Annotated in this window: 51 protein-coding genes (2 of these 51 running past the window's edge); 6 read left to right on the plus strand and 45 right to left on the minus strand. The window is 49.2% G+C overall.

The genetic code is table 11. The features are described 5' to 3' along the window. The 23 genes from ACKU41_RS09975 to ACKU41_RS10085 all read right to left on the minus strand — a co-directional run. Window positions 1-592, minus strand: the 5' end (the start) of a protein-coding gene (locus ACKU41_RS09975) for a sigma-54 dependent transcriptional regulator (RefSeq protein WP_321405236.1). It extends 863 nt beyond the left edge of the window; 592 of the gene's 1,455 nt are visible here — the first part of the coding sequence; it begins with the start codon at window positions 590-592; its stop codon lies beyond the left edge, outside the window. Next, a complete protein-coding gene (locus tag ACKU41_RS09980; RefSeq protein ID WP_321405237.1) occupies window positions 593-1,711 on the minus strand; it encodes an ATP-binding protein in 1,119 nt (372 codons plus the stop codon). 15 nt (window positions 1,712-1,726) lie between these two features. After that, window positions 1,727-2,242: a 4Fe-4S dicluster domain-containing protein gene (locus ACKU41_RS09985; RefSeq protein WP_319777131.1), complete on the minus strand. Its 516-nt coding sequence runs from the start codon at window positions 2,240-2,242 to the stop codon at window positions 1,727-1,729. 2 nt (window positions 2,243-2,244) lie between these two features. Further along, window positions 2,245-3,633, minus strand: coding sequence for a [Fe-Fe] hydrogenase large subunit C-terminal domain-containing protein (locus ACKU41_RS09990; protein ID WP_321405238.1), 1,389 nt, complete (start codon window positions 3,631-3,633; stop codon window positions 2,245-2,247). Next, window positions 3,633-4,223 (minus strand): 4Fe-4S dicluster domain-containing protein, encoded by a 591-nt coding sequence (locus ACKU41_RS09995; RefSeq protein ID WP_319777135.1) that lies wholly within the window; start codon window positions 4,221-4,223, stop codon window positions 3,633-3,635. Before ACKU41_RS09995 ends, ACKU41_RS09990 begins: the two co-directional genes overlap by 1 nt. Further along, the gene (gene fdhF / locus ACKU41_RS10000) at window positions 4,208-6,307 is read right to left on the minus strand and encodes a formate dehydrogenase subunit alpha (protein WP_321405239.1); all 2,100 of its coding nucleotides are present in this window, start codon (window positions 6,305-6,307) and stop codon (window positions 4,208-4,210) included. Before fdhF ends, ACKU41_RS09995 begins: the two co-directional genes overlap by 16 nt. Window positions 6,308-6,669: 362 nt before the next feature. After that, on the minus strand, window positions 6,670-9,468 hold the full coding sequence (locus ACKU41_RS10005) for an FAD-binding and (Fe-S)-binding domain-containing protein (protein WP_321400472.1): 2,799 nt from the start codon (window positions 9,466-9,468) through the stop codon (window positions 6,670-6,672). After that, window positions 9,452-10,630: a hypothetical protein gene (locus tag ACKU41_RS10010; RefSeq protein WP_321400473.1), complete on the minus strand. Its 1,179-nt coding sequence runs from the start codon at window positions 10,628-10,630 to the stop codon at window positions 9,452-9,454. The genes ACKU41_RS10005 and ACKU41_RS10010 overlap by 17 nt, the downstream gene beginning before the upstream one ends. Before the next feature lie 4 nt (window positions 10,631-10,634). Next, on the minus strand, window positions 10,635-11,801 hold the full coding sequence (locus tag ACKU41_RS10015; protein WP_321400475.1) for a hypothetical protein: 1,167 nt from the start codon (window positions 11,799-11,801) through the stop codon (window positions 10,635-10,637). A 532-nt stretch (window positions 11,802-12,333) separates the two neighbouring features. After that, the gene (locus tag ACKU41_RS10020) at window positions 12,334-13,155 is read right to left on the minus strand and encodes a thioredoxin domain-containing protein (RefSeq protein ID WP_319777144.1); all 822 of its coding nucleotides are present in this window, start codon (window positions 13,153-13,155) and stop codon (window positions 12,334-12,336) included. 178 nt (window positions 13,156-13,333) lie between these two features. Continuing rightward, window positions 13,334-14,560, minus strand: a complete 1,227-nt coding sequence (locus ACKU41_RS10025) for a type II secretion system F family protein (protein WP_321400480.1) — start codon at window positions 14,558-14,560, stop codon at window positions 13,334-13,336. 23 nt (window positions 14,561-14,583) lie between these two features. Next, complete coding sequence (locus ACKU41_RS10030) at window positions 14,584-16,176, minus strand: GspE/PulE family protein (protein ID WP_319777147.1); 1,593 nt, start codon at window positions 16,174-16,176, stop codon at window positions 14,584-14,586. Between the two features lie 14 nt (window positions 16,177-16,190). Further along, complete coding sequence (locus ACKU41_RS10035; protein ID WP_321400483.1) at window positions 16,191-17,798, minus strand: secretin N-terminal domain-containing protein; 1,608 nt, start codon at window positions 17,796-17,798, stop codon at window positions 16,191-16,193. Window positions 17,799-17,859: 61 nt separating this feature from the next. After that, the gene (locus tag ACKU41_RS10040) at window positions 17,860-18,744 is read right to left on the minus strand and encodes a PDZ domain-containing protein (protein ID WP_321400485.1); all 885 of its coding nucleotides are present in this window, start codon (window positions 18,742-18,744) and stop codon (window positions 17,860-17,862) included. Between the two features lie 9 nt (window positions 18,745-18,753). Continuing rightward, a complete protein-coding gene (gene pilO, locus ACKU41_RS10045) occupies window positions 18,754-20,346 on the minus strand; it encodes a type 4a pilus biogenesis protein PilO (protein WP_321400487.1) in 1,593 nt (530 codons plus the stop codon). Next, window positions 20,343-21,689: a PilN domain-containing protein gene (locus tag ACKU41_RS10050; RefSeq protein ID WP_321400489.1), complete on the minus strand. Its 1,347-nt coding sequence runs from the start codon at window positions 21,687-21,689 to the stop codon at window positions 20,343-20,345. The genes pilO and ACKU41_RS10050 overlap by 4 nt, the downstream gene beginning before the upstream one ends. Window positions 21,690-21,702: 13 nt before the next feature. Further along, window positions 21,703-22,722: a type II secretion system protein GspK gene (locus tag ACKU41_RS10055; RefSeq protein ID WP_321400491.1), complete on the minus strand. Its 1,020-nt coding sequence runs from the start codon at window positions 22,720-22,722 to the stop codon at window positions 21,703-21,705. Window positions 22,723-22,726: 4 nt separating this feature from the next. Then, entirely contained in the window at window positions 22,727-23,326 is a 600-nt protein-coding gene (locus tag ACKU41_RS10060) for a prepilin-type N-terminal cleavage/methylation domain-containing protein (RefSeq protein ID WP_319777159.1), read from the minus strand. Continuing rightward, the gene (gene gspG, locus ACKU41_RS10065; protein ID WP_319777161.1) at window positions 23,298-23,726 is read right to left on the minus strand and encodes a type II secretion system major pseudopilin GspG; all 429 of its coding nucleotides are present in this window, start codon (window positions 23,724-23,726) and stop codon (window positions 23,298-23,300) included. Before gspG ends, ACKU41_RS10060 begins: the two co-directional genes overlap by 29 nt. Then, a complete protein-coding gene (locus ACKU41_RS10070; protein WP_319777162.1) occupies window positions 23,723-24,205 on the minus strand; it encodes a PDZ domain-containing protein in 483 nt (160 codons plus the stop codon). The genes gspG and ACKU41_RS10070 overlap by 4 nt, the downstream gene beginning before the upstream one ends. Then, window positions 24,202-24,618: a prepilin-type N-terminal cleavage/methylation domain-containing protein gene (locus ACKU41_RS10075; RefSeq protein ID WP_321400494.1), complete on the minus strand. Its 417-nt coding sequence runs from the start codon at window positions 24,616-24,618 to the stop codon at window positions 24,202-24,204. The genes ACKU41_RS10070 and ACKU41_RS10075 overlap by 4 nt, the downstream gene beginning before the upstream one ends. Further along, window positions 24,608-25,096 (minus strand): prepilin-type N-terminal cleavage/methylation domain-containing protein, encoded by a 489-nt coding sequence (locus ACKU41_RS10080; protein ID WP_321400496.1) that lies wholly within the window; start codon window positions 25,094-25,096, stop codon window positions 24,608-24,610. Before ACKU41_RS10080 ends, ACKU41_RS10075 begins: the two co-directional genes overlap by 11 nt. Window positions 25,097-25,110: 14 nt before the next feature. Further along, complete coding sequence (locus ACKU41_RS10085; protein WP_321400498.1) at window positions 25,111-25,440, minus strand: hypothetical protein; 330 nt, start codon at window positions 25,438-25,440, stop codon at window positions 25,111-25,113. 394 nt (window positions 25,441-25,834) lie between these two features. On the opposite strand from ACKU41_RS10085, the gene ACKU41_RS10090 reads away from it, so the two are divergent. After that, window positions 25,835-27,718: a hypothetical protein gene (locus ACKU41_RS10090; RefSeq protein WP_321400500.1), complete on the plus strand. Its 1,884-nt coding sequence runs from the start codon at window positions 25,835-25,837 to the stop codon at window positions 27,716-27,718. Between the two features lie 375 nt (window positions 27,719-28,093). Here ACKU41_RS10090 and ACKU41_RS10095 read toward each other — a convergent pair whose 3' ends face one another. From ACKU41_RS10095 to dctP, 14 genes are all read right to left on the minus strand, one after another. Next, on the minus strand, window positions 28,094-28,555 hold the full coding sequence (locus ACKU41_RS10095) for a hypothetical protein (RefSeq protein WP_319777172.1): 462 nt from the start codon (window positions 28,553-28,555) through the stop codon (window positions 28,094-28,096). A 20-nt stretch (window positions 28,556-28,575) separates the two neighbouring features. Continuing rightward, window positions 28,576-28,779: a hypothetical protein gene (locus tag ACKU41_RS10100; RefSeq protein ID WP_319777174.1), complete on the minus strand. Its 204-nt coding sequence runs from the start codon at window positions 28,777-28,779 to the stop codon at window positions 28,576-28,578. Window positions 28,780-28,790: 11 nt separating this feature from the next. Next, the gene (locus tag ACKU41_RS10105; RefSeq protein ID WP_319777175.1) at window positions 28,791-29,837 is read right to left on the minus strand and encodes an FAD:protein FMN transferase; all 1,047 of its coding nucleotides are present in this window, start codon (window positions 29,835-29,837) and stop codon (window positions 28,791-28,793) included. An 89-nt stretch (window positions 29,838-29,926) separates the two neighbouring features. Then, on the minus strand, window positions 29,927-31,153 hold the full coding sequence (nqrF, locus tag ACKU41_RS10110; RefSeq protein WP_321400506.1) for an NADH:ubiquinone reductase (Na(+)-transporting) subunit F: 1,227 nt from the start codon (window positions 31,151-31,153) through the stop codon (window positions 29,927-29,929). A gap of 60 nt (window positions 31,154-31,213) precedes the next feature. After that, on the minus strand, window positions 31,214-31,774 hold the full coding sequence (gene nqrE, locus ACKU41_RS10115; RefSeq protein ID WP_407944429.1) for an NADH:ubiquinone reductase (Na(+)-transporting) subunit E: 561 nt from the start codon (window positions 31,772-31,774) through the stop codon (window positions 31,214-31,216). 62 nt (window positions 31,775-31,836) lie between these two features. Continuing rightward, on the minus strand, window positions 31,837-32,454 hold the full coding sequence (locus ACKU41_RS10120) for an NADH:ubiquinone reductase (Na(+)-transporting) subunit D (protein WP_319777181.1): 618 nt from the start codon (window positions 32,452-32,454) through the stop codon (window positions 31,837-31,839). Next, window positions 32,447-33,226 (minus strand): Na(+)-translocating NADH-quinone reductase subunit C, encoded by a 780-nt coding sequence (locus ACKU41_RS10125; protein ID WP_319777183.1) that lies wholly within the window; start codon window positions 33,224-33,226, stop codon window positions 32,447-32,449. The genes ACKU41_RS10120 and ACKU41_RS10125 overlap by 8 nt, the downstream gene beginning before the upstream one ends. After that, window positions 33,219-34,418, minus strand: coding sequence for an NADH:ubiquinone reductase (Na(+)-transporting) subunit B (locus tag ACKU41_RS10130; protein WP_319777185.1), 1,200 nt, complete (start codon window positions 34,416-34,418; stop codon window positions 33,219-33,221). Before ACKU41_RS10130 ends, ACKU41_RS10125 begins: the two co-directional genes overlap by 8 nt. Window positions 34,419-34,423: 5 nt before the next feature. After that, window positions 34,424-35,764, minus strand: coding sequence for a Na(+)-translocating NADH-quinone reductase subunit A (locus tag ACKU41_RS10135; RefSeq protein WP_321400511.1), 1,341 nt, complete (start codon window positions 35,762-35,764; stop codon window positions 34,424-34,426). A gap of 275 nt (window positions 35,765-36,039) precedes the next feature. Next, the gene (locus ACKU41_RS10140) at window positions 36,040-37,233 is read right to left on the minus strand and encodes an MFS transporter (protein ID WP_321400513.1); all 1,194 of its coding nucleotides are present in this window, start codon (window positions 37,231-37,233) and stop codon (window positions 36,040-36,042) included. Window positions 37,234-38,422: 1,189 nt separating this feature from the next. Further along, window positions 38,423-39,232, minus strand: coding sequence for a M15 family metallopeptidase (locus ACKU41_RS10145; protein WP_321400515.1), 810 nt, complete (start codon window positions 39,230-39,232; stop codon window positions 38,423-38,425). A 53-nt stretch (window positions 39,233-39,285) separates the two neighbouring features. Beyond that, the gene (locus ACKU41_RS10150) at window positions 39,286-40,569 is read right to left on the minus strand and encodes a TRAP transporter large permease (protein ID WP_321400517.1); all 1,284 of its coding nucleotides are present in this window, start codon (window positions 40,567-40,569) and stop codon (window positions 39,286-39,288) included. Continuing rightward, the gene (locus tag ACKU41_RS10155; protein WP_321400519.1) at window positions 40,566-41,066 is read right to left on the minus strand and encodes a TRAP transporter small permease; all 501 of its coding nucleotides are present in this window, start codon (window positions 41,064-41,066) and stop codon (window positions 40,566-40,568) included. The genes ACKU41_RS10150 and ACKU41_RS10155 overlap by 4 nt, the downstream gene beginning before the upstream one ends. A gap of 2 nt (window positions 41,067-41,068) precedes the next feature. After that, window positions 41,069-42,088 (minus strand): TRAP transporter substrate-binding protein DctP, encoded by a 1,020-nt coding sequence (dctP, locus tag ACKU41_RS10160; RefSeq protein ID WP_319777197.1) that lies wholly within the window; start codon window positions 42,086-42,088, stop codon window positions 41,069-41,071. A gap of 313 nt (window positions 42,089-42,401) precedes the next feature. On the opposite strand from dctP, the gene ACKU41_RS10165 reads away from it, so the two are divergent. Continuing rightward, on the plus strand, window positions 42,402-43,178 hold the full coding sequence (locus ACKU41_RS10165) for an IclR family transcriptional regulator C-terminal domain-containing protein (protein ID WP_321400523.1): 777 nt from the start codon (window positions 42,402-42,404) through the stop codon (window positions 43,176-43,178). 146 nt (window positions 43,179-43,324) lie between these two features. On the opposite strand, the gene ACKU41_RS10170 is transcribed toward ACKU41_RS10165, so the two are convergent. The 8 genes from ACKU41_RS10170 to ACKU41_RS10205 all read right to left on the minus strand — a co-directional run bounded on the left by ACKU41_RS10170 (window position 43,325) and on the right by ACKU41_RS10205 (window position 52,932). Continuing rightward, window positions 43,325-44,689 (minus strand): NAD-dependent succinate-semialdehyde dehydrogenase, encoded by a 1,365-nt coding sequence (locus tag ACKU41_RS10170; RefSeq protein ID WP_321400524.1) that lies wholly within the window; start codon window positions 44,687-44,689, stop codon window positions 43,325-43,327. Window positions 44,690-44,825: 136 nt separating this feature from the next. Continuing rightward, on the minus strand, window positions 44,826-45,536 hold the full coding sequence (locus ACKU41_RS10175) for an ABC transporter ATP-binding protein (RefSeq protein WP_319777203.1): 711 nt from the start codon (window positions 45,534-45,536) through the stop codon (window positions 44,826-44,828). Continuing rightward, on the minus strand, window positions 45,523-46,248 hold the full coding sequence (locus tag ACKU41_RS10180; protein WP_319777204.1) for an ABC transporter ATP-binding protein: 726 nt from the start codon (window positions 46,246-46,248) through the stop codon (window positions 45,523-45,525). The genes ACKU41_RS10175 and ACKU41_RS10180 overlap by 14 nt, the downstream gene beginning before the upstream one ends. Further along, window positions 46,235-47,275: a branched-chain amino acid ABC transporter permease gene (locus ACKU41_RS10185; protein WP_321400526.1), complete on the minus strand. Its 1,041-nt coding sequence runs from the start codon at window positions 47,273-47,275 to the stop codon at window positions 46,235-46,237. Before ACKU41_RS10185 ends, ACKU41_RS10180 begins: the two co-directional genes overlap by 14 nt. A gap of 9 nt (window positions 47,276-47,284) precedes the next feature. Next, complete coding sequence (locus ACKU41_RS10190; RefSeq protein ID WP_319777207.1) at window positions 47,285-48,178, minus strand: branched-chain amino acid ABC transporter permease; 894 nt, start codon at window positions 48,176-48,178, stop codon at window positions 47,285-47,287. Between the two features lie 84 nt (window positions 48,179-48,262). Next, window positions 48,263-49,501 carry an ABC transporter substrate-binding protein gene (locus ACKU41_RS10195; RefSeq protein ID WP_321400530.1) on the minus strand — a complete coding sequence of 413 codons (1,239 nt, stop codon included), beginning with the start codon at window positions 49,499-49,501 and terminating at the stop codon, window positions 48,263-48,265. An 88-nt stretch (window positions 49,502-49,589) separates the two neighbouring features. Then, window positions 49,590-50,885 carry a 4-aminobutyrate--2-oxoglutarate transaminase gene (gene gabT / locus ACKU41_RS10200; RefSeq protein WP_321400532.1) on the minus strand — a complete coding sequence of 432 codons (1,296 nt, stop codon included), beginning with the start codon at window positions 50,883-50,885 and terminating at the stop codon, window positions 49,590-49,592. A gap of 313 nt (window positions 50,886-51,198) precedes the next feature. Continuing rightward, complete coding sequence (locus tag ACKU41_RS10205; RefSeq protein WP_321400534.1) at window positions 51,199-52,932, minus strand: sigma 54-interacting transcriptional regulator; 1,734 nt, start codon at window positions 52,930-52,932, stop codon at window positions 51,199-51,201. Window positions 52,933-53,541: 609 nt separating this feature from the next. On the opposite strand from ACKU41_RS10205, the gene ACKU41_RS10210 reads away from it, so the two are divergent. The 4 genes from ACKU41_RS10210 to ACKU41_RS10225 all read left to right on the plus strand — a co-directional run. Next, window positions 53,542-54,921, plus strand: coding sequence for an ATP-binding protein (locus tag ACKU41_RS10210; RefSeq protein ID WP_321400536.1), 1,380 nt, complete (start codon window positions 53,542-53,544; stop codon window positions 54,919-54,921). Continuing rightward, window positions 54,890-56,260, plus strand: coding sequence for a sigma-54 dependent transcriptional regulator (locus ACKU41_RS10215; RefSeq protein ID WP_319777215.1), 1,371 nt, complete (start codon window positions 54,890-54,892; stop codon window positions 56,258-56,260). Before ACKU41_RS10210 ends, ACKU41_RS10215 begins: the two co-directional genes overlap by 32 nt. A 469-nt stretch (window positions 56,261-56,729) precedes the next feature. Further along, window positions 56,730-57,158 carry a universal stress protein gene (locus ACKU41_RS10220; protein WP_321400538.1) on the plus strand — a complete coding sequence of 143 codons (429 nt, stop codon included), beginning with the start codon at window positions 56,730-56,732 and terminating at the stop codon, window positions 57,156-57,158. Between the two features lie 125 nt (window positions 57,159-57,283). Beyond that, window positions 57,284-57,671 carry the 5' end (the start) of a sulfite exporter TauE/SafE family protein gene (locus ACKU41_RS10225; protein ID WP_321400540.1) on the plus strand. The gene runs 539 nt beyond the window's last position, so the window shows 388 of its 927 coding nt (coding positions 1-388); the start codon lies at window positions 57,284-57,286; its stop codon lies beyond the right edge, outside the window.

Here is a 57,671-nt window from a genome sequence, read left to right on the forward strand (position 1 = left end):
CACCGGTTTCCCCCTGAATGAGCACGGGCAGGTCGCGGTCTTGGTGATAACACCGGGCCTGATTGACAATCTCCCACATGGATTCGGAAAAAATACCCACATTATCAAGTCCGGCCTGTCTGGCAAGCTGTTCACGCAATTGGGAGAGTTCAGCCCGCACACCATTTGTCGCCTCTGCCACAACTTCCTCGAAATGATCGGTCAGCCTTTCATTTTCATGCAGCAGGGCCTGATGCTCAGCCACACGAGCCATAACCGACTTCAACTCCTCGAGATTAATGGGCTTGGTCAAATAGTCGTAGGCCCCGGCCCGCAAGGCACCGATGGCAAGTTCAAGGTCGGCATGCCCGGTATAAAGGACCACATCCGCCGGACATAAGCCGGGAAGTCCTTTGATGTCGCGCACCAGCTCTATCCCGGATTTACCCGGCATCTGGATATCCGAAAGAACCATTTCGAAATCATGGCTGCGGAAAAGATTAAGCGCGGAAACCGCATCTGCGCATGGAGTGACCGCATGCCCGAGCAGGGTCATATATTCGGCAAGGGATTCACGGGTATCCGCGTCGTCATCAACAAGCAGAATTCGCATTTACACCCTCTCTGGATCAGCTGCAGGAAAAGTGGCCCGCATCAAAGCCCCACCCTCCGGACGGTTTTCCGCAACTATGGAACCTCCTGCTGCCTGCACTATGGTGCGCACAATGGACAGCCCTAGCCCCATGGATGTTCCCGGAGATTTGGTAGAGAAAAACGGTTCGAAAAGTTCTTCAGCCAACTTCGGGTCAAACCCCGGACCATTATCAGCAACGCTAAGCTCAACGGATTTCTTCCCCTGAGCTTCCACCCTGATGGAGATAGTCTTCTGCTTAACGCCACTTCCTTCCAAAGCCTGCATGGCATTGGCCACAAGGTTCATGATTAATTCCTCAAACCGGATGCCGGTTCCGGCAACAGGTCCGGCTTCCGAATCGACAGCCAACTCCAGAGCAATGCCTCTTGCTGTCATCTGGGCTCTGAGCAGGGAAAGGGAGGAATCCACGGCTTCACCTAGGTAGCACAATTCACCGGTTACCGTCTGGTTGCAGCGCAGATGCTCACGCAGATGATTTACGATGGAATCAATACGGTCCACCTGTCCTGATATTTTCTGCAATATGCGCACAACTTCCTTGTTGGGCGACTCTGACCGGTCCTCCAGCAACAACGCCGATGCGGAGAGAAGTCGTATGGCATTCAACGGCTGGTTGATCTCGTGAGCAATACCGCCGCCGATAACAGCAAAAGTAGTCACCCTGCTGGCTCTCTCCATGGCAGAACGGGCCTCTGCCAGAGTCGCCTCTGCCTGCCGTTGTGCCGTTACATCACGGCCCACAGATTGATATTCAACAGCATTGCCCTGTTCATCAAAAATAGCTCTGGTGACGAACTGCACATAATGAATCTGCCCGTCATCATCACGATAGCTGGGCTCGGTAACGACCTCCGGGTTCTCAGGAGTAAGAGAGTATACCTGACTGACAATCTCATCACGTTCTTCCGAATCCAGAAAATCCTGAAAACGGGATGCGAGAAGTGTTTCAGAACTCTTGCCGTAAAAACGGCAAAATGCGCTGTTCACAAAAGTCAGCCGCCCATCGGGCCGGAAACGGCGGATAAGCTCCGTCTGGTCCTCGACTACGGTCCGGTATATGGCATTCTGTGCAGTCATCAGCGAATCATTTTCCTAGTTATTTGCAAAACCCACCTGACACGCATTTTTCAACCGCTTTGCGGAAGATAACTTATGCAAAGCCTCAGTGGAAAAGACACTCAAGGCACCCGCCGGACACACTGAAACACAGGCCGGCTGTTCACGGTGTCCGGAGCATAAATCACATTTGTGGGCCACCGGGGCTTCATGCCCGGCATTGATGATACCAACCTGCATGGCACCCAGCGGACAGGCGGCGAGACATCCCTTGCACCCGAAACAGAGTTCAGCGTCAACAACCACAGCCTGACCGTCAAAGGATATAGCCCCCACGGGGCAAGCCGCAGCGCAAGGGGCATCCTCACACTGGCGGCATTGGACAGGAGCGGTAACCCCGGACTCGCGGACAACGGAAATACGAGGGCTGAAAGGCTGGCCCTTTTCCATGGCCCGGCCCATATCAAATTCCATATGGGCATCCACACAGGCAATTTCACAGGCCCGGCAACCGATACAACGGGAGGGAACAGCCAGCACAAAAGTATTCATGATTAATGTCTCCCGCAATCGGTTCCATAGTGTGTATGCAACAGCTCATGCGAACGGTGGCCCAGAGGTTTGCCCAGAAACTTTTCATACAGGTCCACCACGGACTCATTTTTATGTGAAGCGCGCACCGGAAGTTCCCTGTCATGACGATGCAGACTTCCACGACGTCGGGCAATAGCATCGGTAAGGTCTACACCGGGGAGCAGCTTGGGCTGGCCTCCCCCGGCAACACAACCACCGGGACAGCACATTACTTCCATAAAATCAAAATCGGCGTTTCCGGCACGCACATCCTCAAGCAGAGGCGCCGCATTGGCCAAACCGGAAACAATAACCGCACGGAGGGTCCTTCCAGCTACGTCTATGGTAGCTCTGCGAACACCTTCACCTGCCGGGGAAAAAACCACCCCGCTCTCACAGACATCATCTCCGCCGGTAACAGCGATTGCCGTGCGCAAAGCCGCTTCCATGACCCCGCCGGAAGCCCCGAAAATAACTCCCGCACCGGTGTAAAGTCCCATGGGAACATCAAAATCTTCTTCAGGCATCTCAGGAAGATTGATATTTCTCTCTTTCAGCATGGCCGCCAGTTCGGTCACAGTCAGCACGGCATCCACATCGGGCTGCCCGCTGTCCTGCATTTCGGGACGCGCGGCTTCGTGTTTTTTGGCCGTACAGGGCATTACAGCGACACTGGCGATGGACTCAGGGCCGACTCCCGCAATTTCAGCACCATAGGTTTTGAAAAGAGCTCCCGCCATCTGCTGCGGAGATTTGCAGCTTGAAAGATGGTCGGTCAAATCGGGCCATGCAGTTTCCACGTAGCGCACCCAGCCGGGGCAGCAGGAAGTGAACATCGGCAGGGGACCGTCGGATTTGATGCGCTCCAACAGTTCCGAAGACTCTTCCATAATGGTCACATCCGCCGCAAAAATGGTATCGTAAACAGCATCAAAGCCGAGGCGGCGCAGGGAGGCGGCAAGCTTGCCCGGAGTCAGTGTTCCCGGCGCAAGACCATATTCCTCGGCAATGGAGGTACGTACTGCCGGGGCACACTGGACCATGGATTTTAGAGACGGATCGGCAAGAAGTTCCGCTACACGTTTTGTGTCATTACGAAAATGTGCGGCAAACAGCGGCGCGAGATCATTTTCAGCCAGACCGCGTTCACGGCGCATGGCCGGAAGATTCTCCGCAGCATCATCAAAGGGAGAAACAAAAGCAGAACAGGTCAACACACACTGACCGCAGACAACGCAACGGGAAGTGTCAATACTCTGGGGTTCGCCGTCAATGCCGACAATGGCATCCACCGGACAGACTTCGGCGCAGCGGCGGCACCCGGTACAGACTTGAGAATCTATGGATACGACTTGGGAAACGGTTGTCATTACAGTTCCTCCCCTGCCCGGGTTCCGACCCCGGCAAGAGCCAGTGCGGCTTCTATTTTACGACGTTTTTTAATTTTCACAGGGTCCACCAGAGTAATTGCATCCTTTGGGCAGGCCTCCACACAAGCCGGACCTTGAGGCCGCTCATGGCAAAGATCGCACTTGCTGGCCAACAGGGCCGGTTCCTCAATGTATGAGTCCTGGTTCAAGGGATCGACAACCCGGCGCAGGACCGGAAGGCCCTCTTTCCAGATCATGGTCATCTCCATGGCACCAAAGGGACAAGCCGCAAGACAGGTCTTACAACCTACGCAACGGCCTTCATCCACCAGCACACCTGAATCGGTACGCTGAATAGCCCCGTTGGGACAGACTGCGGCACAGGGGGCATCCTCACAATGACGGCAGCCCACCGGGACACAAATATTCTCGGCCCGGATCAGGTAAAGCCGGGGTGCAAGGGAACCGTTCAGGCTCCCCACGGAGACGCCGCCTTGCAGGTGAGCGGCGGCACAAGCCAGTTCACAGGCCCGGCAACCGACACATTTGGCTGCGCTGGCAAGTATAAAAGGTGTTAACTGAGATGACATGGTATTTCTTCCTTTATTGATACAGGAGCCTGCGCATCTACTGACTCCTTAAATTTACGGATTGAAACGGCACAGACTTTCAGTTGCGGAGTCCCGGTAACAGGATCGCCTTCTGAAATGGTCAGCACATTGCCGGGGCTTTCAGAGAAATGAAAAGTCATGAAAACCAGCCCCCGGCGCACCCGGCGGGTAACCCAGGCCCGAGCCTTGACCGTTCCCCTGCGGGAACTGACCTGCGCAAGCTCGCCGTCGACAATGCCGTACTTTTCAGCATCATCCGGGTGTATTTCCACGAGTTCTTCCGGCCATGTACCATCCAGACCGAAACAACGTCTGGTCATGGTGCCTGTATGATAATGGGCCACAACCCGGCCCGTGGTCAAAGTCAGCGGATACTCAGCATCCGGCAATTCCGCAGGCTCGCGGTGAACGAGAGGTACAAACTTTCCGGGGCCGCGCATGCAGCCTCCCACATGCAGAACAGGAGTACCGGGATGTGATTCGTCCGGGCAGGGCCACTGGATACCCCCGGACTCCAGACGGTCATAACTGATCCCGGCATGGGTTGGAGTGAGCCTGCGCATTTCATCAAAAACATCGGAAGCGTTTGCGTAACGTTCCGTACGGCCCATACGGGCCAGCAGGTCTGCCAGAATAACCCAGTCCGCACGGCTTTCTCCAATAGGATCAACAGCACGCCGTACACGCTGAACACGCCGTTCAGTGCTGGTGAAAGTACCGTCTTTTTCAGCAAAACTGGCTCCGGGCAGGACCACATCAGCCAGAGCAGCCGTCTCAGTCATAAAAAGATCCTGCACTACCAGAAAATCGACATGCTTCAGGCAATGTTCTACGTGGGTAATATCCGGGTCACTGCGCATGGGATTTTCACCGAAGACGAAAAGTGCTTTTAGGCGGTCCTCTTCAACTGCATGCAACATTTTAGGGATGGTCAAGCCCGGATCGGCAGGCAATTTCACATTCCATGCGGACTCAAAAGATTCACGGACGGAATCATCGGTCACCGGACGGTACCCGGTCAGCACATTAGGCAAGGCTCCCATATCGCATGCCCCCTGTACATTATTCTGACCGCGTAAAGGATTAACCCCGGTCTTGGGCCGCCCTATATTCCCGGTAAGCAGTGCGAGATTGGAGACTGCAAGAACATTGTTAGTCCCTGTTGTATGCTGGGTCACGCCCATGGTATAATAGAAAGACGTATTGACAGCTCCGGCAATAAGCCTTGCCGCCTTGCGTATGTCATCGGCAGGAACCCCGGCAATTCCTGCCACGGTTTCAGGGTCATAAGGCTGCAAACCTTCGCGCAAGGATTCAAAATCTTCGGTGGAGGCAAGTACGGATTCAATATCAGCCAACCCATCATCCAAAATGACTTTGGCTATGGATGAAAGCAAAGGTGTATCCGTCCCCGGACGCAACCGGAGCCAGACATCAGCCTGACGGGCAAGATCGATTTCTCTGGGATCAATAACAACCAGTCCGGCACCGTTCCGTCTGGCCTCCAGCATACCGAGACCAATGATGGGATGGCACTCTGTGGTGTTGGTGCCGATAGCACAGATACAGTCCCCCGACCCCATATCCCAAAGTTCGCGAATGGAATTGGTCATGGATCCGCTGCCAAGTGAAGTAGCCAGTCCGGCCACAGTGGGAGCGTGTCAGAGGCGAGCGCAATGGTCGATATTATTACTGCCGAGCCCTGCGCGAAAAAGTTTCTGGAACAGATAATTTTCTTCATTGGTACAGCGGGCACTGCTGAAGCCGCCTACAGCCTCCGGGCCGTACTCGACCGCAATGGAGCTTAAACGCTCTGCCACCAGAGCAAGCGCTTCTTCCCATGAAGCCGGAACCAGTTCACCATTCCTGCGCAGCAGCGGGGAGGTAAGGCGATCACGGTGGTGGACAAAATCAAAACCGAAACGCCCCTTGGAACACAAAGCCCCCTGGTTTACAGAAGGTTCCGGCCCCGGAGAGACACTGACGATGCGTTCATTCTCCACCTCCAAAGAGAGGGAACAGCCCGCACCGCAATATGGACATGTGGTAGTTATTCTTTGCATGCGGCCCTAGTAGCATAAGGTGTGCCATAAACCAACGCCGACCTGTATCCACGTAACTAGCTGGAAAGATAAACTTTAACTTAAAAGCAGTTTGCAGCGAAATAAAAAATGACTGCAATTGCACACTTTTATTGCATGCAATAAAAAAATTGCATGCAATCTAATCTTTCCATGCCCTCTGGTTATGAAATATGCCACTCCCACTGATGGGCAGACAACGGTACGGACCTTTTGCTTCAGTACTAAATTTGACCAACCTTCTTTCTGAAGTCAATTAAAGCCAAGTTCTTGATCACTAAAAAAACGCCCCGGACATCAAGTTCCGGGGCGTTGAAATTACAAGCTATTTAACGCAAACCACTCTAACGGGTGGCCTCCTCCACAAGATACAGGATATTCCTGTAATTCTTTCCGCCATGAAGAGTTAAACCGATCTCACAGGTACGGGAGACACTGTATCCTTCATCACAGTCAGCAATCTGGTTTTTTAAACCCTCCAGAGCAGAAGCATTCAGCTCCGGTTTATGAAACCCCTTATCGCCGGAAAAACCACAGCAACCTATCCCTTTAGGGACAACGACCGCTTCCGCGCATCTGTCTGCCAGTTCCCGGAAGGAGTCCTCCAATCCCATTGTGCGGGTGGAACAAGTTGGGTGAAGAGCTACAGTTCTGGGTAACTTTTTAAACTCCAAACGGCTGAGCAGGTTCTTCGTGGCAAACTCAATGGGATCCATTAGCACAAGCCGTTTATCCAAAGTTTTTTTCATGCGTGCCAGGCAGGGGCTGGTATCGCAAAGCACAGTATATTCGCCGTCATTACTGGCCTTAAGTAAAGCCGCACTTAATTTAGCGGAAAGATCATCTGCCTGCTGCATCAGCCCTTTGGTTTCAAAAGCCTTTCCGCAACAAAGACTGTCCATTGACTCGGGAAACAAGACTTCAAGCCCTGCCCTTTGCAACAGTCTTACGGTCACATCCATAAGCGGGTCTGAATCATCACCTTTGGACGCTCCCATGGTACGGACCGCACATGAAGGGAAATAAACAACCTTCTGCACGCCATTATGAGAAGTTGATACAGCGGGCCTTTTGCTGCCGCCTTTGGGCATAGCTTTATTCCACATGGGTATACGGTTACCGGAAATCGAGCGGGTCGCTCCGGCCATGCGTCCCATATTGGAATCCCCGATAATTCGCTGAACCAGAGACATGCAGCTTAAAGCCATGGAAGCCTTGTGCAGGACCCCTTCCATGTGACCGGACACATAATCAGCCAGCTTAAGAACATTTTCGGAAGCATTACGGCCACGAACTTCACGCACCATATTAGCGACATCTACCCCCAGAGGACAGCGGGTACGGCAAAGTCCGTCAGTTGCGCAGAGCTGCTCTCCGTATTGCCGGAAAACTTTCTCCCATTCGGCTGCAGTTTCCTCATCACCTTCGGCGCGCAACTTGGTTATCGCCCTTGAGAGGCTGATCCGCTGGCGGGGGGTTAGACCTATGTTGCGGGAAGGACAAATCTGTTCACAAAACCCGCATTCCACGCAAAGATCAACATCAGGATGGGTAGCTACCGGACTCTTGAGTCCGTCAATATGAGCCGAAGCATCCTCGCTTATCAATACGCCGGGATTAAGGATATTCCGGGGATCAAAAAGTTGCTTCACCCGGCACATCACTTCATACAGAAAGTCACCCCACTCTTTGCGCACAAAAGGAGCCATGGCCCGGCCTGTTCCGTGCTCTGCCTTCAGGGAACCGTCAAATTTCTCGGTAATTAGATCCACCAAATCAATCATAAAATGGTGCAGCTTATCCACTTCCCCGGCATCAGCAATTTTAACCGGAATGGAAAAATGCAGGTTGCCATGAAAAGCATGCCCCATAATTCCGGCAGCGTATCCGTAACGCTCAAACAATTCCTGAAAAGCTTCACACCCCTCAGCAAGGCGGGCAACCGGAATATTAATGTCTTCGGTAAGCACATATTCATCAGGCTCACGAAAGTTGGCGATAGCCGGGAAAAGAGCACGCCGAATGTTCCACAATTTCTCGCACTCGTTTTCGTCAGTTGTAAAACTCTGATCGGAAAGAGCTGGAAAACGGCTCATTACTTCCAGAATTTCATCAACATTCTTTTGAACTCCTTCGGCATCCCAACCCTTGGTTTCAATGAGCATGGCACATGCACCATCCTGCAGATTCTTCATCACATCAGGAATGCCTTTGAGATTCTGCATGGCGGTGAGGGAATTAAAATCCAAGACTTCTGCTGCATCAATTTTACAGCTATCCTTCATGGCGATGACGATATCTGTAGCAACATTCAGCGAAGGGAAAAACATCAGCCCGACAGCACGCTTAGGGGGAGTGGGAATGGTTTCCATGAGAACTTCGTGAATAAACCCCAGCGTTCCTTCCGATCCGACCATCAGGTGCATCAGAATTTCAACCGGATCTTCATGATCGACAAAAGAATTCACAGTGTAACCGATGGTATTCTTGATGGAATACTTACGCCTGATACGCTCCACCACATCCCTATCGGCAATAACCTTTTCACGCAGGACGCGAAGCTCATCAAGCAGTCCGGCATGCGATTCGCGGAATGCAGAAACACTATTCTTGTCAGTAGTGTCCAGATAAGTACCGTCTGCAAGCACAAGGCGCATTCCCTTGACAGCATGGTAGCTGTTCTCTTCAACCATGCAGCACATACCCGCAGAGTTATCGGCAATAATGCCACCCATTGTCGCAGAGGTTATGGAGGCCGGGTCTGCAGCCATCTTGCGCTGATATGGACCAAGGGCCATGTTGACTTCCACACCGATCACACTGCTTCCGGACCAAAACAGCTTTCCGCCATCAAGAACTTCGAGCCGCTTCCATTCAGGACCCATCAACCGGACAAGAACGCCCTCACCACAGGCCTGACCGCTTACCGCTGTTCCGGCACCACGAAAAGTCACACCCATGTTGTTTTCAGAACATACCCTGAGCACACCAAGGACTTCATCAATGCTACGGACATCCACAACAAGTTTGGCCTTGGGTTCAAAATAACTTGCATCCACGGCATAAGTGGAAACAAGAGCTGGATGATCATAAATCTGAGCGGCGGGAAGCACACGCCGCATATCATTAACTAGCTTTGTCAACACAGAACTCCTTGTCTGTTACATCCTCAGAAAAACGCCACAATCCGACACCGCGCAACACAGTAGGGATTGTGATCAACAATAAAGTAACCCAGCCCATTGAACCGTACCCTTTTCCGATCAGCGGTATAAGACCGAATTGAGCTACCATCCAGCAGATTGCAACTAGCACGATTGAGGAACCCATGGCATGGACCCTCTGCTTACGGGATTTTTCTTCTTCATCGAGATTACGCCCGAGCAGAGTAACAAGACGGTTGGTCGTTCCGAACACAAGGGCCACCCCGGTGGAAACAGCACCGACAACAATGCAGAGGGAGATCAGGGTCGTCATCCACGGTCCGCCAACCCCGTTCATTACTACGAACAGAGCAGGAACAGCTTCCTTGAGCACTCCCTGATCAACAAAAGCCATAATTCCGAAATAAGCCAGATACATAATCAGGGAGTTAATAAAAATACCGATCACAATGGCCTTGCGCAGGCAGGTTTTATTCGGACAAACCTGTGCATGAACGATATAAGCACCGATAGCGGCGCAATGCAGAGTCCCGTATTTTACGCCCCACCATAACGCATCCCAGAAGGTGTCCGGGCCGCTGACAGCAATCTTCCCGGTCTTGATAGCTTCAATGTTCTCGATGATTTTAGGGAAATACTCGATTATATTGGGCAGATAAATCACAAACATGCTGGCAATCAACATGACAGAAACGACCACAGCTGATTTACGGACCAACTCGGAACCATAAATGGTAAACACAAAAATGATAGCTGCAATACAAAAGGTGTTAACCATGTAGGAAGAACCGAAAAGTTTGGTCAGGATGGTTCCGCCGGTGGCAAAAGCAACCGAAGTGGCAAGCAAAAGAATGGCATTGACCAGAATTTCATAAAGCGGAACAGCAAAAAAACCGATTCCGCCATACATTTTTTTAGACCAGTTACTATAATCGTAAGTATTGAACCTGGCTGCAATAACCATTGAAAAATACATGCAGCAGCCCATAATCAACATCGAGACGGCAGGCATGAATATGGATGTCCAATGATGATTTGCATAGAACGCCACTATTTGGCGCCCGGAAGCAAACCCGCCTCCGAAGTGGGAACTGAACCAAACCAGCGCAATAGCTAAATAGCCGGGAATAATTTTGTTCATAGCTTTACTCCGTAGTAACTTTTTCAGCTACATCTTCAGAAAAACGCCATAAACCGAATCCGCGCAGAAGAACGGGCAGAGTAAGAATCAGCAGAGAAACCCAACCGATATTTCCATAACCTTTTCCGATCAGGGGAATAAGGCCCATCTGTGCAACAACCCAGCAGGCGATGATAAGAAAAGCGGAAGCAATTACGGAATGGAATTTACGTTTATTTTCTTTCTGTTCCTCTGTCATATTGCGACCGAAATAATTCACCAGACGGTTTGTAGTGCCGTACACCAGCGCAACACCAGTTGAAACTGCCCCGATTACAATACACAGGGAAATAAGCACGGTCATCCAGCTACCGCCGACACCATGCATAACGACAAAAAGGGAAGGGACTGCTTCCTTCAGTACACCCTGATCAACAAATGCAAGAATACCAAAATAAGTCAGGTACATGATACAGGTATTGATGAAGAATCCGACTATTGTCGCTTTCTTCAGACTGGCTTTGTCCGGGCAGGCCTGAACGTGAACAATGTAAGCCCCGATGGCACAACACTGCAAAGCTCCATACTTGAATGCCCACCACAGGGAATCCATCAGGGTATTCGGGCTTCCTGTAGCTATTTCACCATTTTTAATAGCCGCAAAATTGGCCAGAATTTTCGGAAAATAATACACAATATTGGGTACATATATAATAAAAATGCAGGAAATCAGGATGATCGAAACCACAGTTGCCGATTTGCGGACAAGGTCGGCACCATAGATGGTCAGCACAAAGATAATCGCAGCAATAGCTACTGTGTTCAGCATGTAGGAAGTACCGAATGCCTTGGCTATTGTCGAACCCCCGGTTGCGAAAGCCACTGCCGTAACCAGAACCAGCAGGCTGTTGAAAAGAATTTCAAACAAGGGGGCCATGACAGTGGATGCTGAACCGTATAATTTTTTAGACCAGCGGCTGTAATCATACACTTCATATTTGGCGGCAATCAGCATGGAAAAATAAAGACTCAGAGCCATAATCAGCATTGATACTGCAGGCATAAACAGAGAGGTCCACTGGTGGTTCAGGTAAAAAGCAACAATCTGGCGTCCGGAAGCAAATCCTCCACCAAAATGGGAGCTGAACCATACAAACGCAATTGCGAGATAGGCGGGAATTAATTTGTTCATACTCATAAGTGGTTAAAAGTTAATCAGAAATAAATTTCACAGATTTTACATCGGCACCCAAAAATCATCCCACAAACCTGCTCGGTCTTGAGCCCTGCAAACGTACCCACAAAAAAATGACCGCCGGTCACTTTGTGTCGCTCGAGAAAAATTTGTATCCGTTTAATCAAAAAGACATGCAGAGGCGGGTAGCAAAAAACCGCATTCCCATCTTTGAGAACAACTGGAACACGAGAAACTCGAAAGGCAAGGTTGGATGAGCTTTTTACCCGTATCTCAAACGGGCTGACAGGTAGAGTGAACGTCCTTTTGCCGGTGGGAATACAATTCCAACCGGCAAAAGGACTGTACTTTCTATAACATTGACGTCTTCATATCAACTGAACTTGCAGTTAAAGCGACATTAATTTTAAATTAACAGCGAGTCCTCGCTATACTAAAGCAGACAGGAATAATAACAAAAGAAGCGTTAAGGCGTAACAGAGTTGAAATAGTTTTGCCCAAGCCGGGCGTCTGCCGTCAGCACTTCCCGTTACTTCTGATTCAAACAATCTTCACAAATTTCACCTTCTTGAGCGTCGGCTGCACTTGTGTTTGTTTTTTCCAGAATAAGGTCCACGGTTTCTTCAAATCTCTCGGCAGGAACGTAGCCATTTATAGCCACACCATTAACAAGAAATGTAGGGGTGCCCTTTATTTTAAATTTTCCGGCTTCTTGTGAGTCATCCATTAAATATTCACGCACTTGAGCAGAATTGACACTTTTTTGTAGTTGAGCACGGTCAATATTAATTTCTTCCAGAATGCTATTCAGCACAACCCCAGATTTATCCTCATAAAGAGCTCTCTGACGCTCAAAGGCCAGATTATGAAATCTGTAAGCCTTTTGCATATCCAACCGGGCTAGGGCCTCAAAAAATATTGCAAGTTCTCGGGATTTTTTATGTAAAGGAAGATGTTTGAAGATAATCCTGTATTTTTCCGGCTGCTCAATTGCCAGTTTGCTGACTACGCCTGCCCCCTTACTGCAATAGGGGCAAAGAAAATCAGAATATTCAACTATGGTTACAGGCGCATCAACATTACCGAGCATTACTCTTCCAGCCGTAATTTTGGGCTGCAGGGGATTTTGCATTTCCGCTTCAAACTTGCTCAAGCGCTGCTCTTTTTCCCGCTCTTTTATACCCTTGTCGAGAATATCCAGCATGGCTACACTGTTTTCATTCAAGGCATCGAGTACAATCTGCGGATCTTCGCGTATGGCTTCCCTGAGTTGATCCTTGAACTTCTGCTTGTTCGCACACCCGGACAACAAGACAATAACAGATAAAATCAACATAATTCGTTTCAGCATAGAATCCTCTTTAACAATTTAGCAATCAAGACAGCTTTATTACTCAAAGGTATACCTTAAAAGAACAACGGAACTACACGGAACTGTATAGCAAAAACGAGTATGAAAGCAAAAACGATGAACTTAACTTTCCTTACACCAATCATTCCATCCTACTGGCTATTACAGTTTTCATAGATCATCCAGCCATAAGCTGCATCTGAAATACCGGCAGCAGGATTGCCATAACAATAAACCCGACCACTGCTCCCATGACCAGAATCATGACCGGTTCAAGCATTGAGGTTAGGTTTTTGACCAGTTGGTCCACTTCGCGTTCGTAGTGTTCCGCAATTTTTCCCAGCATGGTATCCAGTGACCCGGACTCCTCGCCCATGGAAATCATTTCTGTAACGTATGCCGGAATAACACCGCTCTCCTTGAGCGGGGTCGCCAGCTTGCTGCCCTCCCGGACCTCGGCTGTCGCCTTTTCCACAACTTTTGAAACAGCTACGTTCCCGGTCACCCCGGCACTGGACTGAAGTGCGGACAAAAGCGGAACCCCGGAGCCGATCAATGTCCCCAGAGTACGGCACCAGCGGGCCATACTGACCTGAATGACAAGAGGGCCCAAAGCCGGAAAACGCAACTTACCTGTGTCAATACGCATTCGTCCGGCTGTGGTGGAACCTATCTTTTTCCAGGCAGGAATGACGATTGCCAGAGTCAGGGGCAGCAGCCACCATGTCTGTTGCAGAACATCCGAAATACTAATGAGTATACGGGTTGCAACAGGCAGTTTCTGTCCCATACTGGAAAACATCTGGGCGAACCGGGGAACCACGAGCAGCATCATGGTAATTATCGCCCCGACCATGGCTACAAGCATAATCACCGGATAGATCATGGCCCCGGTAACTTTGGAGCGTAAATCCTCCTGCGCTTCACGCATAAAGGCCAGTCTGTCCATGGCCTGATCCAGCATACCCCCGGCTTCTCCGGCCGCCACCAGAGAAATGTAAAGGGTATCAAAATATTTAGGGAATTCGGATAAAGCCCGCGACAAGGGCATACCTTCGCGGACGCGGGAATTTATAGTCCTGATGACATCACCAAGCATGGTGCCCGCGTTCTGGTCCTGCAAAAAGGATAAGGCCCGGACAAGCGGAAGGCTGGACCCCAGCAAGGAGGCAAACTGACGGGTAAAAGAAGTAACCTGCTTATAGCTGATCCTGCCGCCGAAAATTGACTGACTTCCGGAACTTGCACGCTGCACTTCTCCCGGCGAGCTGTCCTTGAGTTCCACACGAAGCACTTTCGCGCCCTGCCCGGCAAGTTCACGCTGCACAGCAGAGGCGTCTACAGCTTCCAGTTCACCGGAAAGCTGTTTACCTTCTTTGATCGCTGTATAAGTAAACGTTGCCATGTATGCTCCAACTGCCGATTTTCTTAATTATCCTGAGCCATGCGATAAACTTCCTCTTCCGTTGTCAGCCCTTTTGCGGCCTTGGCAAGACCGTCCTGAAGCAGGTTGCGCATACCTTCCTTCCGGGCCTGAGCCCCGATTTCAGCGGCACTGGCTTCGTTCTGGATAAGGGTCTGAATGGCCGGGGAATTGACCAGAATCTCAAAAATTCCCAATCTGCCTTTATACCCGGAACCATCGCAGAGATCACAGCCCACAGCCTGCCATTTCCCATCCGCACCCTGCTTTTTGCAGTTGGAACACAGCCTGCGCAAAAGCCGCTGGGCCATGGCCCCGGCAAGTGTCGGAGCGACAAGGTAGGGGGCAATACCCATCTCAACAAGACGGGTAACTGCTGTAGGGGCGTCATTGGTATGCAGGGTGGAAAGCACAAGATGCCCTGTCAAAGACGATTGGACCGCAATTTCTGCAGTTTCAAGGTCACGTATTTCCCCGACCATAATGATATCCGGGTCCTGACGCAGGATGCTCCTCAACGCTGCGGCAAAAGTCAGCCCCACTTTGGCATTGACCTGAATCTGGTCAATGCCGCGCAACTGGTATTCAACCGGGTCTTCAGTGGTGATAATCTTGAGTTCCGGGGATTTGATATAATTCAACGAGGCATAAAGAGTGGTAGTTTTCCCGGACCCGGTCGGACCGGTCACCAGTATGGCCCCGTGGGGCCTGTGGACGAGGGACTTCCATATTTCGAGCATTTCCGGTTCAAAACCGACATCAGCGATATCAACTTTAATGGAAGACTTATCCAAAATACGCATGACCACGCCTTCACCGAAGACGGTGGGAGTGGAGGCCACGCGGATATCATAATCAGACTGCTCCATTTTTAGACGGATTCGCCCGTCCTGCGGGATGCGGCGCTCGGCAATGTCCAGATTCGACATAATCTTGATGCGGGAGATAATTGCGGCCTGATATTTTCTCTGTACAGTATTGACCACATGCAGAATGCCATCCACCCGGAAACGGATTTCCAGACCGTCTTCATAAGGGGAAATATGTATGTCCGATGCGCCCTGTGCAATGGCATCGCGGAAGGTATTGTTGACCAGCCGGATCACAGGCGCGGCCTGAGCCATATCTCGCAGGTCTTCAACATCATCCAAGGAATCAAGGTCATCATCCAGACTGGTGAAGACCCCTTCCATACCTTCGCCGGAGTATGCCCGCTCCAAAGCATCCACCAGATTATCCGCCGGGGCAAAGACCATATGCACCTTCATCTCAAGGGCCTGCTCCATATCGGATACGGCTGTACCCACAAAAGGAGTTGCCACGGCAACCCTGACCTTCCCGTCTTCTTCCTTTGCCAAAGGCAGCAGCAGATGATTCTTGGCAAATCCCTCCGGCACAAGCTGTACCAGCCCCGGCTCGGCAAGATAGGTCTTATCCAGTTCCATCCATTCCATGCCGAGGAATTCCGCCGTGCTCATCAACGCGTCCTGCTCGGACTCCCCTGCCTGCCGAACACGCTGCCACCATGCCCTGATCCTGTCCGGAGAAGACAGGTCGTGGGGGGTAGCCGGAAGAAGGTTTATTTCATTTTCCTGCATAACACTTTCCAGGGCTAGAGGTCGAAGACAAGACCGAATTCATCCACAGCCATAGGACTCTGGGAAGTACGCAGTCCGCTCATGGCATCGGCCTCGTCCGGCGTGGCGATGACGTAGGGAGTCAGGAAAAGCAGAAGTTCAGACTTTTCTATTTTATCTTCCTGAGCACCAAACAGGGGGCCGAGTATAGGCATATCTTTCAGATAAGGGGCCCCTTTCTTGGTCAGGTCGCCATCCGCACTCATCAACCCACCGATGACCAGAGTCTGAGCATCTTTGACCAGCACTGTTGTGGAGGCCGCACGGTCAGTAGACTTCCACTGGTCCGGGTCGGTATCGTCAGTGACCAGACTGGACAAAGTCTGGTCAATCTTGAGAGTGACATCACGGTTCTCGGCAATTGTGGGTGTTATATCCAGCTGCATGCCGAATTTGCGGTGATCATAGGTCTTGATCACATTCTGCTGTGAAGTCATTGAAGTCTGGGTCAATTTGAGAATAGGAATTTCCGTACCGACGGAAATACTTGCCTTCTGGTTATCAAGGGCCACGATATGAGGTGCGGAGACAACACGGGCGTTCTCATTCGAGGCAAAAAAGTTCATCATCGCTTGAAAACTATCACCATTGACGATGGAAAAATTAAGTGCTTCCTGCGTACCGCCAAGCATGGCAGAGCTAAAAGCCCTCCCGAAATCCAGAGAGCCACCGGCGGATGTCCCTTGTGAATTGACATTGAACATCCACTCAATGCCTAGCTTGGTATCATCAGTCAGAGAGACCTCTACAAGATAAGCTTTGATGGAAACCTGCATGGTCCGAACATCAAGATCCCCAACTATTTTAGCGATATCCTTATGAACACTTTCCGGGGCCAGCACGATCAGGGAATTTGTCTCATCCATGGCCAGAATCTCGACAACACCCTTTCCGCTCTTGGCGGCCTGCTGGGTGTACAATTTGGTCAGCATGGGGGCCACGGTTTTAGCCTCAACATATTGCAACGAATAGGTCTTGGAAATAGGAAGCGAGCCGGGTTTATCAATTTGCCTGATCAGCATCTTAAGCTTCTGCACATTGGCTGCTGTATCTGTAAAAACAATATAATTATTCGATTTACCGGAAAAGATTGACCCCTCAGGTGATAAAATCTGCTTAAAATCAGCAATCACATCAGCTGCCTGCAGATACTCCAGCATAAGGACTTCCGTAACCATCTGGTCGCCGCCGATTGTTATGGAATCCACGTTCAAGCCTTCATGCACAGCCTCGCTTTTGGAGACCACCTTGTAATATCCCCCCTGCTGCACAAGGGTATAGCCTTTCATATCCAGAACAGAATACAACAGACGCAGGGCCTCAAGTTTTGTAACCGGTTTCGGGGATATAACCGTCACCGGTCCCGTAAGCTGATGATTGGGGATGAATGTTTTGCCCATGAGATGCGAATAGAATTCCAGCACGGCCATGATGTCCGTCTGCCTGAAATTGATCTCAATCTTATTTTTTGCGGCAGGAGCGGCATGGGCCAATCCTCCCGTCATCCCGGAAACAGACAAGGAAAAAGCGCATATCATTATCAGAGCGGCAAAAAATCGTATGCAGTGTGCGGGTTTCATCATAACTACTCTCTATGTAATCTTTTCCTGAATATGGTCCATTCGGATTTCCCCTTCCTCAAAATCAAGGAAGCTTTATGTCCACATTCATGGGTTTTCCTTTACGAATGATTGTAAGAAACACGTCTTTGCCAACCTTGTTTTTCAAAACCGTACTGACCTGAGCGATTGAACTTACAGGTCTTCCGGATACAGCCAAAAGCAAATCTCCCTGCCGCAAACCGGTATTCTTGCGCACGACTCGGGCCACTTTAAGACCGCTGGCTGAAGAAAGACCCAAATCCTTCCGTTCCAAGTCAGAGAGGGGGATCAAATTCACTCCCAAGCCACCGACCGTTACGCTGCCTGCTTTGTCCAAGACATCCGAAGGCGCCGAAAACGCATAGGAGACGCCCTTTTTTTCAGCAATGCCGGACTCGCTCAGCAGGCTTTCGGCCTGTGCGTCCCATGCGCTGTTCATAGTCAATGTGGCGTTCTGGTCATTTCTGGTCAGAACCACATAATTGGATGCGATTTCCACAAGTATGCTATTCCTGACAGTCTGCCCAAGGGTGACCAGAGTACTTCCACTCCCATTGATTCCGGTTATGATTGCATAGGACTTGCCGGCACTCGGCATGGTTGCCTTCAAAATGAGATTGGAAAGATCCGGTCCGGGCGGAAGAGCAGGAGGCGGGGCCGCAGCCTCCTTTCTGTAGGACCTATGCACCAGATGAAGCTGTCCAAATTGAAAAATATGATGCCGTTTGGTGCTGTAAAAAGAATAATGGGGATAAGCCAACGGATCAGCCGGGGGATGCTCACGGACAGCGTCTACATAATTCACCGCCTTAGGGTGTGGCGCGGGAAGGGAAAGAATGAGCACCGCACCGACCAGAGTCAGGGCTGCTACAATGAGTGCGATCCTGAAAAAGCTGTCTGCCGCACTTTTATGTAAATATTTTTCCATGCCCATGACTTATCCTCCCGCCCCGTGGGTAGAGTTCATGTGCGTTGCGTTTGCATGGGCAGAATTTACATGTGTGGTATTTGCGTGAGCGGTACAATTGTAGACCTTGCGTGCGTATCGCCAGTCTATAATGTCAGCCTTGGGCACAACCACATCATATCCGAGTTCCTGTTTGAAAAAGGACTCGTATTTTTTGAAATACTCATCCATATGGTTTTGGGATTCCGGCACAGAGCAGAAATATACCTTTGCCTCGGCAGGGGGCAGAAAACGGACACTTTTCATGACATCCTCAATGGTCCGGGTTGAGACCCCTTGCGGATTATCTGCAACCAAAAATTGCATTGCCTCGTCAGGATTCTTTTGCCACCAAGAAACCGCGCGGACAAAACCGGCGATAAGGGCTTCAACCGCCTGCCCGTTGCCGGACAAGGCATCTTCACGCATAACCAGAAACTGCAACGCCCAGTTATCCACATCTTCCGGCCCGGCTATCGGTCTGGCGATTCGTTCTCTCTGTAATCGATCGACATAAGGCTCAAAGGTTACCCCCGCTTCAATCAGTCCGGCTCGCAGGCTTTGGGACACCATTTCACGTGACATATTGCTCAGCGTAACATCTGAAAGAGACATGCCGTTCTTTTTGAGCACTTCATACAGGAAATAATGTGCAGCCCCGCCGGTTTCCAGAAAAACAGTTTTCCCGCGCAGATCATTCACTGACTTAACCGGCGAACTGCCCGCTACCATCAAGGTATCCCCTGACCGGAACCGCGCAAGGGGTGCCACTATCCGCAGGTCAACACCTTTCGTAAGCAGCTGGATAAGCTCCAGAGCGTGGGTAGCGGTGCCGTCGATCTCTCCGGCATACAATTTCTCAAAGTTGGTTTTTTCATGCTCGGAAAAATAGCACTCAATACGCGTACCGTTCGCATGCAGCCAACCTTTGTGGCGGGCAATTTCAAAAGGTGCGAAACCGATCCAGGGCGGGACTGCAAGCACAAGCCTGACTGTATGTTCCGGCATTCTGGAGTCAACTCTGGAAGGTATGGAATACTTGCTGACCACCACCCCGCCCTGCATGGAACCGTTCTTCCCGGTCAGCGTAATTTCTGAAATAACAAAAACCTGAGGCGAAGTTTCCAGATAATAAATAAATTTCTCAATGGCAGCGAAAGTTCCGCTGAAAGTCACATCCATGGGCTGGCTTTGCAGAAACCCGTCTTTTTTTTGAGTCAGGGGACGGATTTCTTTGATGACGACTCCGGTAATAGACGCATAATCCCTGATTTCATTATATATATCAGAAGCAGCCCAGTCCCTGCGGTCTATCAGGTCCAGTTGACGCTTCAGCGACTCATACTCATCTTTAACCTGACGCAGCTTGGCTTCCCGGTCCGGCAGGACCATGGCCTTGGGCGTATTGAACTGAATTTCTTTCTTTAAGCCGGCCTGTTCCTGTACCGTAGCTTCATACATATCCACCAGTGGAGCCAGAACACCCATGTACAATGCAACAGACAGAAGAAAAACAATACAGATACCGAGAGCGCGTCTATCCTGCGGAGCAAGTTTCTTCCAGGAGGAAATCAAAGCATTCATTGCGTTTCCCCCTGCTTAATTTCGGGTTTGAAAAACTGTTGCCATGCCGGGAAATCAAGCTCCACTACAAAACGAAAACCCTGCCCATGCTCCAGCTTGCTCATGGAAGAAAGTACCGCATTGCTGAAAATCTCGGTACTGCTCAAATTCTCCAACAATGACATGAGGCTTATTTCGCTTTTGGCCTCGCCCTGCAGGGTAATCCTGCCAGACTGTCCAAGGCGCATGGTATTGAGCTTCACCTGAGACGGGACCGCATCCCCAAGATCTCGAAATACATGGGAGACGAAGGGCTTTTTCACCGTGTATTTGAGAATAGCCCTGTTGCGGCGGACATATTCCCGAATCTCCATGGTCACAAGATCCGTACGTTTTGCCAGAAATAAAATCTTGTGCGCCTCTTCTTTGAGAACCCCGGAATCCTGATGATTCAAATGGATCACGGAAAAAAACAGCAGCAGGCAACAGGCAACAGCTCCGGCAAAAGCCAGTCCCGGCCTGACGTAATCCTTGGGGGTAAGAGGAATACGTCCCCACTCTTCAAGACTTTCATGAAAGGAGCCTTTGCTACGACTCATGCGCAGAGTTCCCAAAAGCTCTTCATAGGAGAGTATAATTTCCAGCGGGATATCAGGCAGCAGACTCAGGATTGCCTTGCTGAATCCTTCCGAATCCACGCTGTTTCCGGGAGGAATCCAGAGTACGGCCTTTTCCGGGTAAGTTTTCTGCTCAGCTTCAAGCTCGGCAAGAACCACAGCCAACGCACTCTCCAATGAGGGGCCCCTTTCCGGCAACACCTGCCAGCTCAATGGGACATTCTTGTGGATACAGCAAAGACGCGTTTCACCTTTTTCACACGAGACCAGCAGAGTAGGACCCGAATGTTTCAAATCAAGTTCCGGCTGCACAATGGATGTAGCCTGAAAACCCATTTCTTTCGCTGTTTCCAAGCATCCATGAAGATACTCGTTGGAAATCCAGCCAAGGGTTCCGCTCACCCCGGCATCTACGTCATAAAACCGGGCTTCCCTCCCTCCGGTTTCAGGGGAACGAAACATACGCTGCCCGGCTTCCATGTCCAAAGCTGCCGATGCTTCCTTCTGTTCTTTATCCGGGGTTTGCGTACGGCAAAAGGCAACCATGGCTGCGGGGAGTACAAGAATACAGGGCCGGAGCTGATTTACCTCCGGTTGATCAGTAAAAGGCCGCCAAATCTTATTCTCGCTGGAAAATTCATAAGAAGCTGCACATTGTCCATGCACATCAAAAACCAAAGCAACCGGAACTTTTGTTTTAAAAGAACCGGGCAGTAGCATGGAGTGGAGCAACTTCTTTAAATTCATAAGACAACTCCGTTCAAATTCTCGGCAGGGATTCGGACTCCCAGCGGGTAAAACGTAATTGATCTTTGCCCACACTGACTCTTGCCCTGATACGTTCAACAGGTTTTCCCGGTGAAAACCCGGCCAGACATGTCATGCTGAAATTTTTGGACTGAACACCCAGCAAAGCTGCAATATTTGACTTCTGCGAAGCAGCGCCCAAAACACTGAGTGCGGCATCGACCGTTGCGAATCCTTTCCACCCGGAAAGACGGTATGCCAGAAGAGCCTGAACCTGCTGAGTTGAGAAGCCCACGGCATGGAGAACTTCCTTGCCCGCAGTATTGATATTCACCTTTCCCGAGGAGAAACAGGTCAGATGGGGAGCTATGCCGCCCTCCCCGCCCGGTTCTCCGTACAGAATCTCACGCGTCATACCCTTCACCTGTAGCAGCTCGTCAATATTGCGGATCGGACCGTCAACAAGCCCTTTAGCCATGGCAACTGACTGGGGTGCTTTACTGGAACTTTTACTATGTTTCTTGGTCCGGTAAAGAATGATGTTAGCGGCCAGCACATTGGATACATCGGGAAAGCCCTGCAGCTGATCCATGGTGGCGACATTTATATTCAGCCGCGACTCCTCATCTACAAGACCGTAATTAACCTCATCCTTCCCGCTTTTCTTTGATTTCACGCCAGCCGAATTTTCTGCATTGTCTTCGATGCCGGGCCGGACAATAGAATAATAGCCAGGGCCGAACTTCATATCCTTATAGAATGAATCCCCGGAAAACCATTTATCAGTAACGCTGTGCACAGGATCACGGGCGTGTTCCCTGATAATACCAGCCGCCCTGTGGATTCCCCCGCGTGCCAGATTATATGCTCTCCTGTCCTGACGGCTCCAGCTTTCCACCTTTATTTCACATAGGGTTTCATAGAAAAACGAAGCAGCCATAACCCCAAGAACAGCCATGACCCACAGCGTGATCACCAAAGCAAAACCACGTTGTCCCGATAGCTGTATCTTTCCGGCTGCATCCTTGCACATACGTTCAACTTGCCTTCTGCTGCGGTGTTACTTCCAATAAAATCTGCGAACGATAAATATCCCTTCGCGAAACGCCTTCCTTGAAATCAAGAACCAGACCGATCATCCCCGGTCCTGATTTGGTAGCTGTATTCAGTTCCCCGGTAACTCCTCCGCCATGCCCCCTTGCGGTCAGACTGAAACGGGTTTCCACCACCCCGGAGCAAAGCTCCATCTTTGAGAACGGCTTCCCTTTTTCAGGTTTTCCGTTTTTATCCTTTCGCTGTTCACGCCAGAGGATATTTTCTTTGAGGATATAGAGCACCCAGACCCGCTTCCCCTTTTCATCCACAATGGGAAACCGGCAGCTGTTGGTATGACAGGAAATATCCGAGTTCCGGCACAAAGGGTCCAGATTGCGAACATCTCTGCCAAGCATGCTGAAGGCATATGCAGCAGACCGCATTGGGGAAAGAACAGCCTGCGCTTTTCGCTCAACCTTGGTAGCTGTGACGAAAATCGAATAAACCGCAGTCAGCACTACCGAGCCTATTGTAATTGCCACCAGCAGCTCAAGAAGCGTAAATCCCGCAGCATCAGTAGTTGGTGATGTCCGCGTTCTCACCGGTTCCTCCGGCCTTGCCATCCTTGCCGTAGCTGAGCAGGTCAAAATCCGGGCTGTGCTTGCCGGGTGATGTGTATACATAAGGATGATTCCACGGATCCTTAGGAATGACATTCTTACTCATATACGGACCATGCCAATTCTCAGGCACAGGAGCGGTGGAAGGCTTTTTCACCAAGGCCTCAAGCCCCTGCTGGGTGGAAGGGAAATCCCCTGTATCCAACTGGTAGCTTTGCAGGGCCATTGAAAAATCCTCAATCTGCGCCTTGGCAGCTGCGACCTTTGCTTCATCGGTCTTGCCGAAAAACCTTGGAGCGACAATTGCCGCCAGCACGCCGATAATCACGATGACCACCAGCATTTCAATAAGTGTAAAACCGCCTTTTCCCTTTTGCATCATGAAGCCCCCCCGAGAGGTGAGTTGACCGCCTTTGTGACCGGTACGTCAGCAGGCAGATAAATTCCCAGTTTGATGATCTTGCCGTTCCTATAAAGGGTCAGGGCAACATTATTGCCCGGATGTTTACGTTGCATTATAAATGTTGAATCGCGCATTCCCTGCACCGAGATGCCATCTATTTCCAGAAGGACATCACCGGGCTGAACCCCTGCTTTCCGGGCCGGACTGCCTTTTTTACAATCCATAACCAGCAGAGCCCGCTTCTGATCATCATTTGTTTTATCCTGCATTTCATCCTCAATGACGTGCATTTCTTTCCGGACGACCTTCAACTTCAGTCCGAGCAGAGGCCGGGGCAGATCCTGATAACCGACATCAATGGGATCAGCATTAAGCTGGCACCCGGCCATAATGATGCCCAGCAGGAAGAACAAAAGAATACGTGGAAAGATCACTTCTGGCAGTAAAACAGATTTCATTTCTTGGCATCCTTTGTCTGGGTTTTGCTCTGCAGGGGCAGGTTCCCGTCAACCTGAGCTGTATCCAGAACAAACTCATGCTCCCTGCCCTCAGTAAAAAACAACACCGTGACCGTGACCCGGCTGACACCGGGAAAATCAGCCTCGTTTCTGCTGACTATTTTCCACCTGCCACCGGACAGGGTTTCACAACGACCGGAAGTTGTACCCGGCTTGATGTCACCTGCGTTCAAAAAAGCAGCCAGCCGCATCTCCGCCTCCATTCCGGCCCGTTCATACCCCTCCACCTCTGAGAGTGAGGATGCTGCCTGTGAGTACACACCTGCAACAGAAACCAGACCGATGGACAAAATAGCCATGGCTACCATGACTTCCATAAGCGAAAATCCGGAACAGGGGGATTTAACGCACATACACCCCCCCATTCGCACCGGCGACAAATACATGCAGGCTTTCCTGCTTCCCGGAAATCAGCTTCAATCTGGCGGGGGTGGCTGTTCCACGCGGGAAAAAAACAATCTGCAACTCATGACCTGAGACAGGCTTACCCTGAAGCTCCATGTTTGCCACAGCAACCTTCTCCGGCAGCGATATACGACTTAAAACATTGCTCCTTTTTCCATTCAGGAGCTTCAAATCCCTGCTTTTGGTGTTGATGACCAGCACATGATCCTTGCCTGTATCCGCTGCCCTAAAACGGGCCGAGACAGCAATGCTGCTCAAATCGGAAACAGCCGCCTGCAAACTGCTACCCATAAGTTGACCGCTTAAACGAGGCAGAAGCACAGCCATGACAATAGACATGATGACCATCACAACAATGAGTTCCAGCAATGTGAACCCGTTTTGCCCATGGTCATGTATTTGGACTATTGATGACTGACAATCCATATTCACTCCGGCAACTAAGGTTTAGGCATGACCCTGCGCTTAAGGATATAGCCTACATCCGGTGAATAGGTCACAAGCTCCCAGCCTTCTTCTCCCAATGGGCCGAGGTTTGGTTCATAAGGATCAAATTTGGAATGTCCCAACACATTGGGAACAAGGATTTTATATTCCCACTTGGCATTGGCAAAGGTATCCAGCTTTGCCTCAATTCTGGAAAGATCGTCATGCAGGGTCTGCAATGGAGAAAGCAGCTTGTCTATAGTTTCGCCATTACCGGAGGGGTGTTCTGCGGATTGAGCCGGGCATGGCTCAGAAATCGTACACAACATAAAAAGTGTAAGCAAAACTAAGCCTAAAACAGACTTGAGAAAATAAAAGTTTAGTCCGCATCCATATTTCACAGCCGTCCTCCTTTTTATACTCCTATTCTCACTTATAAAAGTTTAAACATTTTTTGTCTACATACATCCGAATTTTCTAAAGTACTTTCCACAGTTGCCGCATTGCTTCGACCTTACAACAATCAAAGAACAACAAAAAAGAATGATCCACCTTGACACAAACCATGCGGTAATGTCTTATGGTAGCAATAACCTTTACTGCACAATCCTCAAAACAGGGGGGGGGAACATGAAGACACCCGGCATTAAAACAGCCAAGAGACTATCAGCCTTTTTCTTGATAGTGATCACTTGCTTTGCTAGTTCAGCATGGGCGGGCAGCAATCCGTATTACTCAATGTCACCTAAAAAAAACTACGTCCCCGTTGTTCTGGCCTTTGCTGCCTGCAAAATGACTAACGGGACAGAAGCGACCAACACAGTTACTTATTCATATGTAAACGGAACTTCAATCAGCAAATCTTTTTCAGATAAAAGTCAGGATGTTGATTCCCCGGCAACAACTTATTACGTGAAGCCGGGCACTTGGAAAGTAGAGCTGGAAAACACCTGCATTAAACAGACACTGAATACATATATCAATATAAGCAATGGAACATGGGAATACGCCAAGGGCTGCAACAAAACATCTACAAATGCTGATTGCGATGCCGGGCATCTCATGCCTCCGCTACCCACTTCCAATCAGCCGGGCGGACCGAACTTGACTCCGGGCTGCCAGCAGAACCACTTTACACCTCCGCCACCGCCTCCACTTGTCTGCAGCGACAACACTTCCAACACGGAGTGGGACGATGACCGTATCACCATCACCAATAACTGCGCGGATGATGCTTATATTGTAATAACTCCTCCAACTGCCGATAACTCATATCAACAACCTAATCTGAAACTTTGGAAGATGGCCGCTAACAAGGCCGGGATGGAAGATATGTATGCCAACCCCAATGACCTGAGTTCAGCACTCATGTTCCGTAAAAAACTTCCTTCGGGGCAAAGTATGAACATCCCTGTTCCGGAAGGAGGCATAGCCTCGGGCAATATCGGAGTCCTGCTTAACTGTCAGCAGGATCCCACCGGAATCGGCTGGCCCGGCAACTGTACAATCGGCGCAGTTCCGGGAACAGCAAGCACTGGAGTGGGTACTATACTTGAATACTCAGCAGGCTGCACATACACGACTGATGAAGACAGAAAAACAAAATGTACTATAAACCCATCTTCCAACTTACAATACTGCATGGGTGGCGCGGATTACTATGACATAAGTATGGTAAACGGATTCAGTGTTCCCATGAATGCCACAGTACAAAACAGCACAGACTATAAGTGCAACGTCTCAGAAATTAACGGAGTTACCGATTTATTCGACTGCCCCACGGAGAACAGCACAACAATATCAGCAAAAGGTAAAAATGTAATACACTACGAGAGCTCTCAACTGAACCATGGTATCAAACTAAACATAAGCAATAACGCTACAGTAAAAGGCCGGGCAGCCTGTATAACCCCGGCGCAATGGCTCAATGCCGGAGGGCAGAACCCGAAGAACACACAAACCGTAGCTCTCGGCAAGGATCCGGTGGAATTGAATGAACTCAGTATTGCAGACTGGTATGCATGCAACGGCATCCCCGCCGGTCAGGATTCGGGAGATCCTTCAACATGCACAGGACCGGGGTGTGGAGGTCCGCAATGCGCAATAGGTCCCGATGGCGTAATCAACACTTATAATACGGCAAACCTGATCGCAGGAAAGGGTATACCGTACACTAATTATGTAAAATATCTAAAGGCTATCGGAGTAGACGGATATGCATGGCAATTCAACGACGATGCATCCACCCTGCTCTGCAAGAAGGCCGGCGCACCAATACATTTGACACTCTGCCCAGGTCCCCAAGGTCAAAAGCCTTATAGACAGCAGGCATGGACATTCAACGGCAAAAAGTGCGTTCCTTCTGCACAAAAAAACGAACTGGGATACTTTAATACCCTACTCGACTGCATGAAAAGTAATTACTACTACACTTGCCAGCAGGAAGAGGTCAAAAAGTTCGGTCCCGACAACGCAGTTGTTTCCGCGAAACTCAACTACTGCAAACCTTACAAAGCCAAAAATGATCCCACCGCCGTCAGCGATGGCCTTCCTCTCCAGACTTATGAACAATGTATGCAGCATGAAGCTCAATGCCAGAAGTTCGGCCCTGAAACGCCATAAGATAAACAAAAACGCAAGCAGAACAGCTTAATAAGGTGTGGTTGCAGAATACTAAAAGATGTATTCTGCAACCACATTTCTTTTTATGGAGACAACGATTCTATTTCGGGCCGATCTTTCAGCTTGTCGGGGTTGCCCCGGATACACGCAGCTTAAATAAATTCATCATAAGTATAGCTGCCGATGGAATCACCCCGGAACCGGGGATTATTTTTCTCCCGATTGAGAGCAGCATCACAATCCATATTTTCTCCAAATAAAAAGTCTCACAATGTGACACCACATTGTGAGACTTTTTATTTATATTCAGGCGGTAAGGATCGAAATTGGACTCCCGGCCAGCCGCTTGCTAATTCTTTGGAGGAAAAACAAATTTTACAATGTTTCTAATCTCAAAGCACTCTTAGCTAATCTGATATTTTCACGCTTCTCCATATCGAGAAGTCCCTGAAACGCTTCACTTACATCGTCAGGAATATCATTCTGGATCATGGCTTCATAGGTTTCCAGCAGGCACTTATCCAAATCAATGGCAACTTTCATTACCTCTTGAGTCGTCATCTCCGGGCCTAATTCTGCACTGAAAAACGGAGAGAGGTCACATTCCTTATGCACATACATAAACCATGTATTCAAGATGTGCTCGGAAAGAGAATCTTCATACTCATCCATAATAGCCACAAGGTGGTCATGGTGACGACTCATGTAGTCCAATAAAAGCTTAACCCGTTCCTTTTCAACCTTATCAGAAAGTTCCTTATAGAAGGAACCAAGCCTCTTGTGAAAAGCCTTGGTCTGTTCAATCACATCTTTTGCGGTCTGGACATTTGGCGTCATATCAATTCTCCTGATCGCTGTTACAGCGGTTTAAGTGACGAATGTTTTTTATCTATAAGCTTCTTATCGAAATCATATTTCCCGCACCTGCAACCTGAACCGTCTCCGGCTTGAACGGAGCCCTGACAGGAACCACGGATGCAGTTTCGTTTAAAAATAACTCCGATAGCCAACGCCAAAAACACAAGACCAAAAACAGCGGCTGCCATCAAAATAGTTTCCATGAAATATCTCCTCAATTCATTTTTTCGTGTTGAGGGAAATCGCCAGTGGCAATTTCAGATAATCCATCCGGGGTTTTCACAATGAAAAAAGCGGACAGGTTGCATTCCTTAGCCAATGCAATTCCTCTTTCCGGGCCAAGCACGGTTAGACCGGTGGCAAATGCATCGGCTCTGGAGCAAGTTTCATCCACGACACTTACCGATACGAGTGTGTGCTTAATCGGACGTCCGGTGCTGGGATCAATTATATGTGAATATCTTTTACCGTCTACCTCGTAATAGTTGCGGTAATCGCCTGATGTCGCCATGGCTTTACCCGAAAGACTGATTAGGGCCTGTACGGAACGCTCCATGCTCACTGGTTTCTCAACTGCAATACGCCACGGCTGATTCCCCGGCTTTTCACCTCCGGTCCTTATCTCTCCACCGATCTCAACCATAAAACTGGAGATACCGCTGACTTTAAGCCATGAGCTGACTGCATCCACGCAATAACCTTTGGCAATAGCTGCCAGGTCAAGGGTCAAGGTCGGAGTGAGTTTTTTAAGAGCAGGAGGATTAAAACGGACTTCAATCAGATCAGATCCGACATTTGCCATTGCCGCTTTGATTTCATCCTCAGACGGAATAATTTCGGGTCTTTTATCGGGACCGAATCCCCATAGGTTGACCAAAGGTGCGACGGTAATATCAAAAGCACCACCGGTAATCTGGTTAACGGCTTTAGCCGTTTGCACCACACCGGCCAGTTCTTTGGATACCGAAAACCAGTCATCTTTACGATAAGCATTAAAGCGGGACAGTTCGGAATCCGGCTTGAACAGGGACATAACTGAATTTACTTCAGCCACAACCTGTTCTACTCCCTTACGCAAATCTTCAGGAGAAAGCTTCTCCGGCAGACCGTAAGCAACAATGGAATACGTAGTACCAATGGCCCTGCCCTGAAGCCGGACGGGATCAGAGGAATTCCCGCACCCGACAAGCATAAGAGCCAAGATAAGCAACAGGACAAAAAATCCGGTTACTTTAGTCAACGTTCCTGAAAACCACTTCATACCGTCATCCTTACTTTTTTCTAAATGTCCCTTGCCGGAAGATTAACCTCCGGCAAGGGACATCCTATCGATAAACTGATGCAACAGGCTTATCCGCCAAAGTTGTCATACATTATATTCTCTTTCTCCACGCCTTGGTCCATAAGCATATTTTCTACTGCAGAAGCCATCATCGGCGGTCCACACATGTAGAATTCACAATCCTCAGGGGCGGGGTGATCCTTGATATAGTTTTCATACAGGACATTATGAATAAATCCGGTATAACCTGTCCAATTATCCTCGGGAAGAGGATCGGACAGTGCTACATGCCAACTGAAGTTCGGGCATTCCTCAGCCAGCTTGTCGAATTCTTCCACATAGAACATCTCCCGCAGGCTGCGTGCTCCGTACCAGTAGCTGACCTTACGCGTTGTGCTGAGGCGCTTGAGCTGGTCGAAGATGTGCGAACGCATGGGAGCCATACCCGCACCGCCACCGATGAAAACCATCTCGGCATCGGTATCACGGGCAAAGAACTCACCGTAAGGTCCGGAAATGGTCACCTTGTCTCCGGGCTTAAGGCTGTAGATGAACGAAGACATCTGCCCGGGGGGGGCATCAGGAGCGAACGGAGGCGGCGGGCAGACACGCACGTTAAGCATGATTATGCCCTCTTCCTCAGGGTAGTTGGCCATGGAATAGGCCCGGACAATAGGTTCTTTGACCACAGAGACATATCTCCAGAGATCAAATTTATCCCAGTCTTCCCTGAATTTATCGCCAACTTCAAAATCCTTGTATTTGACGGTATGAGCCGGGGCTTCGATCTGAATGTATCCGCCGGCACGGAAGTCCACATTTTCACCTTCAGGAAGTTCAAGGGTGAGTTCCTTAATGAAGGTAGCACGCGGAATATTGGATTTAACGGTGCATTCCCACTTTTTGATATCAAAGATTTCAGCCGGGACCTCAATCTTCATATCCTGTTTGACATTGACCTGACAGGCAAGGCGAACGCCTTCACGGGCCTCGCGTTTGCTTACATGGGAGGTTTCCGTGGGCAGGATATCTCCGCCACCTTCAAAAACCTTACATTTGCACTGCCCGCAGGAGCCACCTCCACCGCAGGCCGAAGGAACATAGATTTCCTTTTCTGCCAGCGCACCGAGCAGCTTGGTTCCGGGACGAACTTCAATTGTCTTTTCCGGATCACCGTTGATTTCTATGTTCACCTCGCCGCTCGGGACAAGCTTGGCACGGGCTAGAAGGATGAACACGCACAGCGCAAGAACCACGCCGGTAAACATCACAACACCGAGAATTATTTCAACCATGGTTTTTCCCCATAGTTTAACGGTTCGTATATCAGCGGACGCTTGAAACGTCCGGCCCCACTACATCTGAATTCCGGAAAAGGACAGGAATCCAAAGGACATCAGTCCGACCACAATAAAGGTGATCCCAAGTCCCTGCAGTCCTTCCGGCACATCCGAGTATTTCATCTTCTCGCGGATTCCGGCCAGAAGAACGATAGCCAGAGCCCAACCCACACCGGAACCGAAACCGAAAGTCAAGGATTCCGCAAAGTTGTAATCACGTTCCACCATAAACAGAGAGGCCCCGAGGATGGCGCAGTTAACCGTGATCAGCGGCAGGAAAATACCCAGCGCGTTGTATAGTGACGGCACATATTTATCGAGGGTCATTTCCAGAATCTGGACAATCGCCGCGATAACGCCGATGTAGGAAATAAGACCTACAAAAGTAAGGTCAGTCTCTCCGAATCCGGCCCATGACAAAGCACCTTCACGCAGGAAGTAGTTGTAGAGCAGATTGTTAACCGGGACGGTAATGGTCATGACTACTACGACAGCCACACCAAGACCAAGAGCGGTAGTAACTTTCTTGGATACGGCCAGATAGGTACACATCCCAAGAAAGAAGGCCAAAGCCATGTTTTCGATAAAAATCGATTTTACGAATATATTAAGCAGATGTTCCACTCTTCACTCCTTGGCTAGCGTTTGTTCTTACGCTTTTCGTAGACGTTGACCGACCAGATGAGCAGCCCGATGATAAAGAATGCGCTGGGCGGAAGGAGCATAAGTCCGTTGGGTTCATACCACCCACCTTCGGAAGTAAGCTTGAGAATGCTTAAACCGAAAATCTTTCCTGAACCGAAGAATTCGCGCAGGAAGGCTACAGTGAGGAGCACCAGTCCATAGCCCAGACCGTTACCGATACCGTCGGCAAGACTCAGCTTTGGGGAGTTCTGCATGGCAAATGCCTCAGCACGCCCCATGACTATGCAGTTGGTTATGATCAGCCCAACGAAGACCGAGAGCTGTTTGCTGATCCCGTAAGCGAATGCTTTCAAGAACTGATCAACAATAATAACCAGCGTCGCGATGATGGTCATCATGACAATGATACGGATACTTGAAGGGATATGCTGCCGGATGGAACTTACCGAAGCGTTTGAGGCCGCAGTAACGAACATTACGGCGAGACTCATTACAAAAGCGGTTTCCAGCTTGGTGGTTACTGCCAGAGCGGAACAGATTCCCAGAATCTGTACTGCAATGGGGTTATCCTCCAGAAGCGGCTTGAGCATTACTTCTTTGAACTTAGCCATTATGTTCACCTCCCTCGGTTGCAAGTCGCTTGAGGTAGGGTTCGAATCCGCCCTGTCCAAGCCAGTAACGCACCAGATTGCTAACGCCGCGGGAAGTAAGGGTTGCCCCGGCCAGACCGTCTACCTTGTAGGCAGCCTGCGGGTCTTCAGCGCTAACCGAACCCTTGATTACATCGATGACCGGTTCACCCTTTGAATCGTAGACTTTCTTGTCCACCCACAGGGCCTTCCAGTCCGAATTGTCTACTTCCCCGCCAAGACCGGGAGTTTCAGCATGCTCATAGAATCCAAAATTCTTGACCGTGTTCAAATCCGGATCAAGAGCGATGAACCCGTACATGGTTGACCATAAGCCTTTCCCGTGAATGGGCAGCACAACACGCTTCAAACTGTCTCCATCTTTGAGCAGGTAGACGCTGGCGTATTTTGCATGACGCCCGATTCCCGCCAGATCGTCTGCGGAAGGAATGGCTATACTGGATGCAGGATCCTTGGCCGCTTTGCGCTGGTCATACCCGGCAGCGTCCATATCCACATATTCACCGGTAGCCAGATCGACGACCTTGGCTTCTATCTGTTTATAAAGTTCATCCACAGGAACATCTTCATCATAGATGCCTGCGGCCTTGAGTATGTTTTCCTTGCGCTCGAGAACCTTGTTCTCTTCCTGAATGGATTTGAGGCCTACAGCTGCAGCAGAAACAAGCAGCGAGCAGACCAGGCACAGGGAAAACGCCACAGTAAATACTTTTTTTGTGGAATCGTTAGACACTGCGCACCGTCCTTCGCTTGATGTTGGCCCGCATCACAAGGCTGTCGATGAATGGGGCACACACGTTACCGAACAGAATCGCCAGCATGACTCCTTCAGGATAGGCCGGGTTGACCGTACGTATCAGGACAATCATGATCCCGATAAGAGCACCGTAATATAACTGGCCTTTGTGAGTCATGGACGAAGATACCGGGTCGGTGGCCATGTAGACCATACCGAAAGCCAGTCCTCCCATTACCAGATGCCAAAGCGGGCTGACAGTCATCATGGGATTGGTGCCGCTGCTGACAGCATTGAAAATAATGGCCACGGAAAAGGCACCGGCCAGCAGGGAAACCATAATCCGCCATGAAGCTATGCCGGTGATGACCAACACGGCACCCCCGATAAGGCAGGCCAGAGTTGATGTTTCACCCAGAGATCCCGGAATGGTACCGATGAAACAATCCCACCATGAATATTTGGCCATTACCGCCTTGATTCCGCCTTCAGCAGCCAGAGCCAGCGGAGTTGCGCCGGAAAAGCCGTCTACCGGGACCCAGACACTGTTGCCTGAGATATGTGCCGGATAAGCGAAGAAAAGGAAGGCACGGGCCAAAAGCGCAGGGTTGAGTATGTTCTTACCTGTTCCACCGAATATTTCCTTACCGATAACCACGCCGAAGCTGGTAGCCAAAGCCACCTGCCAGAGCGGAATATGCGGAGGAACGATCAGCGGGATAAGCGAACCGGTAACCAGAAACCCTTCGTTGATTTCATGTTTGCGGATAACAGCGAACAGGGTTTCCCAGAAACCACCTGCAATGTTGCAGACGATGTAAATGGGAAAGAAGTAAAGTGCGCCCAACATAATGTTGGCCCCGAAACTTGCGGGGTTTGCACTCAGTCCGAGCCCGGCCATTACGCTCCAGCGCCAGCCGGTACCGACCTCAAGTCCCATGGATGCCAGAGCGGAGTTGGCCTGATATCCTGTGTTCCACATTGCCATGTAAAAACAGGGAATCAGAGCAAAAACCACCGTAATCATGACCCTTTTCAGATCAATGGCATCATGCACATGGGGCGATCCCGAACTGGTTTCGGTCGGCGAATATAAAAAAGTGTCCACCATCTCGTAGACCGGGTAATACTTTTTGTATTTCCCATCTCCGGTGACGGCACTATGCATTTTATCAAGCAGTTTTCTCATATGCCTTACCCTTCCTTCTCAATTTGAGTGAGGACTTCGCGCAACATGAGCCCGAAATCATTCTTGCCGCAATCAACGAAGGACAACAGGGCGAGATCTTCCTCATCCAGTTCCAGGCATCCGAGGGCCTGCGCTTCATCAGTATCCATCACCGCCAGAGCCCGGACCAGATAGGTCGGCAGAATATCAAGCGGCATAACCTGCTCATAAGCCCCGGTGGGGAAAATAGCGCGATGGCTGCCTCCTAAAAGCGTGTTCATATCAAAACGCTTTTTCTTTTTGCTGAAAGCAGAGGCAAATACTGATTTGACAGAGAATTTATCGCGGCCCGGAGCCAGCCAGCCTAAAAGCTCGCTATCCCCGCCTTCGCCAAGGGCACAGACCTGATTATGGAAACGTCCCAGAAAAGCCAGCGGCCCTTCCGCCTTTGTTCCCGTCAGGACCGAACCGGAAATAGCCCGGACAGCCCCGCTCTTGAGTTCTCCGGCCAGCATTTCATCAAGATTTGCGCCGATGCGGGTCTTGATGATGCGTGGACGATTGACCATCGGCCCGCCGAGAGCAACATACCGTTCAGTAGCAAGTCTGCCTGTGGTAAAGAGCTTACCTATGGCAATGACATCCTGATAGCCGATATGCCAGACCATCTTGGCAGGACCTACCGGATCTACGAAATGGATATGGGTTCCGGGCAGACCGGCTGGGTGCGGACCCGAAAACATATGCATTTTCACTTCCTGAATCATAGGAAGCACAATTTCTTCAGCGACACAGACATTAACTGCATCCTTCAGACAGGTAAGAATGCGTAAACCATCCAACCATGCCTCGGATTCTTTCCAAATAATGGAAGAAGGGTCCAAGGCCAACGGGTTGGTATCCATTGCTGTGACAAAGATTGAACGCGGTTCGGATCCCGGGGCCGGAGTCTTGCTGAACGGACGCGTACGAAACGCGGTCCACATACCTGATTTAACTAGATTATCGACAACCTTTTCCCGGTCTAGACCAAGCAGCTTGTCTGAATCATATGCCGGGAACTCCACTTCACCGGCAGCTTCATCAAGTTCGATGACTACAGACTGTAAAGCTCTGCGCTCACCTCTGTTAACAGCAAGGACCTTTCCGGCTCCCGGAGCGGTAAAGACGACGCCGTCGATCTTTTTATCCTCGAAGAGGGGCTGTCCCAGCTTGACCGTATCTCCCTCAGCAACGGCCATGCTCGGTTTCATTCCGACATAGTCGCCACCGAGGACAGCCACGGTACCGGGAGATTTTTCTTCAAAAATATCCAGTGCGGGCTCGCCCGAGATAGGAATATCGAGTCCTTTTTTGAGTTTTATCATGGAGAATACACCTTGTCCCTAAAGGGTTAACGGACTTAAAATCGGGTGCAACAGTACAACCCGTCTCAGCGCATGCGCCAAGACGTCTCCTAGATTGGGTGGTGTGGGACTAAATAAAGCTTCGATGCGTTCCGAGTAGATTTCTCGGAATATGTGGGGAAATACGCACGAAGTATTTGTATTGGACTTATTGGATATCTAAAGAAAAGAGGAAGGTCAACCTGTTAGTAAAATTTACTGCTTACATAGACGAAAATAATCTCAAAATGCTAAAATCATTCGGCATAAAGTCTTTTGCTCATAAAAATTAACGTAGGCAGCAGACAGAGTCCTCCAAACAGTGCAGTGAGTTCAAAAGCATCTGCCATTCCGCCTGCCTCGGCGGCAAACCCGGCAATGCCCGGCCCCAGAACAAAGCCGAGATTTGATACTCCCAGAAAAAACCCCATAACCTGACCTTTTGCCCCTCCCATGTCTGCGGCCAATGACATGGAAGCAGGAAGTGACAAAGCTGACCCAAGTCCCATTCCCGCTACAAGCAGACAAAAAAGCCACAGAGGAACCGGCTGACCCAGACCAAAAAGACAGGCGGCACAGAACCCCATGCCTAGAAAAGTCAAACCGAAACGATCACGCGTATCAGCCCAACGTCCGGTAACAGGCATAGCCAGAATGATAATCAGATTGGGGATAGCGAAGAGAAACCCGGCAAAAAAACCGCTCAAGCCAAAATATTCACTGATCAACCGGGGCAGAAAAGTTATGACAACCGAGGCTCCTGCTGTTCGACCCAACACAGCCAGAAGAAGGGAGAGAAAACCGGCATTGCGCCACGGCAAGCCTTCTTTTTCCTTTTGTTTTTCAGACGATGTAAGAGAGTTGTCTGCCTTGCTCATTAAAAGCGCCACAAAAGAAACACCCAGCCCCAAAGCGGGCCAGATCAAGGTCAGAGAGCCCATCTTCCCTTGGAGACCTATTCCTGCTCCGCCGACAATCGGCCCAATGACAAATGCACAATACAGACAGGTATTATATAAGGCAAAAAGACGCCCCCTCTTCTTTTGCGCTGCGCATTGACCAAGCAGGGACATGCTCACAGGCTTCACTATTCCGGCGCAGAACCCCAGACATATCTGAATTATTCCCAGAGACTCAACTACCGGGAAAAAAAGATAAAGACATGGAACAACAGTCCCGATTCCGCAAGCCCAGCGCAATAAGGGGATTGGGCCGAAATAATCAGCACTGCATCCTGCCAGTGGCGCAAGGACAAGACGGGCCAAAAAATATCCTGAAAAAGCAAGCCCGAGCCATGAAGCAGACATTCCGATGGAATCTGCGCTCAGGGACAAAGAAAATGTGTATGCCCCGACTCCACAAGTTGAAAAAAAGACCGTAGCAAGGACCGCCAGAACAGTCCCCTGCCTTGTTTCAATGGATTCGCTCAATAACCTACTGATGAAATTCATAAAGATGTTTCTCGCCATGCAGCCTTCGTAATCGGATTCTTACATGGTCTTATAAACTTTGAGATCGACATTGCTGCAGAATGGTCTCTTTTCTTACCAGTGGTTCTATTTAATGCAACACATTAAAAAAATAAAAAAAGTTTAAACATTTGCCATCAAGCGCCGGCAAACACGACCATAAAATGCTGTAAAACAAACCTTTTATGCCTCCAACACAAGTAGTAACTCCTTTATGCAAATCAATTCGATTTTAATCAACACAAACATAAGGGTCATTATGACGATTTAATCTCAAAAGTGTGTCAAAAAGACTTCCTAAGCTCATAACACATTGAAATAAAGAGATGATAAATTCTCGGCACGCTTAATTGTCCAATTAATCACAAACAACTTTAACTCAGTGGTCCAATCATGAACCACATGGAAAACAAGTCAAAAAAGACAACCCACCGATATAAATAAGTATTACTTTTTGGCTCATTATTTGCTATTTTGACTCTATCCTGTATTGGGTGGTGTCTTTCTTGAAAGCATCGTGGGGATGCTTATCAAGCAATCATATGAATATTGGAGGCAAGTAAAGGCTTTTTCATAGAAAATATCTATATATCTGTATCCCGTACTGACAAGTATTAATCATACAAACTAGTCAGATGGGGATCAGTTCAAAATAATACAGATGTTTTCGCGTAACAACGTGATCAGACATCGAGATGCATTTGTTTGGTAAAAAAGCTTCTTACACTTTTTTATTATCTTTCAAAGACAGTCTATGGATGCATTTCCGTAAGACATCAAAGGAAATATGAAAAAAGAAAGTAGCCGGGATCTAAGCATATCCTTGACTATGCTGGATTCCGGCTATTTCCCACCACCGCGAGTCTTCGGTTGTTCAAGTGGTATTTAATAAAAACAGCTCTACACTTACGCAAATTTTCTGACTTGCTATAGGCAGGCCAACTTACAAATGACAGGTAAGCTACGCATATACGTACGCAACCTGTCATTTTATCCAAGTGTCACCAAAATCTTTTTTTTGCACCATTGGCAATGCATGTTTTCAACAAAACAAAAGGGCTTATACGTCAAGTATAAGCCCTTGTTTTTATTTGGAGACAATGACCGAAAACAAATCCAGCCATGCGAGAAATGCTCCACCTAACCGGCAGTAACACACTCAGACCATGATTTAGCCCCCGGCACTTACCAGAGATGTGATGTGCTGATTTGATGAATTGGGCATTAACGCCTCAAAAGTATTCAGAGTCAGAATTCTGGGACCGTAAATAGCATGTTCTTTCTTTCTCAGTGCTGCCCAGCGTTGGGTTCCGTACTCAAAGTGCCACCATTCGCCGTGGTAATTTACAAACCCTGCCCTGATCATGACATCGTAAAGCAGTCTTCTATTGTAGAGGGCTTCCTTTTCATCAGCGGAAAGCTCCAGCCCCTGCTCCACCCGCTCCTCGTAAAAACGGGTATTAGAGACCGGACCGGGGTAATCAAAGGGCGCCCCCATAGGCAGAGGCACTCCGTCCAATGTGGCGATGGTTAAATCCACGGCTCCCCCTGTGGAGTGAGGAGAAGGACGCTCTGGATTCAAGCTCGGCGGGGCCACGAACTCTTCGGTCATAACCCTGATCCCATCACTGTCCACCTGAGGATGTACTTTTTCGAGCGCTGCGCGGCAGGACTCAAAAAGGGCTATCTGGGTTTCCTTACTTCGCCAGCAATCCAAAATTACCAGCCGTAATCCTTCGGGCAGGAAAGAATCAACCTTAAGCAATCTCCGCCTGATCTCATCTCTTGCGTAGCAATCAGGCAGGGCCCGTTCTATACCGGCAGAATAGTATGCCGAACGGACCAGAATCCTCGGTTCGGCCAGAGAGAGGGGAACTAACTTTTCCTCGTTCTCCCTTATTTCCATTTTGAATACCGCCGTCCAGTCCAGTGCTTCTTCCTGCGGAATGGGCGGCTGGTCGGTTAGCTGTGCTGTGTTCATTTCAATACCGTATCCTGAAATGTGAGTTTACTTACAATGACCGGTCTCACAACTTAATACCCCAACAGTCTCGGCAGCCAAAGTGATATACCGGGAATAAAAATCAGCATGAGCTGACATCCGATTGCGACCAGAACAAAGGGCCAGATGTGTTTGAACATTTTTTCCAGCGGAACAGAGCCGATGGAGGAAACAATGTATACACATGCACCCATGGGCGGAGTAATCAAAGCAATGGTGATATTCAGGGTCATGACAATGCCGAAATGAAGCGGATCAATGCCCGCGACCACGGCGAGGGGGGCAAAAACCGGAGTAAGCAACACCAAGGCGGCGATCTCTTCCATGAACATGCCGACCACGAAAATGATCAGACTCATAAAAAGTAGAACCATGGAAGGGGTTTTGGCGTATTCCAGCACCAGCGGGGCCAGTTTCTGGGGAACCTGTTCAGAAGAAAGAATCCAGCCGACAATGGTCGCAGCGCCGATGACAACAAAGATGACACTGGTCAAACGGACGGTATTTCCCAGAGCCTTGCAGACCGCTTTCCAACTGAGCTGGCGGGTCCATATAAAACCTACGATAAGTACGTACAGGCTGGCTACAGCACCGGACTCCGTGGGCGTCATGAACCCAAAGAGGATACCGCCGATGATAATGCCCGGAGCGATCAAAGAAGTAATGGCACCACCGGTGGCCGACAACAGCTTTGATACAGAGAATTCAGTGTTTACAATGGGTAGATCAAGCTTTGCGGCGCTGATGCGGTGCATGAGCATGAAGGCCAGGCCTAGCAGCAGCCCCGGCATGACCCCCGCAATGAACAGAGCGCCGACATTGGTTTTAGTCATGGCTCCGAAGAGGATCATAAAGATACTGGGCGGAATGATCGGGCCGATGAGAGAACTTCCGGCGGTAAGCCCTGCGGCGTATGATGCCGGGTAGCCGCCTTTTTTCATAGCCGGAATCATAATGGAACCGACCGCAGAGGCATCTGCTGCTGCTGATCCGTTCACTCCGGCAAAAATTATACTGGCTACGACTGTGACGTAACCGAGACCGCCTTTAAGATGACCGACCAGCGCTTCAGCAAAACGCAACAGTCGTTCGGTAAGTCCCGCAGAGCCCATGAGCTCCCCGACCAGAATAAAATAAGGAATAGCCAGCAGGGAAAAGGGTTCCATGCCGCCATAGAACTGCTGGACCATGATTCGCAACTGGGAAAAATCGCCGATATAGACAAATCCGCTCAGGGCAGTGGCCAGCATGGAAGCAAAAAGCGGCAGCCCGCAGACAAGCATGGTGAAAAAAACAAGCATCAGAATAAGGCTCATGAGTCTTCTTCCTCTTTGTTGATATCCCCGGCCGGAATGAACTGCTGAAGAGTATACTGAATAAACATCAACCCCATGCCCACAGGAATAGACATGAGCGGAATGCTTTTCTTTATGCCCAGTGTCATGATGTTAAACAATCTCAGTTTGTAAGCATAATTATACCCGCAGACGACCATGAAAATCAGGATTCCGGCAAAGACGACCTTACGCAGGACAGCCACAACCATCTGCGGTGTTTTGGGGAGGCGGTCCACAATGATACGGATCGCCATATGCTCCCCCTGTTTGAGAGCAGGGGCGGCAGCCAGCATGACCATCCAGACGAGAGTTATTTTGGCCAGATCCGTGGTCCACATGGGTGGCCGGTAAAACCGTCCGAACACACCCAGCATGACATCCAGAAGGTTTATAACCAGGAGCGCCCCCGCCCCTAAAAGACAGAGGCGCTCCAGAATGTCAGAACTTTTTTTGCAAAAGTTTGCGACAGGTTTCATTGCTATTTTGCTCCCTCTGCATTTGCTTTGCGGGCATTTTTCATAGCAAGGTCAATCCATGTCTGGTCCACTTTTTCCTGCAGCCACTTAATATAGGAGGGGCTGCCCAGTTTTTTGAATTCAGCGGATTCTTCAGCGGTGGGGGTGTAGCTGGTCATACCGTTGCTTTCGAGGAATTTAACCCTCTCATCCACCAAAGATTCCACAAATTCGCGTGTTGCTACGTTTGCTTTATGAGCACTTTCTTTGATGGCTTTCTGCTGCGCGGGGGTAAGGGATGCGAGAAGTTCGCCGTTTATGAGCAGGAACTGGTCGGAATACTGGACGTTTGCGAGAGTCAGGTGCTTCTGCACTTCATAAAGGCTGCCCATAATAATGTAGGTCGGGGGGTTCATCTGACCGTCAGCAACGCCGGTTTTAAGTGCCAGATACACTTCGGTCCAGGGAATCGGGGTGCCTGATGCTCCGAATGCTTCATACATGGCAACCTGACTGGCATCCATGGCTCTGAATTTCAGACCTTTGAAATCTTTAGGAGAGTGAACGGGTTTATCACAGGTGAATGCGAGAAAACCGCCTTCTTCCACTACTTCAAGCAATTCAATGCCGGTGCGGCCTTTCATTTCAGCACGCGCCTTGTCCATAAATTCGCTACCATCGAAAAAGTTGTGTGCTGCTTTGTAGCTGTCGAAGAGAAAAGGAATGTTGGTGGCGAACATTTCAGGGAAAACAATCTGAAGGCCGCCATAGGAAGCAACGTTAATGATAGGACTGCTCATGACCTGCTCCATGCGCTGCTCTTCATTACCGAGCTGGCTGTTGGGGTAAAGCTTGATTTCAACTTCACCACCGGTGGCCTCTTCCACCAGCCCCTTGAATTTTGCTGCAAAGTAATGGACAGCATTATCCTTTTCGTTAGGCGGTCCGTTGTAACTCATTTTGATAGATTTAGCGGCAAGTGCGCTGCCGGGAATGATGAGTACAAGGCTCAGAATCAATCCGAATAATGTGGTGCGTTTCATGGGATCCTCTTTGGGGGGGTTGAGGTTTAGGCAACAAGACAGTTGCCCATAATTTCGCATTTACGACTCTAAGTATTGTAATACGATACTTAGTATTTGATTACAATTTAATTATTTCTGACCACGGCGTCAAGCTGTTTTGCAAAAAAAGCAAACAAACATCGCTCAGGCAATACGTTAAACCTAACATTTTGCAAAAATGACAAAAAACACTAAACCGACCACAATACATCCAGCACATTGAATAATATTGCAGATCAGCCCCATAAAAGATGGTGGATCAAATCAACAAGACAAGCTAGGATTCCAGCATATGACTAATAAAAGCAATACCAAGAAGGCAAATCCATTGTTTGTTGCATCTCTGGAAAAGGGGATGCGCATTCTTGAGGCATTTGATGAAGGACACCGCCGTTTGAGTTTAACCGAGATGGTCAAAATTACCGGGCTGAACAAAAGTGCGGTGCAGAGGTTTCTGCATACATGGGAAGAACTGGGATACATAATAAAGGACAGCAAAACAAAACTGATCAGCCTAAGCCCTAAGACCATGAGCCTTGGCTACAATTTTCTACGCAGCGAACGGCTGGTGGAAGTCGCCACTCCGTTTCTGCTGGAAGCCCGTGAGTTGACCGGCAACTCCGCCTATCTGGGAACACTGTACGACACTTCCATTATTTACCTGATCCGGCTGCCGCAAAGGCTCCTGCTGCTTGAAGGGACCCTTCCGGGCCGAAGAGTTCCCGCCTTTTGCGGAGGCAGGGCATTTTTGTCCTGTCTTGACGATTCTGAAATTCTAGAAATCCTGCAGCGTTCGGAACGCCCATCCATAACCCCTTATACAATAACGGATATTGATGAGATAATGAAAGAGATAGAGCTTGTGCGGAAAAAAGGATTCTGCATCTCCATGCAGGAACAGCTGATCGGCGAAATAGCGGTCTCGGCTCCGATCTTGGACAGGGACGGAACGCCACGCGCCGCGGTCTATATTTCCGCCAGAATTTCCGAATGGACAGAAGAACGGGCTGAGAAGGAACTCGCACCGGCAGTACTTGAAGCCGCTGCGCGAATTGGATCCTTATTGTGAGACAAACATCAGCTTAAACGCAAACTATCCGCATAAGCTAACCTTTCTCGGGCCAAGACAAAAAGCCCCGCAACGTACTGAGCACGTTGCGGGGCTTTACTTTTTACATGGATCAAACGGTCAGGAGCCCTTTCCAAACTCCCTGATCAACCGATACAAACAGGCTTAACATTTACAAATTCACGAATACCATAAGTTCCAAGTTCGCGGCCGAAACCGGAAATACCTATACCGCCAAAAGGAAGATTCACATCACTGCGCACGAGGCTATTGATAAAAACACAACCGGTCCTGATGCGGGCCGCCACCTTTTCGGCCAGATCTTCATCCTTTGACCAGATGGAACCACCCAGGCCAAAGGGAGTGCTGTTAGCAATATCAACAGCCTCATCTACTGATGCCGCACGGAAAACCACGGCGACCGGGCCGAACAGCTCCTCCTGACAAACATCTGCATCTGCGGGAACGTCAGTTATCAGAGTGGGCGGATAATAGAATCCGGCACCATCAGGGATGCTGCCCCCGCGCACAACATGGCCTCCGGCCTTTATACAGCGGTCCACCTGATCCTGAAGCTCCTGCCGTAATTTACCGGAAGACATGGGCCCCATATCCGTTTCCCGATCCAGAGGATCTCCGATCTTCAATGCATCCATACTTTCAGCAAAACGGGAAACAAATTCATCATAAACACCATCCATAACAATGAAGCGTTTAGCCGCAATGCAGGTCTGTCCGGCATTACCGCATCTGGAGACAGTCGCGATTTTGATTGCTTCATCAAGATCGGCATCATTAAGTACAATAAAAGGGTCACTGCCGCCCAGTTCCATTACGGATTTCTTGAGTCTGGCACCGGCAGCGGAAGCAACCTTCTGGCCTGCAAATTCGCTTCCGGTCAGACTTACCGCAAAGACAGAACCGTGATCCAGAACAGATTCTACCTGACGTGCATCGATTAACAAGGACCTGAAAATATTTTCAGGAAAACCCGCGTCCCTGAAAATCTTCTCAATCGCCAACGCACATTGCGGAACATTGGAAGCGTGCTTGAGAACCACTGCGTTACCGGCCATAAGCGAAGGAGCGGCAATTCTAAAAACCTGCCAGAAAGGAAAATTCCAAGGCATGACAGTCAGAACGGTCCCCAAGGGCTGGTAAGTTATATATGCCTTGCGCCCGGCACCCTCTACAGGAGTAGGAGCCAACATTTCCTCACCATTATCAGCATAAAAATCGCAGACAAGACCGCACTTCACCGCCTCGCCTTCACCCTGCTTCACCGGCTTGCCCATCTCTACAGCCATGATTTCAGCCAACTCTCCGCTGCGTTCACGCAATAGATCCGCAGCCTTTTTCAATAAAGCTCTACGCTCTGCGAAACTGCGTTCTTTCCAGCCCAACCACTCAACTGCAACATTGTCCAAAATAGACTGAACCATCTCTTCGGAATATGGTTCAAAGGAAGCCACAACTTCTTCTGTAGCCGGATTAAAACTTTGAATACTCATAAGAACTCCTTTTATCCGATTACAAGGATATTTTTATCATAGAAGGCATCAGGCGGTCCTTCTTAAACTTATATTCTTTTGCAAAAAAGCCTGAGAAAGCAGAAGCCATTATTGCAAGACGTTATCTTCAAAACATTTAAATACCCAGATAGGCCGTCTTGATGTGCGGATTATCGAGCAGGTCTTGCGCACTTCCTTCCATTGCCACCCGGCCATGTTCCAATACGTAGCCCCGGTCAGAAAGGGAAAGAGAATGCTGCACGTCCTGCTCCACCAGTAAAACAGTGGTTCCCTGATCAGCAATCTCGCGCACATTGGCAAAAATCTCCTTGATCAGAATCGGTGCGAGACCTAGTGACGGTTCATCAAGCATCATCAATCTGGGTCGGGCCATAATGCCACGTCCGATGGCAACCATCTGCTGTTCCCCTCCTGAAAGAGTCATAGCCAACTGGTCCTTGCGCTCTTCAAGGCGCGGAAACATTTCGTAGACAGTCTGAAGAGACTCTTCAATGTGGTCCTTGGCCCTTTCACAATAGGCCCCTACAATCAGGTTATCGTAGACGGACATCAGAGAAAAAAGCTTTCGGCCTTCAGGCACATGGATCAACCCGGTATCCACGATATTTTCAGGAGCACAGCCCTGAATATCAGCGGAATCAAAATTGATCTGCCCCTCGGACGGGGCAAGCAGCCCTGAAATTGTCCGCAACAGAGTTGATTTACCAGCCCCGTTGCCGCCGATGATTGAGACGACCTCCCCCTCTTTTACATGCAGAGAAAGGTCAAAAATAACCTGAACATCACCGTAGCTGACGTCAAGATTATCTATTTTAAGAAGCGACATAGTCACCTCCGAGATATGCCTTGATAACATCTTCATCCTGAGCCACGTCATCCGGTTTTCCTTCAGAAATCTTTGTTCCGAAATGGATGACTACCAATTCATCCGAAAGAGCCATTATAGCCCGCATGATGTGTTCAATCACAAATATGGTCACCCCGCTCTCGCGGATACCTTTGAAGACATCAATAATCTCATCCACTTCAGTCGGCCGCAGTCCGGCCATCACCTCGTCCAACAGCAGCAGCTTGGGTCTGGTGGCCATTGCCTTGGCGATTTCAAGACGTTTGCGGTCGGCGATGGTCAGGGCTCCCGGCAGATCATCCTTGCGGTGGTCAAGATGCATCTCCTTGAGAACATCAAGTGCAATGGATTCGGCCTCTTCATGACTGTTGGTGGTGGCAAAAGCGGCCACGGTGGTATTGTAAAGCACGGATTTGGTGGCGAAAGGCTTGACGATCTGGAAAGTACGGGCCAACCCCTTGCGGCAGAGATCCCAAGGCCTGGCTCCGGTGATGTCCTCTCCGTCAAAATAGATTTTACCCATTGTGGGTTTGTAGACCCCGGCGGCGCAGTTAAACACAGTGGATTTCCCTGCACCGTTAGGCCCGATGAGCCCCAGAATCTGTCCTTTGCCCACCTCAAGGTCAAGGGCATTAACTGCGGTCAAGCCGCCAAACTGCATGGTAACTTCTTCGAATCTAAGCATACTCATCACGAACCTCCCTGCTTGTGCTGTCTCCGTCGGATGCAATTTTTTTGACCAGAGCGTTGAATTTTGCGCTAAGCGGCGCGGTCAGTCCGCTGGGCTGAAGCAGCATCACTACGACAAGAATGGCCCCGAAAAGAATCAGATGCATGCCGGGCAGGGAATCGCTGAGATAAATACGGCTGAATTCACTGACCGGTCGCAGTAAAAGCGCGCCGATGACCGGCCCGGCGAGTGAACCGCGTCCGCCGATAAGGGCAATGAAAGCCAGCTCGAAAGACAAGTCCAGAGTCAGCACCGACTTGGGATAGATAAACAGGGTCAGCTGAGCCAGAAAAGTTCCGGCCAGAGAGGTGAGAAAGGCGCTCATGACCATGGCCCTGACTTTATATCTGGAAACATTGATGCCCAGAGCTTCAGCCGCTTCAGGCTCTTCGCCGCCTGCGGTTAGGTAGTAGCCGATCTTGGAACGGGAGATGTACCAAGTCAGTGCAAGCACGCCGATAAGCATACTCAAAATGATATAGTAATAGGGCTCTTTGGAGGCAAACTGGAAAGCCGAAAAACTGCTTTCCCCGCCGGGCAGGGGCGGGATATTCAATCCCCGTGGACCGTTAAGATGAAAAGGACCTATATAACTGAGGTTTTCAACCACTACCCGGAGTCCTTCCACAAAAGCCATCGTCGAAAGCGCGAAATAGGCACCGCGCATTTTCAGGGTAGGCTTACCGATAAGAAAACCGATTATGCCTGAAATCACCCCGCCGACAATCATGCCGAGCCAAGGCGAGATGGAGTACTGCAACCAGAGGATAGTGGAGGTATATGCTCCGATACCCACAAAAACAGAATGCCCGAGCGGCAGGACTCCTGCAAATCCGCCCACCAGATTCCACGTGGTGGTCATGTAAGCAAACAGAAGCAGCATAATCGAGATATGCAGATAAGTCGGACTGTGGACAAAAAGCGGCATAGCAAAGGCAAAAAGCACCACACCAGCCAGACAATATTTCTTAATCGTATTCTCAGTCATAACTTGTTCCTACCAATCGTATTTCTGGCCGAACAGGCCGGAAGGTTTCACAAAGAGCACCAACAAAAAGAGCATGTAGACAATAGCCTCGGTCCATGTTGAGGTCATGAACATAGGACCGATTGATTCGATGAGCCCGATGATGATTCCTCCGATGATGGCGCCGGGAATGGAGCCGAGTCCGCCCAGCACAACGATTACGAATGACTTTACATCGAAGGGCACGCCCACGGTGGGATAAACGTTGTAAAAAGGAGTTAGTACAACCCCGGAAATCCCCGCGATGGCAGTGCCGATACCGAAAGCAACGTTGAAAATCTTCCACTGGTTGATGCCCATTAGAGAAGCGGCATCACGGTCAAGACTGGTAGCCCTGATCGCCCTGCCGGTGCGGGTCTTCTGCAGAAAAATATACAGAGCTACGGCTGTGCCGATTGAGATAAGGAACCCGCACAGTTTGGGTACGGAGATGAAGACCTCCCCGAATTCAAGCATCCGGCCTTTCAGGGGATTGGGAGTCAGGGCCCTGTAATCCGGTCCGAAAAAGAGCAGGGTCAGGTTATCCAGCATGTACCAGACCCCGGTGGTTACGATAATGACCGTGGTCGGTTCACGCACATCCTTCTCGGCCACAAAAATAGGCTTGATAAGAAAATTCTGCAGGTAATAGCCGAAGAAAAACATTACCGGAACAACTATGCACAGGGCCAGATAGGGATGCAGTCCGGTCAGGGCTACGGCCCAGTAGGATACGTACATACCTACCATGAGAAAGGAACCGTGGGCGAAGTTGATGACTTTGAGAACCCCGAAAACCAGAGTCAGCCCCAGCGCGATCAGGCCGTAGATTGAGCCCATGAGAATCCCGCTGATAACATCCTGTAAAATAAATGCAAAATCCATAAAAACCGCCAGTGGATTGATTATTTGAGTGGAATGACTGTTTTCAATTGCGGGGCGGACCGGAAGCCCGCCCCGCTGTCTGTTTTACTTTTTGGGAATGGGGAAGACAGGGGTGTACCCCGCACGGCGGGCAGACTTGGGCCAGATGGTAATACGCTCAAGCCCTTTGCCGATGTCGTTTACCTGCACGATAACCGGGGAAGCATGCTTGTTCTGTCCGGTTTCGTCGAATTCAATAGCCTCGTAGGAAACAATGGCTGCGGGGCCGGTTTTCAGGTCGGTTGCGGCCAATGCGGCACGCAGTTTATCAGGATCAGCAGAACCCGCTCTTTCCAGAGCGTCAGCCAAAACGTAAACTGATACATAGGCATCTACGGCTTCACCGGTAAGGTTGGTGCCGTACTTTGCTTTATATTTTTCATTGGTTTCCTTAACGCCGGGCTTGTTGACGTCGGTTTCCCACTCAACGATATCGAAGATATAACGGGCATTATCCTTGGTACCGCTTAAGAAAGTAGGGTCAGCATGACCGCCGCCGGTGCCGAGGATGACTTTGGGACGGACGCGGTAATCGGCCATAGTGTTGGTCAGCAGAATCGCATCGGCAGCATTGGAAACAAGCAGCAACACATCAGGTCTGGCACGGCGGATCTTGTTTACTACCGGGGTCAGGTCTGTTGCGCTGGAGGGATAAGGCTCATCAAGAACGATTTTGTAACCGCTGTTGCCAATGAGCTTTTTCCACTGTGCGGCAAGACCGGTACCCCAGTCACCGTTTTCATAAACCATAGCGATGGTTTTAAGTTCTGTATTGAATTCCTTGGACATATCCTTGAGGAAAGCAAACTGGTCACGAGCCCACCAGGAGTCCTTGGCTGCCACGCGGAAAACATTTTTAAAACCGCGCTCGGTGATTGTGTCCCTGACTGAGACAGGCACAATAAAGGGAATGCCGTAACGCTCGGCAACAGCAGTTGCGGGATAGGTTACACCTGAGTTCCAGCAACCGGTAAGGACGTTGACCTTTTCAGTATTGATGAAACGCTCGGCCTCGGTAACACCTACGTTGGGATCACTTTTGGAATCGGCGTACAACATCTCCAGTTTAGCGCCGCCAAGAGCCTTGATACCGCCGGCGGCGTTAATCTCTTCAACCGCCATTTCCCTAGCCTGCTTACCCTGCTGCCCCACTGCGGCTGAAGGGCCGGAAAGAGGCAGAATGTTACCCACTTTAACCGTATCCGCCGCGATAGCGAATGAACTGAAACCCAATACCAGAGCGCAAAACAACCCTGCGCTGACAACTGACTTAAAAATTTTCATTTTTCTCCTCGTCCGGTTTACGGTTTATATGAACAATAGAGCTTATCTGTGCTGCTCCGGCGGCCCTGCCGGAGCTTCTAAACCTTCTTTAGCTGTTTGCTGCGATAGCCTCTTCCAGAATAGCCAATCCCTTGCCGAGTGTTTCTTCGTCCACGGAAAGAGGAACCAGAACCCGGAGTACATTGCCGTAGTTTCCGCAGGCTAGCAGCAGAAGCTTCTTCTTCAGGACTTCGCTGACAATCTTTTTTGTTACAGCTGCATCGGGAGTCTTCTTCTCTCTGTCCGAAACCAGTTCGATGGCAATCATGGCACCAAGACCCCGGACTTCACCGATGATGGAGTACTTTCCCTTCCAGCCCAGAAATATTTCCTTAAGCTTTTCACCCAAAGCAGCACCCTGCTCCAGAATTCCAGTTTCAAGGGAATCAAGAGCAGCAAGAGCCGCCGCACAGGAAACCGGGTTACCGCCGTAGGTTCCGCCCAGTCCTCCGGGATGAACCGCATCCATTATTTCCTTTTTGCCGACCACGGCGGAAATGGGCATACCGCCGCCGATACTCTTGGCCATGGTCATCAGGTCCGGTTCCACACCCCAATGTTCCATGGCGCACATCTTGCCGGTACGGCCACCGCCGGACTGGATTTCATCAGCAACGAAATAAATGCCGTTTTCAGCGCAGATACTCTTAATTCTGGGGAAGTATTCCGGAGGCGGAACAAGGAAACCGCCTTCTCCGGCGATGGGTTCGGCCACAAGAGCGGCCAGATTCTCAGGAGCGGCATTGCCGATGAACCAGTTCTTGAACTGCTCGGCACAATATATGTCGCAGGAAGGATATTCTTTACCGTAAGGGCACCGGTAACAATAAGGATATGGAATTCTGTAGATTTCAGGAGCATATGGCCCGAACCTGTACTTATAAGGCTTAACCTTGCTGGTCATACTCATGGTCAGCAGGGTCCGACCATGAAATCCGCCCTCGTAAACGACAATTCCGCTCTTGCCGCTTGCCAGACGCGCTATTTTGACCGCGTTTTCAACGGCTTCAGCTCCGCTGTTAAGTAAAACAGCCTTTTTCTCAAAATCTCCGGGAGCAATTTCAATCAGCTTCTCGGCCAAAGCAATGTAAGGTTCGTACATGGCGATGTGGAAGCATGAATGGATAAGCTTTTCAGCCTGTTCCTTTATTGCTGCAACAACTTTTTCATTACAGTGACCAACGTTGTTAACACCGATACCACCAACAAAGTCTATGTATTCCTGACCGTCAACGTCAGTAATTGTAGAATTTCCGGCGCATTCTGCAAAGACAGGCCCCAAGTTACCTACACCTGCAGCCACTGCCTTGTTTCTTCTTTCAAGCAGTTTGTCTGAGTTACTCATGTGTATTCCGTCCTTTTTTGTGTTTGCTACAAAGAAGCACATATCATGCCACATAAAATAAACGCAAAAAACAGCATGTTACAAAGATCTGCCACAATTTCATCTTAGTTTTTGATTCATATATGAATCAAAACAGCTATTTTCACTCCTTTTTCTTCTCTTTTTGATTCAATTTTGAATCATAAAGAGAAAACTCACTGACTTTTTACTAAAATGCAAAAAACTAAAGTTAAGAGAAATAAGGACAAACAGATTATCAACAATAACGGCAGCAAACCTTCTGAGTTGATTCAAAAGTGAATCAGCAGACTTTCTATGAAGCCCCCAATCCATATTTTTTGAGTTTACGAACCACTGAGGGCTGGCTGATTTTTAGATAGCTGGCCATCTCCCTTGTCGTCTTGCAGGCTCTGCGTGCTTCGTTCAGCATCTCCCGCTCAACCATATCCAGAGCTTCCTGCATGGAAAGCCCTTTGGTGGATACTGTTTCGGCCTCAGCTGCTCCAAGCAGGCTCTGTTCAAAATAGACATCCAGCACATCTTCTTCGGCCACAGCCACGCCTTTTTTGATAAGGCTGTCGAGCTCTCTGATATTTCCGGGAAACGAATAATTCTGGAGCATTCTCAGACTCTTAGGGGAAAGAACCTTGAATTTTCCGTATCGCTCGTTGTATTTATTCAGAAAGGACGTTGCCAGAGCAAAGATATCTTCCACTCTTTCGCGCAGTGGGGGAATGGTCAGGGTAAAAACATTAAGGCGGTAAAAGAGGTCTTTGCGGAACAACCGCTTACTGACCTGTTTTTCAAGGTCCTTATTAGTGGCTGCGATGATGACGCAGTTAATTTTTTTGGGCGTGGAGCCACCCAGAGGGGTAAATTCCTTTTCATCAATACATTTTAGAAGCTTAGCCTGAATAGAAGAAGGCATTTCACCAACCTCATCAAGAAAAAAAGTTCCGCCGTCAGCCAACGCCAGCAATCCTGCCTTGCCGCTCTCACGGGCACCGGTAAAGGCACCTTTTTCATAACCGAAAAGTTCCGCCTCAAAGAGCTGCTCGGGAACGGCGGCACAGTTGATGGCTAAAAACGGCCCGGACGCGCGCGGACTGTGCTGATGCAAAAGTTTTGCAAGCATGGATTTTCCGGTTCCCGATTCGCCAAGGAGCAATATGCCGGAAACCTCCAGCTGGGCCAGCTTGAGAGCACTTGCCAGCAGCCGGTTTATTGATTTGCTTTCTGCAATGAAAGCCCCCTGCTCCAACTCCAGCATGTTCAGATTGGTAATTTCCTTACGCGCCTTTTCAGTAATTTCACGGGCGGCTCTCAGGTGCTCCCGCAGATCGAGAAGCTCCGTCACGTCCCGCTCATTGACAACAACCATGGAAAGTCTGCCACCGTTATCAAATACCGGTGTTCCGGTACACAGCAGCTGCCTTCCCGTCTTGGTAATATTTTGCAACATGCTGATCTGTCTTTTTTTCTCCAGCACTTCCTTGGAAACAGACACATCAACAAGTCCGGTCTCAACTACTTCGTCAATGCTTTTGCCGACAATCCCTGTAGTCTTGACTCCGTTCAAATCCTCTGAAGCACGGTTAATCTGGGTAACAACCCCCTCCCCGTTTGTTACCCAGATGCCATCGCTTGAGGAATCAAAAATGGCCTGCAAGGTATTAGCCATATCCTGAAATGAACTCAGCTCAACAGCGAGTTCTTCAAACCGGGACGGCTTCTGCAGGCTGACCACCGCACCTTCAAGGTTTCCTTCAATAATGAGCGGGGTGATTTCAAAAAACAATTCAGTACCGCGTTTTACAATACGCCCGGTTCCTTTTTTAAACTCATCCGAGGCCAGACCCTTTTTTATATAGGGAGTAGCGATTGGCAGGATCTGCTCTGCTGCAATACCCACAGCAGTCACCCGGTCCCGACGCTCCAAAAAGTCCAGCGCGACGTTATTCATATTGATGACTGTACATTTAGTATCAACAACCACGACTGCGTAACTGACACAATTCAATATGTGTTGGATCAATTCATGTTGCATAAACACACTCAGCTATATTTTATAATAAACAATACGGCCCTGCGAAACATATACAATTCACATCTTTTTCTTTTGCATCCATCAAAACATACGGCATTGAATGCAAGAAACGTGACGCATTGCCATACACATAAAAAATCAACATATCGAGGTAGAACAAATAACTTTTCTTAAAAAGCTAACATCGACAAGACTCGGCATTCAACATTTTTGTTAACAACAGAAACAACATTTCACAAAACAGAATATACATTGATACGTACCGCAAAACCCAACCGCAGCAATCAGAGTTTTGCTTTTTTATGAACCCCTCGAAATTGAACCGTTGACCTGCCGCTTACTGAGTATCAGGAGGAATATTTTTTTCGTCGGGGACGATTGCATCCAGAAACAAACAACATGCCATGCGACAAGAGTTGGTGGACTTAGCAACACTTCGGAGCTAGCTTAAAAGATTCTATAATTGTGTTTGCGCAGACCTATAGTACGGCATGCATATTGCTTTTAATCAACCTGTTAAAAAATACAGCAACTTAAAAAGCATAAGGTAGTACGATGAAAGGGATTCGGATTAAAATAATAATATTTTTTATAGCTTATCTAAGCTTTATGGCACTGAACACGGGGATGTTCTGGTGGAACGTTGTAACCTTGCGGGACAGACTGATTGTTATGGATAATTTCCATGAACTGCTTTCGGATATCCTCGAAATACGCCGTTATGAAAAAAACTTCATGTTTTACCCTGAACCGGGAAGTCTCAAGGAAGTCGTCATCTATCTGGACAAAGCCGAAAAAGATGCTGACCGCCTGAAAAGCAATATTATAGAAGTTGCAGGGCAGCATGAATATGACGCCTTCATGAATAACATGAACAACTACAAGCAGCAGTTGCGCCTTCTTACGGAAGGGGCCCCCGAAGATCCGGCCAAGACCCGTAATCTCGGCAGCAGCATGGTGCAAAAGGCGCAAAACCTTCTTACTCTGAAAAAACAGCGTATTCATAATGCCTTGATTCGAATACAGTATATACCGATCGCAGTAATGATTTCATTGGCAGTACTTATTACTGTCCTTTTCTATTGGCAGACCAAAAAAGTGTTCGGGCGGCTTCGTTATGTGCAGCAAGCAGCCGAAGGCGTCGCCAGAGGGGATTACGATACCATTAATCAGATAAGAAGTGATGATGAAATCTCCCTGCTTATGCGCTCTGCCTTCACCAACATGGCTAAAGAAATTGAATCCCGGCAGCAGCAGTTGATTGAATCCAGAAAGCTTATCTCCATCGGAACGCTCGCCTCCGGAATAGCCCATGAATTGAATAACCCTCTCAACAACGTATCGCTGACGGCAGATACCATGCTTGAGGAATTTGATGATATGGAGAAGGACGAGGCCAGGGAAATGCTTAACGACATTATCGGGGAGATAGGCCGGGCGAGCCTTGTGGTGAAAAACCTGCTGGATTTTTCAAGAGAAGGTGAACACCTGATGTCCAGAGTCAGCCCCGACAGACTGATCCGGGAAACCAGCGGACTTGTTGCAAACCAGCTCAAGCTTGATAAAATAACCTTGCGAACCGATATTCCTGAGGGCCTGCCAGACATCAAAGGTGACTTGAATTCCTTGCAACAGGTATTCATCAATCTGATTATCAACGCCGATCATGCAATGGAAGAAGGCGGATCTCTAATAATTTCAGCCAAGGATACACCCGATGGGTATGTCCTGTTTAAAGTCGCTGATAGAGGTTGCGGAATGACCGCAGAAACTATTGAACGTATATTCGACCCGTTTTTCACCACCAAACCTGTCGGAAAGGGAACGGGGTTGGGCTTGTCAATCATTTACGGGATTATTAAGAAGCATGAGGGATACATAGAAGTACAGAGCGAACTCGGGGAAGGAACAACTTTTTCAATTTACCTGCCAGAATATAAGGAAGTGGGGAATCATAATGAGCAGATTTCGGGCGGCAGTGATAGATGACGAAGGTCATACAGCCAAACTCGTTGCCAGAGCTTTAAATAAACAGGGATTTGAAACCGAAACATTCGAGCTTGGACATCCCTTCCTTAATAGAATGACCGAAAAACCGTTCCAACTGGTATTTATAGACCTTAAATTACCGGACATGGACGGGATGACCATACTCAACTTTGTGAAAAAAGGGTTTGAAGATGTTGATGCTGTCATAATCACCGGCCATGGTTCCATCCCGTCCGCAGTGGAAGCCACCGGCAAAGGTGCCGTAAACTATATCGTCAAGCCCTTTCGCATACAGGAAGTTAAAGCCATAGCGCAGGAAGCTATGGAAAAATTACAACTCAAGGATGAGAACCGCCGCCTCAAGGAAAGCCTCGGAGAGGTAAAAGCGTTTGATAATTTTATCGGCAACAGCAAGGTCATGCAGGAACTATTTGCAATGATCCGTAAGGTTGCGAAGGTCAACTGCAATGTGCTCCTGCAGGCCGATACGGGAACAGGCAAAGAAAGGGCTGCTCGGGCCATCCACGATTTGAGTCCGAGACGCAGCAAAACATTTGTTTCATTCAACTGCGGCGGATTTACGGAAGAGCTGATTTCAAGTGAACTTTTCGGACATGAGAAAGGGGCATTTACCGGTGCAACCGCCACCAAAATAGGCCTTCTTGAGTCAGCTGACGGCGGGACTGTTTTTCTTGATGAAATCGGCGAAATGCCTGTCAATATGCAGGTCAAACTGCTTCGCGTAATTCAGGAACGGCATATCATGCGCGTGGGTGGGACCAAACCGGTCTCACTGGATATACGTATTATTGCTGCAACCAACCGCGACCTGCACAAGGCGATGGAGCTTGGAGAATTCCGCGAAGATTTGTTTTACCGTTTAAATGTTGTGAGAATCTACCTGCCCCCTTTGACTGAACGCAGGGACGATATTCCTTTGCTTTCAAACTATTTTCTCAAAACCTTCAATGCCAGATTCGGAAAATCGGTCAGCGGTATATCGCCGCAGGCACTGGAAGTTCTCACCCATTACAACTATCCGGGAAACGTCCGGGAATTGGAGAACATCATTCAAAGGGCCGTAGCTCTGGCTGAAGGAGAAACCCTCGGAATCAGGGAACTTCCTCCGGATCTGCTGAATCTGGCCTTCAACGCATTCGGGGCTACCGGCCTTCTGTCATTAGAAGAAGTTGAACGACGACACATCAAGCATGTGCTTGAGGCCACAGGACACAATAAACACCTGAGCAGCCATATTTTGGGACTTCCGCGGACAACTCTCTGGCGCCGTATGAAAAAGTACCATCTCGATGACATGAAAGACGAAGAAACTCCCTAATAAGCTGTAATTACGCCTGCGCCAAGGCCTCCGACAGTGCAGATCAGATTGTTAAAAAAATCACTTTCCGGCACAGCCTTCTGTATTTGAAGGATGTGCCGTTTTTTATTGCTGTTCCAATCTGAAACGTAATTACTCCAAAATTAATTTTAGCCCACATATAACCCAAGCTATTTTGTTTCATTGTGAAACAAAGACCTTTTTTTTAAATCCTGCCCATAGTTGATGTTATTTTTGAAATGCAGATAACTGCTGGCTATAAGCCGTTAATCCGAGTTTCAGAAGCATATCAATCTTACTTCATTCCTTCAGAAAACTACTATTTCATAATGAAACACCAGCCAGTCTTTTTCTGCCCATCCAGCCTTTTGCTTAATCCGTAAACACTGCAAATAAAACACATTGTGTGAACATTATCACAACCTCATCTTGGCACTGGCCTTGCTCTACAGCAGTAAAGGTAAAAAATATGAATAACGTACTTATCGCTGTAGATACATCTGAATCAAGTTTCTGGCTCGCATACTACGCCATCGGTTTGAGTAAAAGAATATATATGAATGTTTCAATACTCATGGTTGACGATGAAGAATTCCGGGGCAGTACAGGCAGCGACGGGGAATGGATCGGATTGCCTGAAAAAAGGCTGGAATCACTCCTTGCAGAGGATCACTCGGAAAGGTCGCATATAAATTTTTACTCTACCAAGGGCAGTTTTGAAGACGAGGTTACTCAATTCATTATTGAAAATAAAATTACCACCCTTTTTATCGGGCAACCGGAAACCAGCGGAAACAGGCAGGACACAAAATTTATCGAATTGCTGGAAAGAATAGGCAACAAAACGGATTGCCACATCGAAGTGGTTCAAAAAGTTTCCGCATACGACCAACGATGACATTTAATCGCAACTGCCTGCTGACGGTTGCGGAAAAATAGAATGAGAAAAGACTCGGAGGAACGGTTGGACTGACAGTCCGGACTTACGGGTCAATTGCAACTAAACAAACAAGGAGTTCTTTAATGTGGCATATGTATTTACCCATTGCCGGAAACAGCGTTAACGTAGTCGTCATCTTCATGTTGGGCGGCCTGGTTGGCCTGCTTTCGGGGATCTTCGGTGTTGGGGGAGGATTCCTGATGACTCCTCTGCTGATCATGTTCGGTATTCCACCGACTGTTGCGGCTGCATCTGATTCAAACCAGATTGTCGGAGCTTCAACCTCCGGCTGTCTTGCTCATTACCGCCTTGGAAATGTCGATTTCAAAATGGGAATCCTTCTTCTTATCGGCGGTGTTCTCGGCGGATTCATGGGTGTTCAGGCCATTAAGGTACTACGGGCCATGGGTAACGCCGACTTTCTGATCAATGTAACTTACGTGCTGATGCTGGGCGGAGTTGGATCATACA

The organism is Maridesulfovibrio sp., from assembly GCF_963678865.1.
Taxonomy (GTDB): Bacteria; Desulfobacterota; Desulfovibrionia; order Desulfovibrionales; family Desulfovibrionaceae; genus Maridesulfovibrio.

Coding starts and splice junctions, on each gene's coding strand:
- ACKU41_RS09980 (WP_321405237.1), bottom strand. CDS start 1,711: ATGACTGCACAGAATGCCATATACCGGACCGTAGTCGAGGACCAGACG.
- ACKU41_RS09985 (WP_319777131.1), bottom strand. CDS start 2,242: ATGAATACTTTTGTGCTGGCTGTTCCCTCCCGTTGTATCGGTTGCCGG.
- ACKU41_RS09990 (WP_321405238.1), bottom strand. CDS start 3,633: ATGACAACCGTTTCCCAAGTCGTATCCATAGATTCTCAAGTCTGTACC.
- ACKU41_RS09995 (WP_319777135.1), bottom strand. CDS start 4,223: ATGTCATCTCAGTTAACACCTTTTATACTTGCCAGCGCAGCCAAATGT.
- ACKU41_RS10010 (WP_321400473.1), bottom strand. CDS start 10,630: ATGAACAAAATTATTCCCGGCTATTTAGCTATTGCGCTGGTTTGGTTC.
- ACKU41_RS10015 (WP_321400475.1), bottom strand. CDS start 11,801: ATGAACAAATTAATTCCCGCCTATCTCGCAATTGCGTTTGTATGGTTC.
- ACKU41_RS10020 (WP_319777144.1), bottom strand. CDS start 13,155: ATGCTGAAACGAATTATGTTGATTTTATCTGTTATTGTCTTGTTGTCC.
- ACKU41_RS10025 (WP_321400480.1), bottom strand. CDS start 14,560: ATGGCAACGTTTACTTATACAGCGATCAAAGAAGGTAAACAGCTTTCC.
- ACKU41_RS10030 (WP_319777147.1), bottom strand. CDS start 16,176: ATGCAGGAAAATGAAATAAACCTTCTTCCGGCTACCCCCCACGACCTG.
- ACKU41_RS10035 (WP_321400483.1), bottom strand. CDS start 17,798: ATGATGAAACCCGCACACTGCATACGATTTTTTGCCGCTCTGATAATG.
- ACKU41_RS10040 (WP_321400485.1), bottom strand. CDS start 18,744: ATGGAAAAATATTTACATAAAAGTGCGGCAGACAGCTTTTTCAGGATC.
- pilO (WP_321400487.1), bottom strand. CDS start 20,346: ATGAATGCTTTGATTTCCTCCTGGAAGAAACTTGCTCCGCAGGATAGA.
- ACKU41_RS10050 (WP_321400489.1), bottom strand. CDS start 21,689: ATGAATTTAAAGAAGTTGCTCCACTCCATGCTACTGCCCGGTTCTTTT.
- ACKU41_RS10055 (WP_321400491.1), bottom strand. CDS start 22,722: ATGTGCAAGGATGCAGCCGGAAAGATACAGCTATCGGGACAACGTGGT.
- gspG (WP_319777161.1), bottom strand. CDS start 23,726: ATGATGCAAAAGGGAAAAGGCGGTTTTACACTTATTGAAATGCTGGTG.
- ACKU41_RS10070 (WP_319777162.1), bottom strand. CDS start 24,205: ATGAAATCTGTTTTACTGCCAGAAGTGATCTTTCCACGTATTCTTTTG.
- ACKU41_RS10075 (WP_321400494.1), bottom strand. CDS start 24,618: ATGTGCGTTAAATCCCCCTGTTCCGGATTTTCGCTTATGGAAGTCATG.
- ACKU41_RS10080 (WP_321400496.1), bottom strand. CDS start 25,096: ATGGATTGTCAGTCATCAATAGTCCAAATACATGACCATGGGCAAAAC.
- ACKU41_RS10090 (WP_321400500.1), top strand. CDS start 25,835: ATGTCACCTAAAAAAAACTACGTCCCCGTTGTTCTGGCCTTTGCTGCC.
- ACKU41_RS10095 (WP_319777172.1), bottom strand. CDS start 28,555: ATGACGCCAAATGTCCAGACCGCAAAAGATGTGATTGAACAGACCAAG.
- ACKU41_RS10100 (WP_319777174.1), bottom strand. CDS start 28,779: ATGGAAACTATTTTGATGGCAGCCGCTGTTTTTGGTCTTGTGTTTTTG.
- ACKU41_RS10105 (WP_319777175.1), bottom strand. CDS start 29,837: ATGAAGTGGTTTTCAGGAACGTTGACTAAAGTAACCGGATTTTTTGTC.
- nqrF (WP_321400506.1), bottom strand. CDS start 31,153: ATGGTTGAAATAATTCTCGGTGTTGTGATGTTTACCGGCGTGGTTCTT.
- nqrE (WP_407944429.1), bottom strand. CDS start 31,774: ATGGCTTTGGCCTTCTTTCTTGGGATGTGTACCTATCTGGCCGTATCC.
- ACKU41_RS10120 (WP_319777181.1), bottom strand. CDS start 32,454: ATGGCTAAGTTCAAAGAAGTAATGCTCAAGCCGCTTCTGGAGGATAAC.
- ACKU41_RS10130 (WP_319777185.1), bottom strand. CDS start 34,418: ATGAGAAAACTGCTTGATAAAATGCATAGTGCCGTCACCGGAGATGGG.
- ACKU41_RS10135 (WP_321400511.1), bottom strand. CDS start 35,764: ATGATAAAACTCAAAAAAGGACTCGATATTCCTATCTCGGGCGAGCCC.
- ACKU41_RS10140 (WP_321400513.1), bottom strand. CDS start 37,233: ATGAATTTCATCAGTAGGTTATTGAGCGAATCCATTGAAACAAGGCAG.
- ACKU41_RS10145 (WP_321400515.1), bottom strand. CDS start 39,232: ATGAACACAGCACAGCTAACCGACCAGCCGCCCATTCCGCAGGAAGAA.
- ACKU41_RS10150 (WP_321400517.1), bottom strand. CDS start 40,569: ATGAGCCTTATTCTGATGCTTGTTTTTTTCACCATGCTTGTCTGCGGG.
- ACKU41_RS10155 (WP_321400519.1), bottom strand. CDS start 41,066: ATGAAACCTGTCGCAAACTTTTGCAAAAAAAGTTCTGACATTCTGGAG.
- dctP (WP_319777197.1), bottom strand. CDS start 42,088: ATGAAACGCACCACATTATTCGGATTGATTCTGAGCCTTGTACTCATC.
- ACKU41_RS10165 (WP_321400523.1), top strand. CDS start 42,402: ATGACTAATAAAAGCAATACCAAGAAGGCAAATCCATTGTTTGTTGCA.
- ACKU41_RS10170 (WP_321400524.1), bottom strand. CDS start 44,689: ATGAGTATTCAAAGTTTTAATCCGGCTACAGAAGAAGTTGTGGCTTCC.
- ACKU41_RS10175 (WP_319777203.1), bottom strand. CDS start 45,536: ATGTCGCTTCTTAAAATAGATAATCTTGACGTCAGCTACGGTGATGTT.
- ACKU41_RS10180 (WP_319777204.1), bottom strand. CDS start 46,248: ATGAGTATGCTTAGATTCGAAGAAGTTACCATGCAGTTTGGCGGCTTG.
- ACKU41_RS10185 (WP_321400526.1), bottom strand. CDS start 47,275: ATGACTGAGAATACGATTAAGAAATATTGTCTGGCTGGTGTGGTGCTT.
- ACKU41_RS10190 (WP_319777207.1), bottom strand. CDS start 48,178: ATGGATTTTGCATTTATTTTACAGGATGTTATCAGCGGGATTCTCATG.
- ACKU41_RS10195 (WP_321400530.1), bottom strand. CDS start 49,501: ATGAAAATTTTTAAGTCAGTTGTCAGCGCAGGGTTGTTTTGCGCTCTG.
- gabT (WP_321400532.1), bottom strand. CDS start 50,885: ATGAGTAACTCAGACAAACTGCTTGAAAGAAGAAACAAGGCAGTGGCT.
- ACKU41_RS10205 (WP_321400534.1), bottom strand. CDS start 52,932: ATGCAACATGAATTGATCCAACACATATTGAATTGTGTCAGTTACGCA.
- ACKU41_RS10210 (WP_321400536.1), top strand. CDS start 53,542: ATGGCACTGAACACGGGGATGTTCTGGTGGAACGTTGTAACCTTGCGG.
- ACKU41_RS10215 (WP_319777215.1), top strand. CDS start 54,890: ATGAGCAGATTTCGGGCGGCAGTGATAGATGACGAAGGTCATACAGCC.
- ACKU41_RS10220 (WP_321400538.1), top strand. CDS start 56,730: ATGAATAACGTACTTATCGCTGTAGATACATCTGAATCAAGTTTCTGG.